The organism is Nocardia vaccinii NBRC 15922 (genome assembly GCF_001613305.1).
GTDB classification, from domain to species: Bacteria; Actinomycetota; Actinomycetes; order Mycobacteriales; family Mycobacteriaceae; genus Nocardia; species Nocardia vaccinii.
Genome location: NZ_BDCC01000028.1, coordinates 57,672 through 115,342 on the forward strand (window position 1 = coordinate 57,672; position 57,671 = coordinate 115,342).

General features: G+C 67.0%; 51 protein-coding genes and 4 pseudogenes (1 of these 55 only partly in view). 30 read left to right on the top strand and 25 right to left on the bottom strand.

Going from position 1 to position 57,671, the window contains the following annotated elements; genetic code table 11:
- Positions 1–92: 92 nt before the first annotated feature.
- The gene (locus tag NV1_RS18845) at positions 93–926 is read right to left on the bottom strand and encodes a hypothetical protein (RefSeq protein WP_067893033.1); all 834 of its coding nucleotides are present in this window, start codon (positions 924–926) and stop codon (positions 93–95) included.
- Positions 927–1,011: 85 nt separating this feature from the next.
- Between NV1_RS18845 and NV1_RS18850 the strand changes: the two genes are divergently transcribed.
- On the top strand, positions 1,012–2,211 hold the full coding sequence (locus tag NV1_RS18850; RefSeq protein WP_067893034.1) for a homogentisate 1,2-dioxygenase: 1,200 nt from the start codon (positions 1,012–1,014) through the stop codon (positions 2,209–2,211).
- Positions 2,212–2,263: 52 nt separating this feature from the next.
- Positions 2,264–3,466, top strand: a complete 1,203-nt coding sequence (gene fahA, locus NV1_RS18855) for a fumarylacetoacetase (RefSeq protein ID WP_067893040.1) — start codon at positions 2,264–2,266, stop codon at positions 3,464–3,466.
- Between the two features lie 20 nt (positions 3,467–3,486).
- Here the strand turns inward: fahA and NV1_RS18860 are convergent, their stop codons facing one another.
- Positions 3,487–4,500 (bottom strand): alcohol dehydrogenase catalytic domain-containing protein, encoded by a 1,014-nt coding sequence (locus NV1_RS18860; protein WP_067893042.1) that lies wholly within the window; start codon positions 4,498–4,500, stop codon positions 3,487–3,489.
- Between the two features lie 141 nt (positions 4,501–4,641).
- On the opposite strand from NV1_RS18860, the gene NV1_RS43630 reads away from it, so the two are divergent.
- The 3 genes from NV1_RS43630 (at position 4,642) to NV1_RS18870 (ending at position 6,533) form a co-directional block, all read left to right on the top strand.
- Complete coding sequence (locus tag NV1_RS43630) at positions 4,642–4,881, top strand: hypothetical protein (protein WP_157117127.1); 240 nt, start codon at positions 4,642–4,644, stop codon at positions 4,879–4,881.
- 807 nt (positions 4,882–5,688) lie between these two features.
- Entirely contained in the window at positions 5,689–6,045 is a 357-nt protein-coding gene (locus tag NV1_RS18865; RefSeq protein WP_067893044.1) for an ArsR/SmtB family transcription factor, read from the top strand.
- Positions 6,046–6,047: 2 nt separating this feature from the next.
- Positions 6,048–6,533 carry an SRPBCC family protein gene (locus NV1_RS18870; RefSeq protein WP_067893046.1) on the top strand — a complete coding sequence of 162 codons (486 nt, stop codon included), beginning with the start codon at positions 6,048–6,050 and terminating at the stop codon, positions 6,531–6,533.
- A 57-nt stretch (positions 6,534–6,590) separates the two neighbouring features.
- Here the strand turns inward: NV1_RS18870 and NV1_RS18875 are convergent, their stop codons facing one another.
- Positions 6,591–7,052 (bottom strand): MerR family transcriptional regulator, encoded by a 462-nt coding sequence (locus tag NV1_RS18875; protein WP_067893048.1) that lies wholly within the window; start codon positions 7,050–7,052, stop codon positions 6,591–6,593.
- 23 nt (positions 7,053–7,075) lie between these two features.
- Between NV1_RS18875 and NV1_RS18880 the strand changes: the two genes are divergently transcribed.
- Both NV1_RS18880 and NV1_RS18885 read left to right on the top strand, forming a co-directional pair.
- The gene (locus tag NV1_RS18880) at positions 7,076–7,786 is read left to right on the top strand and encodes an SDR family NAD(P)-dependent oxidoreductase (RefSeq protein WP_067893050.1); all 711 of its coding nucleotides are present in this window, start codon (positions 7,076–7,078) and stop codon (positions 7,784–7,786) included.
- A gap of 339 nt (positions 7,787–8,125) precedes the next feature.
- Positions 8,126–9,331, top strand: coding sequence for a lipase family protein (locus NV1_RS18885; protein WP_245713795.1), 1,206 nt, complete (start codon positions 8,126–8,128; stop codon positions 9,329–9,331).
- A gap of 264 nt (positions 9,332–9,595) precedes the next feature.
- On the opposite strand, the gene ychF is transcribed toward NV1_RS18885, so the two are convergent.
- The 3 genes from ychF to NV1_RS18900 all read right to left on the bottom strand — a co-directional run bounded on the left by ychF (position 9,596) and on the right by NV1_RS18900 (position 12,906).
- Positions 9,596–10,675, bottom strand: a complete 1,080-nt coding sequence (ychF, locus tag NV1_RS18890) for a redox-regulated ATPase YchF (RefSeq protein WP_067893052.1) — start codon at positions 10,673–10,675, stop codon at positions 9,596–9,598.
- Between the two features lie 155 nt (positions 10,676–10,830).
- Positions 10,831–11,631 (bottom strand): N-acetylmuramoyl-L-alanine amidase, encoded by an 801-nt coding sequence (locus tag NV1_RS18895; protein ID WP_067893054.1) that lies wholly within the window; start codon positions 11,629–11,631, stop codon positions 10,831–10,833.
- A gap of 645 nt (positions 11,632–12,276) precedes the next feature.
- The gene (locus tag NV1_RS18900) at positions 12,277–12,906 is read right to left on the bottom strand and encodes a TIGR03086 family metal-binding protein (RefSeq protein ID WP_067893056.1); all 630 of its coding nucleotides are present in this window, start codon (positions 12,904–12,906) and stop codon (positions 12,277–12,279) included.
- A 104-nt stretch (positions 12,907–13,010) separates the two neighbouring features.
- On the opposite strand from NV1_RS18900, the gene NV1_RS18905 reads away from it, so the two are divergent.
- Both NV1_RS18905 and NV1_RS18910 read left to right on the top strand, forming a co-directional pair.
- Positions 13,011–13,961: a helix-turn-helix transcriptional regulator gene (locus NV1_RS18905; protein ID WP_067893058.1), complete on the top strand. Its 951-nt coding sequence runs from the start codon at positions 13,011–13,013 to the stop codon at positions 13,959–13,961.
- A 243-nt stretch (positions 13,962–14,204) separates the two neighbouring features.
- Positions 14,205–14,870 carry a GNAT family N-acetyltransferase gene (locus NV1_RS18910; RefSeq protein WP_067893256.1) on the top strand — a complete coding sequence of 222 codons (666 nt, stop codon included), beginning with the start codon at positions 14,205–14,207 and terminating at the stop codon, positions 14,868–14,870.
- 13 nt (positions 14,871–14,883) lie between these two features.
- Here the strand turns inward: NV1_RS18910 and NV1_RS18915 are convergent, their stop codons facing one another.
- From NV1_RS18915 to NV1_RS18930, 4 genes and pseudogenes are all read right to left on the bottom strand, one after another.
- Entirely contained in the window at positions 14,884–15,858 is a 975-nt protein-coding gene (locus tag NV1_RS18915) for a glycine betaine ABC transporter substrate-binding protein (protein WP_067893059.1), read from the bottom strand.
- Entirely contained in the window at positions 15,855–16,613 is a 759-nt protein-coding gene (locus NV1_RS18920) for an ABC transporter permease (protein ID WP_067893060.1), read from the bottom strand. The genes NV1_RS18915 and NV1_RS18920 overlap by 4 nt, the downstream gene beginning before the upstream one ends.
- Before the next feature lie 547 nt (positions 16,614–17,160).
- Positions 17,161–18,381: pseudogene (locus NV1_RS18925) on the bottom strand (ABC transporter ATP-binding protein); the annotation flags it as partial.
- Positions 18,374–19,024 carry an ABC transporter permease gene (locus tag NV1_RS18930; protein WP_067893258.1) on the bottom strand — a complete coding sequence of 217 codons (651 nt, stop codon included), beginning with the start codon at positions 19,022–19,024 and terminating at the stop codon, positions 18,374–18,376. The gene NV1_RS18930 and the pseudogene NV1_RS18925, both read right to left, overlap by 8 nt.
- A 1,045-nt stretch (positions 19,025–20,069) precedes the next feature.
- Here NV1_RS18930 and NV1_RS18940 point away from each other — a divergent pair.
- Complete coding sequence (locus tag NV1_RS18940) at positions 20,070–21,191, top strand: hypothetical protein (RefSeq protein ID WP_067893062.1); 1,122 nt, start codon at positions 20,070–20,072, stop codon at positions 21,189–21,191.
- Between the two features lie 231 nt (positions 21,192–21,422).
- Positions 21,423–22,145, top strand: a complete 723-nt coding sequence (locus tag NV1_RS18945; protein WP_067893063.1) for a DUF1906 domain-containing protein — start codon at positions 21,423–21,425, stop codon at positions 22,143–22,145.
- Positions 22,146–22,187: 42 nt separating this feature from the next.
- Here the strand turns inward: NV1_RS18945 and NV1_RS18950 are convergent, their stop codons facing one another.
- The gene (locus tag NV1_RS18950; protein ID WP_067893260.1) at positions 22,188–22,502 is read right to left on the bottom strand and encodes a hypothetical protein; all 315 of its coding nucleotides are present in this window, start codon (positions 22,500–22,502) and stop codon (positions 22,188–22,190) included.
- Between the two features lie 358 nt (positions 22,503–22,860).
- Positions 22,861–23,631, bottom strand: a pseudogene (locus NV1_RS18955) (Rv1157c family protein); the annotation flags it as partial.
- Positions 23,632–23,983: 352 nt separating this feature from the next.
- On the opposite strand from NV1_RS18955, the gene NV1_RS18960 reads away from it, so the two are divergent.
- Positions 23,984–25,225, top strand: a complete 1,242-nt coding sequence (locus NV1_RS18960) for a mannosyltransferase (RefSeq protein ID WP_084525517.1) — start codon at positions 23,984–23,986, stop codon at positions 25,223–25,225.
- A 27-nt stretch (positions 25,226–25,252) separates the two neighbouring features.
- On the opposite strand, the gene NV1_RS18965 is transcribed toward NV1_RS18960, so the two are convergent.
- Entirely contained in the window at positions 25,253–25,546 is a 294-nt protein-coding gene (locus NV1_RS18965; protein WP_067893069.1) for a 4a-hydroxytetrahydrobiopterin dehydratase, read from the bottom strand.
- Between the two features lie 188 nt (positions 25,547–25,734).
- Here NV1_RS18965 and typA point away from each other — a divergent pair, with 188 nt between their 5' ends.
- The 5 genes from typA (at position 25,735) to NV1_RS18985 (ending at position 31,397) form a co-directional block, all read left to right on the top strand.
- Positions 25,735–27,636 carry a translational GTPase TypA gene (gene typA / locus NV1_RS18970; protein ID WP_067893071.1) on the top strand — a complete coding sequence of 634 codons (1,902 nt, stop codon included), beginning with the start codon at positions 25,735–25,737 and terminating at the stop codon, positions 27,634–27,636.
- A 357-nt stretch (positions 27,637–27,993) separates the two neighbouring features.
- Positions 27,994–29,793, top strand: coding sequence for an ABC transporter family substrate-binding protein (locus NV1_RS18975; RefSeq protein WP_067893073.1), 1,800 nt, complete (start codon positions 27,994–27,996; stop codon positions 29,791–29,793).
- A complete protein-coding gene (mshB, locus tag NV1_RS18980; protein ID WP_067893075.1) occupies positions 29,790–30,716 on the top strand; it encodes an N-acetyl-1-D-myo-inositol-2-amino-2-deoxy-alpha-D-glucopyranoside deacetylase in 927 nt (308 codons plus the stop codon). Before NV1_RS18975 ends, mshB begins: the two co-directional genes overlap by 4 nt.
- Before the next feature lie 82 nt (positions 30,717–30,798).
- Positions 30,799–30,957 carry a hypothetical protein gene (locus tag NV1_RS44580; RefSeq protein ID WP_169541910.1) on the top strand — a complete coding sequence of 53 codons (159 nt, stop codon included), beginning with the start codon at positions 30,799–30,801 and terminating at the stop codon, positions 30,955–30,957.
- A 20-nt stretch (positions 30,958–30,977) separates the two neighbouring features.
- Positions 30,978–31,397, top strand: a complete 420-nt coding sequence (locus tag NV1_RS18985; protein WP_067893262.1) for a hypothetical protein — start codon at positions 30,978–30,980, stop codon at positions 31,395–31,397.
- Here NV1_RS18985 and NV1_RS18990 read toward each other — a convergent pair.
- From NV1_RS18990 to NV1_RS19000, 3 genes are all read right to left on the bottom strand, one after another.
- Positions 31,394–33,232, bottom strand: a complete 1,839-nt coding sequence (locus NV1_RS18990) for an APC family permease (RefSeq protein ID WP_067893264.1) — start codon at positions 33,230–33,232, stop codon at positions 31,394–31,396. The two genes, NV1_RS18985 and NV1_RS18990, sit on opposite strands and share 4 nt — an antisense overlap.
- A gap of 77 nt (positions 33,233–33,309) precedes the next feature.
- Positions 33,310–35,172: a PH domain-containing protein gene (locus tag NV1_RS45745; RefSeq protein ID WP_067893077.1), complete on the bottom strand. Its 1,863-nt coding sequence runs from the start codon at positions 35,170–35,172 to the stop codon at positions 33,310–33,312.
- Positions 35,169–35,681 (bottom strand): PH domain-containing protein, encoded by a 513-nt coding sequence (locus NV1_RS19000; protein ID WP_067893079.1) that lies wholly within the window; start codon positions 35,679–35,681, stop codon positions 35,169–35,171. The genes NV1_RS45745 and NV1_RS19000 overlap by 4 nt, the downstream gene beginning before the upstream one ends.
- Positions 35,682–35,886: 205 nt before the next feature.
- Between NV1_RS19000 and cofG the strand changes: the two are divergent.
- From cofG to dapC, 3 genes and pseudogenes are all read left to right on the top strand, one after another.
- Positions 35,887–37,215 (top strand): annotated as a pseudogene (gene cofG, locus NV1_RS19005) (7,8-didemethyl-8-hydroxy-5-deazariboflavin synthase CofG); the annotation flags it as partial.
- Positions 37,216–37,624: 409 nt separating this feature from the next.
- The gene (gene fdxA / locus NV1_RS45125; RefSeq protein ID WP_026343351.1) at positions 37,625–37,948 is read left to right on the top strand and encodes a ferredoxin; all 324 of its coding nucleotides are present in this window, start codon (positions 37,625–37,627) and stop codon (positions 37,946–37,948) included.
- A gap of 5 nt (positions 37,949–37,953) precedes the next feature.
- Positions 37,954–39,063, top strand: coding sequence for a succinyldiaminopimelate transaminase (gene dapC, locus NV1_RS19015; RefSeq protein ID WP_067893080.1), 1,110 nt, complete (start codon positions 37,954–37,956; stop codon positions 39,061–39,063).
- A 13-nt stretch (positions 39,064–39,076) separates the two neighbouring features.
- Here the strand turns inward: dapC and NV1_RS19020 are convergent, their stop codons facing one another.
- From NV1_RS19020 to NV1_RS19030, 3 genes are all read right to left on the bottom strand, one after another.
- On the bottom strand, positions 39,077–39,319 hold the full coding sequence (locus tag NV1_RS19020) for a hypothetical protein (protein ID WP_067893082.1): 243 nt from the start codon (positions 39,317–39,319) through the stop codon (positions 39,077–39,079).
- Between the two features lie 93 nt (positions 39,320–39,412).
- Entirely contained in the window at positions 39,413–40,747 is a 1,335-nt protein-coding gene (locus NV1_RS19025) for a S8 family serine peptidase (protein WP_067893266.1), read from the bottom strand.
- 127 nt (positions 40,748–40,874) lie between these two features.
- Positions 40,875–41,741, bottom strand: coding sequence for an oxygenase MpaB family protein (locus tag NV1_RS19030; RefSeq protein ID WP_067893084.1), 867 nt, complete (start codon positions 41,739–41,741; stop codon positions 40,875–40,877).
- Positions 41,742–41,912: 171 nt separating this feature from the next.
- Between NV1_RS19030 and NV1_RS19035 the strand changes: the two genes are divergently transcribed.
- On the top strand, positions 41,913–42,545 hold the full coding sequence (locus tag NV1_RS19035) for a TetR/AcrR family transcriptional regulator (RefSeq protein ID WP_067893086.1): 633 nt from the start codon (positions 41,913–41,915) through the stop codon (positions 42,543–42,545).
- A 177-nt stretch (positions 42,546–42,722) separates the two neighbouring features.
- Positions 42,723–44,150: an acyl-CoA synthetase gene (locus NV1_RS19040; protein ID WP_067893088.1), complete on the top strand. Its 1,428-nt coding sequence runs from the start codon at positions 42,723–42,725 to the stop codon at positions 44,148–44,150.
- Between the two features lie 57 nt (positions 44,151–44,207).
- Here NV1_RS19040 and NV1_RS19045 read toward each other — a convergent pair whose 3' ends face one another.
- Together NV1_RS19045 and dapD are read right to left on the bottom strand one after the other, a co-directional pair.
- Entirely contained in the window at positions 44,208–45,089 is an 882-nt protein-coding gene (locus NV1_RS19045; protein ID WP_067893090.1) for a glycosyltransferase family protein, read from the bottom strand.
- A 166-nt stretch (positions 45,090–45,255) separates the two neighbouring features.
- Positions 45,256–46,209 (bottom strand): 2,3,4,5-tetrahydropyridine-2,6-dicarboxylate N-succinyltransferase, encoded by a 954-nt coding sequence (dapD, locus tag NV1_RS19050; protein ID WP_067893092.1) that lies wholly within the window; start codon positions 46,207–46,209, stop codon positions 45,256–45,258.
- Positions 46,210–46,312: 103 nt separating this feature from the next.
- Here dapD and dapE point away from each other — a divergent pair, with 103 nt between their 5' ends.
- The 5 genes and pseudogenes from dapE (at position 46,313) to NV1_RS19075 (ending at position 51,352) form a co-directional block, all read left to right on the top strand.
- A complete protein-coding gene (gene dapE, locus NV1_RS19055; RefSeq protein WP_067893094.1) occupies positions 46,313–47,407 on the top strand; it encodes a succinyl-diaminopimelate desuccinylase in 1,095 nt (364 codons plus the stop codon).
- Positions 47,408–47,437: 30 nt separating this feature from the next.
- Positions 47,438–48,241, top strand: coding sequence for an LOG family protein (locus NV1_RS19060; RefSeq protein ID WP_067893096.1), 804 nt, complete (start codon positions 47,438–47,440; stop codon positions 48,239–48,241).
- Positions 48,238–48,792: an LOG family protein gene (locus NV1_RS19065; protein ID WP_373864628.1), complete on the top strand. Its 555-nt coding sequence runs from the start codon at positions 48,238–48,240 to the stop codon at positions 48,790–48,792. Before NV1_RS19060 ends, NV1_RS19065 begins: the two co-directional genes overlap by 4 nt.
- 24 nt (positions 48,793–48,816) lie before the next feature.
- Positions 48,817–50,585 (top strand): annotated as a pseudogene (locus tag NV1_RS19070) (long-chain-acyl-CoA synthetase).
- Between the two features lie 146 nt (positions 50,586–50,731).
- Positions 50,732–51,352: a potassium channel family protein gene (locus NV1_RS19075; RefSeq protein WP_067893101.1), complete on the top strand. Its 621-nt coding sequence runs from the start codon at positions 50,732–50,734 to the stop codon at positions 51,350–51,352.
- A 7-nt stretch (positions 51,353–51,359) separates the two neighbouring features.
- Here NV1_RS19075 and NV1_RS19080 read toward each other — a convergent pair whose 3' ends face one another.
- The 3 genes from NV1_RS19080 to NV1_RS19090 are packed head-to-tail and all read right to left on the bottom strand — an operon-like array spanning position 51,360 to position 54,281.
- On the bottom strand, positions 51,360–52,373 hold the full coding sequence (locus tag NV1_RS19080) for a hypothetical protein (RefSeq protein ID WP_067893103.1): 1,014 nt from the start codon (positions 52,371–52,373) through the stop codon (positions 51,360–51,362).
- Between the two features lie 16 nt (positions 52,374–52,389).
- On the bottom strand, positions 52,390–53,724 hold the full coding sequence (locus NV1_RS19085) for a Dyp-type peroxidase (RefSeq protein WP_067893105.1): 1,335 nt from the start codon (positions 53,722–53,724) through the stop codon (positions 52,390–52,392).
- Entirely contained in the window at positions 53,721–54,281 is a 561-nt protein-coding gene (locus tag NV1_RS19090) for a hypothetical protein (protein WP_067893106.1), read from the bottom strand. The genes NV1_RS19085 and NV1_RS19090 overlap by 4 nt, the downstream gene beginning before the upstream one ends.
- Before the next feature lie 78 nt (positions 54,282–54,359).
- On the opposite strand from NV1_RS19090, the gene NV1_RS19095 reads away from it, so the two are divergent.
- The 3 genes from NV1_RS19095 to NV1_RS19105 all read left to right on the top strand — a co-directional run bounded on the left by NV1_RS19095 (position 54,360) and on the right by NV1_RS19105 (position 56,970).
- Positions 54,360–55,052 carry a hypothetical protein gene (locus NV1_RS19095; RefSeq protein ID WP_067893108.1) on the top strand — a complete coding sequence of 231 codons (693 nt, stop codon included), beginning with the start codon at positions 54,360–54,362 and terminating at the stop codon, positions 55,050–55,052.
- 95 nt (positions 55,053–55,147) lie between these two features.
- A complete protein-coding gene (gene folP / locus NV1_RS19100; protein ID WP_067893268.1) occupies positions 55,148–56,026 on the top strand; it encodes a dihydropteroate synthase in 879 nt (292 codons plus the stop codon).
- Positions 56,023–56,970 (top strand): glucosyl-3-phosphoglycerate synthase, encoded by a 948-nt coding sequence (locus NV1_RS19105; RefSeq protein ID WP_067893110.1) that lies wholly within the window; start codon positions 56,023–56,025, stop codon positions 56,968–56,970. The genes folP and NV1_RS19105 overlap by 4 nt, the downstream gene beginning before the upstream one ends.
- A 36-nt stretch (positions 56,971–57,006) precedes the next feature.
- Here the strand turns inward: NV1_RS19105 and NV1_RS19110 are convergent, their stop codons facing one another.
- A protein-coding gene (locus NV1_RS19110) for an acyl-CoA synthetase (RefSeq protein WP_067893112.1) crosses the window boundary here: on the bottom strand, positions 57,007–57,671 show its 3' end. 880 nt of this gene lie beyond the right edge of the window; the window shows 665 of its 1,545 coding nt (coding positions 881–1,545); the start codon falls outside the window, past its right edge; its stop codon occupies positions 57,007–57,009.

Below are 57,671 nucleotides of genomic sequence, written 5' to 3' on the forward strand. Positions count from 1 at the left end.
TCGCCGGGGATGTTCGGTGGTCGAGCTATCCGAGTGCCGCCGGGATCGGTGGCCGAGTGGAGGCGAGTGTGGTCGGGCCGTCGGGAGGACGTTCAGTCGTCGAGTAGATCGAGTGCGGCCAGATCCTCGTAGGGCTCCTCGATGCTGCACGAGCCGTAGGAGATGAACAGCGTTCGGGCTGTTGTCTCTGCGGTGTCGCCGAGTGCGCCGGCGAGTGCAGCGGCGTTCCGCTCGGCGAGAATTTTTGCGAGAGAGTCAGTTTCGGCGCCACCCAATGCGGCCGATGCGGCGCACAGTACGTTGAGGAAACCGTGGTGCTCGAATCCGGTTTCCGCGTCGGTGTGCCGGATCGCATTGTGTAGTCCCGCAGTGCATTTGAACGGTGTGGAGCTGCGGGCGGCATCGGCGATCCAGGTCGCCAGTCCGGTTTCGTCCGGGAATGCCTCGGCCTGCGTGCCGCCGGTGCGGAATTTCAGCCGCAGGCCGTTCGTGGCGATGGCGGCGAGTACTTCGGTCCACTCCGGATGAGTCGGGCGCGGCACTTCGACATACGTCGTGATGCCCCGTCGATCGTGGTTCGCGATGGCGGTGACCTGCGGAGTCAACGGTCGCGATCGGTCGAGTTTGACCTCCAGCGCCCGCACCGCCACGCGATGTTCCCCGGCGTTCTCGATCGTCTCGGCGAGCGCGTCGGGGGTCGGGACCACGATGCTGACCGGCAGGGGTTCGGGGAACAGATCGGGCGTCGCCAGCCGTGCGGCGGTCGCGAGGTCGCCGGTCCCGAGTACGAACGGGCCGGCCAGTGCTCGCAGACGCGACTTGCGGTGTGCGGCATGGGCGATCACGGCCTCGGGCAGTGGCAGCGATCCGGGCGGAAAGATCGCGGCGTCGTCGACGAGGGCGGCGAATACGTTCGGGATTGACATGAGTCACACTCTAGCGCAGTATGGTCGATAATAGGTTACATAGTGACCGTTTATCGAACATATCTGTCGAGCATCGAGGTGGGGTATGGCGTACTACCGACGCGTGGGGGACGTACCGGGCAAGCGGCACACACAATTCCGCGACGACGCGGGTGCGCTTCGGTACGAGGAGCTGATGGGTGAGGAGGGCTTCACCTCCGACTCCTCGCTGCTGTATCACCGCACGATTCCCTCGGCGATCGTGGGCAGTGAGGTCTGGGACCTGGGCGAGCAGCCGACCGTGCCGAACCATCCGATGAAACCCCGTCACCTGCGGCTGCACGATCTGTTCGACGCCGGTGCCGCCGCTGGGATCGACGCCGTCACCGGCAGGCGACTGGTCCTGGGCAACGGGGATGTGCGGATCGGCTACGTGGTCGCCGGTGCGGTGTCGCCGTACTACCGCAACGCGATCGGCGACGAATGTGTGTACGTCGAGTCCGGGCGCGGTGTCGTCGAGACGATATTCGGCGTATTATCCTACCGCACAGGGGATTTCGTCATGATTCCGCGGGCGACCACGCATCGCTGGGTGCCCGATGCGGCCGAGGGGCCGAGCCGGTTGTACCCGATCGAGGGGAACAGCCACATCGCGCCGCCGAAGCGTTACCTGTCGCGTTTCGGGCAACTGCTGGAGCACGCGCCGTATTGCGAGCGCGACCTGTACGGACCCGAGCAGCCGTTGCTCGTCGACGGTACCGACGTCGAGGTGCTGATGAAGCATCGCGGCGCGGAAGGGGTCGTCGGTACCCGCTTCACCTACGCCGATCACCCGTTCGACGTCGTCGGCTGGGACGGCTGCCTGTATCCGTACACGTTCAACGTCGAGGATTTCATGCCGATCACCGGTAAGGTCCACCAGCCGCCGCCGGTCCACCAGGTCTTCGAGGGCGATAATTTCGTGGTCTGCGCGTTCGTGCCCCGCAAGGTCGACTATCACCCGCTGTCGATCCCGGTGCCCTACTACCACTCCAATGTCGATTCCGACGAGGTCATGTTCTACGTCGGCGGCGATTACGCGGCTCGCAAGGGTTCCGGTATCGGGATCGGCTCGGTGTCGCTGCATCCCGGCGGCCACGCGCACGGTCCGCAGCCGGGCGCGATGGAGGCGTCGATCGGTGTGCGGCAGGTCGACGAGCTGGCGGTGATGGTCGATACGTTCCGGCCGCTCGACCTCGGCGAGGCCGCGACCGCCGGCGACGACGGCGTCTACGCCTGGACGTGGGCCGGACGGACGATCGAGTGAGCATGGACGATCCGGTGCGTATGAACAAGCGAACTCGTGGAGAGGTGACCCGATGACCGCCGCCGAACGCCTGGCGACCGCAGGCTTCGACATCAACCATCTGCCGTACGGATCGTTCTCGACATCCGAGTCCGGCCCGAAACTCGGTGTGCGCCTGGGGGATCACGTCTTCGCTGTCGCTGCTCTACTGGGCCGCGCCGGTGCCGCGCCCGAGGACGTCGCGGCCACGAATGCCGCGAACCTCGACCCACTGCTCGCCCGCGACCGGGCGTCCTGGGACCGGGTCCGCGCCGGGGCCGTTCGGGCATTGACTGATCCGGCTGTCGCCGAAACCCTTGTCGCCGAGGCTGTTCCGCTGGCCGAGGCGACTCTGCACCTGCCGTTCACCGTCGCCGACTACGTCGATTTCTACGGCAACGAGTTCCACGCCTCCAACGTGGGCCGGATCTTCCGTCCCGGACAGCCGCCGCTGACGCCGAACTGGAAGCATCTGCCCATCGGCTACCACGGCCGCGCGGGCACCATCGTCCCCAGCGGCACCGAAATCCCGCGCCCGAAGGGCCTTCGCCCCGAACCCGAGGGATCGCCCACCTTCGGCCCGAGCCGTCGCTTGGACATCGAGGTCGAAATGGGTTTCGTACTGGGATCCGCTGTCCCGCAAGGGGAAGTGCCCCTGGCCGCCGCCGATGACCACATCTTCGGAGTGACCCTCACCAACGACTGGTCCGCCCGCGACATCCAGGCCTTCGAGTACGTCCCCCTGGGCCCCTTCCTGGCCAAATCCTTCGCCACCTCCATATCCGTCTGGGTAACCCCCCTGGCCGCACTCGACCGGGCTCGCACCACTCCGCCCGAGCGGGATACGCCGCTGGCCCCCTATCTCGACGACTCCGCCACTCCCGCATGGGCTTTCGACATAGAGGTCGACGTCATCCTCAACGGTGAAGTGGTCTCCACCGCCCCCTACGCCACGACCTACTGGACCGCGGCCCAGATGCTCGCCCACATGACCGTCAACGGCGCGGGCCTACGGCCGGGCGACTTCTTCGCCAGCGGCACCATCTCCGGCCCCGACCCCGGCCAACGCGGTTCCTTCCTGGAGATAACCTGGGGCGGAACCGAACCCCTATCCCTGTCCGACGGTACCGAAATCTCCTTCCTCCGCGACAACGACGAAGTAACCCTCCGAGCCCGAGCGAACGGCACCACCCTCACCCTCGGCGAAACCACCGGCCGCATATTGCCTGCCCGCTGAACGGATTTCAGCCCGACGGGTTACATCGTGAGGACCATGCGGTACCGGGCGCGTCCCTGTTCCATGTCGGCATAGGCTTCGGCGGCCCGATCCAGCGGGAGTTCCTGCGTTCGGGCACGCACGCCGGATTGGACCGCGAAGTTCATCGTGTCCTCGATATCGCGGGCGGTTCCGGACGGATGGCCGATGATGCTCAGTCCCGAGGTGATCAACTGCATCGGGCTGATCGGCAGTGGTTCGGCGGTGACGCCGATGGTGATCAGTTCGCCGCGCGGCGCGAGGCCGCCGATCGTCTGCGCCATGGCCGGGCTGCTGGCCGCGGTCCCGAGGACGACGTCGGCGCCGCCCAGTCGGCGCAGCGCGTCGCCGACATCCTCGGCGTTCGAATCGATGTAGTGGTGAGCGCCCAGCTCACGGGCATCCTCGGCCTTACGTGCTCCGCGGGCGATCGCAATCGCCTCGAAGCCCATCGCGCGTGCGAACTGCACGCCGAGATGGCCGAGTCCGCCGATGCCCAAGATCGCGACGCGGTCGCCGGGCGTCGCCCTGCTCTCGCGAAGCGCGTGGAATGTGGTGACTCCCGCGCAGCCCATCGGCGCGGCTTCCGTCAGGGAAAGAGCGTCCGGAATACGGGCCAGCGCGTTGGACGGTACCGTCACCGACTCGGCGTATCCGCCGGGATAGTGCCAGCTCGGGACCTGCATGTTCGCGCAGTGGATGAAATCGCCCTTGCGGCACGGAACACATACGGCGCAGTTCCCGCCGAACCAGCCCACCGCGACGCGGTCGCCGACGGCGAAGTTGCCGACCCCGGCCCCGAGTTCGACGATGGTTCCGGCGATCTCGTGCCCTGGCGTCAGCGGCCAGGACATCCCCGGAAACCCGCCACCGACGAATGCCCGGTCGGTACCGCAGACCCCGCACGCCGCCACCTGGATACGCACCTGATCGCGAGCCGGTGACGTCGTCTCGACCTCGGCCGGTTTCAGCGCCGCACCGGCGGACTGCACGTGAACAGCCTGATGAGTGGACATCTACATCCTCGCTTTCCTCGGGGAACATGAAAGACTGGTCGGCAGGAAGCGCCACAGGATTCGAGGCAACGGCAGCTGGGATCCCCCGACCGACTCGGAGGACCTCTGCTCCGGCCATGTGCGATCTGCAGAGGAGCTACCGTGAGACGTACGATCGCGGCAATCGCCGCGGCAATCACACTGACTGGACCGGGAATCGGTGCCGCGAACGCGAGAAGCAGTGCCCCGGTGGTCGGCCCCGGAACCTCGATCGGGCTGTGCACCGTCACCACCGCCGGACACGACGCTCGGGGCAACGCGGTGGCTCTCACGGCCGGGCACTGCATGCTCAGCCGTGGTCATCGGCTACGGATTCAGGATCGGATGAGCGTGTGCGAGTAAGGGATGCCATTCTCGACTATTCGCAATCTGGAGAACGCATTCGTGAAACGGATAACAGTTCAGGCCGCACGAGTTACCGAGCCGAATGCGAAACGTTTCACCGTTCATCACATACTCGGTGGCTCGAACCCATTGATTGAGAATCGGTTACGCTGCCGTTCTTTCCCGCGCGACCGCTGTTGAACTGTTATTTATCCGAGGAGTGCCCGCGCCATGATGGCAAATGCTCGCGCCGACCCATTATCCCTTGTGGGGCAGGCACTTTCGAATCAGATACCACCTCTACAAGTCGAATCGTGTGAAGAATTTCGAGCTAGATTATCGCCACCAGCGCTCCCAGCAGTGCGCCCAAGCCTGCGATAGCGAGACCAGCTGCACTTCCAATACCTGGTAGTAACATGGTTCCTCCTTCAACGCTTTGTCGAGCCGAACTAACAATTTCCAGCCTAGATCCGCCCGTCGAAAAGTCAACAGCTCGAACCGGTGTCGACAATGGCCGCGATTTGCGCGCCGACGATTGAAAGACATCCTCGGACAGGTTGTTTCGATTCCTGTGAAGTGCGTGACCACATCCAGCTCGCGAACTGAAGACCCCGTTTCCCCGCCGGAACCACTCGGTCGGCGAAAAGGGTTTCGTGCGCGATCCCCGCGTTCTCCCATGCGCACCATTCCCGCGCGGCCGTCTCGCGCGCGAACCGGCTCGTGCTCTCACGCCGCGTCCGGATTCGGGGCGAGGCGATGGGCCATTGCCCTGGTGGGTGCGACAACTCTTGACAACCTACAACTGATCGGTTGTATATTCTTCTCGTGACCGAGCCCGACGAGGAGGACAGGGCCGATGCGCTGTTCCACGCGCTCGCCGACCGAACCCGGCGCGACATCATGCGCAGGGTGCTGGCCGGAGAGCACTCGGTCTCCGCTCTCGCCGCGAAGTACGACATGAGCTTCGCGGCAGTGCAGAAGCACGTCGCCGTCCTGCAGAAGGCCGGCCTGCTCACCAAGCGGCGCGACGGTCGCGAGCAGCTGGCCAGCGGCGACGTGACGGCGGTGCGGTCGGTGGCATCCATGCTCAGCGAGCTGGAGCAGGTCTGGCGTGGCCGCATCGCGCGGATCGACGAGCTGATCGCATCCGACACCCCACCACACCACAGTCAGAAGGAGTAACAATGCCCGTCATCGACGTCCAGCACGACCTGGACTCCCGCACCCTGACCATCACCGCCGAATTCACCGCGCGAGTGGAGCGGATCTGGCAGATCTACGCCGACCCGCGTCAGCTGGAAAAGGTCTGGGGTCCGCCGACCTACCCGGCGACCGTCGTCGATCACAACCTCACCCCCGGCGGCCTGGTGACCTACTTCATGACCGGTCCGGAGGGCGAGAAGTTCGCCGGGTACTGGAAAGTCACGGCCGTCGACGAGCCGCGCAGCTTCTCGTTCGAGGACGGATTCGCCGACCTGGAATTCAACCCGAACCCGGATTTGCCTGTCTCGCACAATGTTTACACGTTCACCGAGCAGGATGGCCGCACCCGCGCCGAGTATGTCAGCACCTACGAATCCGCGGAAGGGCTGCAGAAGGTGCTGGAGATGGGTGTCATCGAGGGCGCCAGCGCCGCACTCGGCCAGATCGATGCACTCCTCGCTTCCTGATCCGCAGACAACCAGTCGCACATCGTTTCCAAGGGGCATTGTGCTGGCCGAGGCTGCTCAACGGGCGTCCGGTGCGATCGCCCAGAGTCCATCGGCGTCGCCCGCGTCGAGCCGACCTCGATAGACAGCGAGTTTGTGGTCGATGAGCTCCAGGTTTTCCTGGAGCTCGGTAAGTTTCGCGATCACATCGGCGCGGTGGGCTTCGAGCAAGTCCAGTCGTTGCTGCTCGTTGCCGTGACCGGCGTCGACGAGCTGGGCGTAGCGCCGGATGGTCTTGATAGGCATGCCGGTAGCCCGCAGCTTCGTGCACACGGTGATCCAATCCAGGTCGAGTTGCCGGTACCGGCGACGACCGCTGGAAGTCCTGTCGATGGTGGTGACGACCAGACCGGCGCGTTCGTAATAGCGCAGCGTGTGCACACTGACCCCGGTGCGACGGGCGGCCTCGGCGATGCTGACCCCCGCCTGCGGATTCGAGTGGGCGGATTGGGATCTCGATTGCGGTTTGACTTCGAGCACGCTCTAAATTTTAACGTCGCGGTATGACAACAACATTGATCACCGGGGCCAACAAGGGACTCGGCTACGAGACAGCCCGCCGGCTCGTCGCGGCAGGCCATACCGTCTACATCGGCAGCCGGGATGTCGACCGCGGTCGACGCGCCGCCCAACAGTTGAGCGCGCGGGCCGTTCAGCTCGACGTCACCGACGATGCGTCGATACTCGCCGCGGCCGAAACCATCGAGGCAGACGGTGGGCTCGACGTGCTGGTCAACAATGCCGGCATCGCACCGGAATGGAGGGCCCCCAATGCCGTAGTCGGTGCTGGTGAGATGACCGCGGAATTGATGCGGAAGACGTTCGAGACCAACGTTTTCGGCATGGTCCGCGTGCTGCACGCGTTTCTGCCACTGCTGCAGCGCTCCCCCGCCGCGGTGGTGGTCAACGTCAGCAGTGGGCTGGCATCCCTGACCAGGGCCGCGACCGAAGGCACAGCGGCACACGCCTACCCCGGCGTCGCCTACCCGGCATCCAAGACCGCCGTCAACGCCATCACCCTGCGCTACGCACGGGCATTCCCCACCATCCGGATCAACGCCGTGGAGCCCGGATTCACCAGCACCGACCTCAACGCAGGCACCGGCACACAAACCGTCGAGCAGGGCGCCGAAATCATCGTGCGCATGACTCAAATCGACAACGACGGCCCTACCGGCGGATACTTCGACGCTGAAGGCGCAATCCCTTGGTGATCAAAACCTACTGGGCCGCCGCGAATCCGGACTCCTTTGGTCCGCGAGCTCGTATGGCCGGCGGCGCGCATCGTTCGAGTGCGGTCACTCGCCGGCATGGACGGCAGCCGCGACCGGCGCGGTGTTCGTCGTCGGTTCGGGTATCCATCCCGGTCGGGGGATGTACTCTGACTGCCCTCAGGGAGATTCGCGTGGGTCGGGCCCCCTCGAGGGAGGGAAGTCCGGATGATGGGCAGTGTCGTATCAGCCTGTGGCGCAGCGTGTTCAGTGGTCAAGCGCGGTCAGCTGCGCTTGGTTCTGATCGCAATCTCGGCCGTGTTGTGCTTTACCGGTGCTTCCATGGCGGTCAGTAGTGCGGATCCGATCCCGATTCCGCAGAACGACCTGTTCTACACCCCGCCGTCGGGCTGGGAGTCGCAAGCGCCGGGCACCGTGCTGAATTCGCGGCCCGTCGAGGTGGCCTCGATGGGTCCGCAGGCGCAGGACGCCGATGCCTGGCAGTTGCTGTATCGAACGACCGATAACACCGGTCAGCCCATCACGACCGTGACAACGGTGCTGCGGCCACGAACCGGGCAGGTCAAAGGTTTGATCAGCTATCAGGCTGCCGAAGATGCCTCGGCCCCGCAGTGCGTTCCCTCGTTCGCGCTCCGGCAAGGAGCGGTCCCGATGGACCACAAGTACGACGCCTCGCTGGATTTCATTCAGATCGGCCAGATGTTGTCGTCCGGTCATGCGATTTCCGTACCCGATTGGGAGGGAGCGAACGGGGCGCTGTTCACCCCGAATCAGCCGGGTTATACCGCGCTCGACGGAGTGCGCGCAGCCGAGGCTTTCGCGCCGCTCGGCCTGGCCGGCACCGATACCCCGGTTGCCGCGGTCGGCTACTCCGGCGGCTCGTGGGGCAGCGCTTGGATCGCGCAGGTTCAACCGACCTACGCTCCCGAACTACGACTGGTCGGTGTTGCCCGGGGCGGTGGGGCGTTCGGTGCGGCAGAGCCCATGGGCATGTACCTGCAGTCGCTCGACGGCGGTCCGTTCTCCGGTTTCCTGCCGTCGCTCCTGCCGGGCATGATGCGCGCGGACCCGCGGATGGCGGCGGTTTTCGACACGTATCTGACGCCCGCCGGGAAAGCGTTGATGGCTGCGGGTGGTGGCGAATGCATGGTGGTGGACGTGGAACAGCATGCGTTCCTGCACATGGACGACTACCTGACGATCCCGTATTCGCAAGTGCTCGAGCAGCTACAGGCATCGTTCGACGAGATCGACGGCATCACGGCACCGACTGTGCCGCTGTTCTTCTATCACGCCGTACACGACGAGATCGTCAACATCGCACCGGTCGACCAGACGGTGGCGAATTGGTGCGCCTCCGGGGCGCCGGTCACCTATACGCGGGACGAAATGAGCGAACACGCCAGTCTCGAGGTCGCTGCGATTCCTGCGGCCATGCGTTGGATCGATGACCGTCTGGCGGGGCAGCCCGCGCCGGATGGTTGCTCGATCCGCACGGTGCCGTCCATGTCGCTCGGTGGTGCGTAGCGCGCGGTCGGGACTACGCGGGGCGATACCCATACAGTTCGAGCACGTCCCGCCACGGCGTCCCCGCCCGTGTCCGCCACTGATCCTGTCGATGAGCCGGCGTTTCGTCCACTTCGGTTCGACCGCGCGGCCAGTCACATCCTGTAATGCCGCTCATTGAGCGGTTCGACCGAACAACCGAGCCCCCTCCAGGTCCCTGAAGGGGCTCAGTTGGAGTCTCTGACCAGCAGGTTCACTGCCTCGATGCCTACTTCTTTGCAGACGCTACACGTTGAAGCGGAACTCGACTACGTCCCCATCGTGCATGACGTAATCCTTACCTTCCATTCGGACCTTGCCGGCGGATTTGGCGGCGGCCATCGAGCCGGCCTCGACCAGGTCGCCGAAGGCGACGATTTCGGCCTTGATGAAGCCGCGTTCGAAGTCGGTGTGGATGACGCCGGCGGCTTTGGGGGCGGTGTCGCCCTGGTGGATTGTCCAGGCGCGGGCCTCTTTCGGGCCCGCGGTGAGGTACGTCTGGAGGCCGAGGGTGTGGAAGCCGGCGCGGGCGAGGGCGTGCAGGCCCGGTTCGGTTTGGCCGATGGATTCGAGGAGTTCCAGGGCGGATTCGTCGTCGAGTTCGAGGAGTTCGGCTTCGACCTTGGCGTCGAGGAAGACCGAATCTGCCGGGGCGACAGCGGCTTTCAGCTCCGCGACGCGTGCTGAGTCGGTGAGGATCGACTCGTCGGCGTTGAAGACGTAGAGGAAGGGTTTGGTGGTGAGCAGCGAAAGTTCTTTCAGCAGTTCGCTATCCACCTTCGAGCCCGCCGCGAAGAGGGTCGTGCCGTTGTTCAGGAACTCCTGGGCGGCCTTGGCGGCGTCGGCGACCGGTTTGCGGTCCTTCTTGACCTTCGCTTCCTTCTCCAGGCGCGGGACGGCCTTCTCCAAAGTCTGCAGGTCGGCGAGAATCAGTTCGGTCTCGATCACCTCGATATCGGCGGTCGGGTCGACCTTGCCGTCCACGTGCACCACGTCATCGTCGGCGAACACACGCACAACCTGGCAGATGGCGTCGGCCTCGCGGATGTTGGCCAGGAACTTGTTGCCCAGGCCGGCGCCCTCGGACGCGCCCTTCACGATGCCCGCGATATCGACGAACGACACCGTCGCGGGGACGATGCGCTCGGAGGAGAAGATCTCGGCGAGCTTGTTCAGCCTCGGATCCGGCAGCGGCACCACGCCGACGTTCGGCTCGATGGTGGCGAACGGATAGTTCGCGGCCAGCACGTCGTTCTTGGTCAGCGCATTGAACAGCGTCGACTTTCCGACGTTGGGCAGGCCGACGATTCCGAGGGTGAGACTCACGAGATCAGGAGTCTACGCGGCGGCTGTGCGCGCTGTTGCCCCAGGTAGATGATCGTCGCACCGAATCGCGGAGAACGCCCTGGACTCGGCTTCGCGGCCGCTGTCGAACAGTGCGGAGCAGCCGGTATGCGCAAACCGTCGGCGGTCCGCTTGCGTCATCCCACATAAGTGATGATCGCGTTGGCGATCACCGTGGCGATTCGCGCACGGCCGTCGCGTGATTCGAGTACCGCCGCATCCCCGGGATGATGCATATTTCCGCATTCGACCAGCGCGGTCGGGCGTTCGGAGAGGTTCAGGCCGGACAGGTCGCCGCGCGGGTCCAGGCCGTGGGAGCCGACGTAGGTGGAAGGGCTGAAGCCCGCCGCGGTGAAGCTGTCGCGCAGGGTGGTGGCCAAGCGGATCGACGGCTCGCCCTGGGCGGGGTTGCGCGGCGGGGCGGAATAGGCGACGTGGAAGCCGTGCGAATTCGCTCCCGGCGAGCCGTCGGCGTGGATCGAGACCACCGCCGCGGCATCGGCGCGATTGCCGATGGCCGCGCGTTCGTCGACGCACGGTCCGACGCCGGAGTCGTCGGGGCGAGTCATGACAACGGTAAATCCCTTGGCGGACAACGCGTCTCGGACTCGCGTCGCGACATCCCAGTTGAATGCGTGTTCCGGGTAGCCGCCCAGGGCGGCGGTTCCGGTGGTGTTGCACGCCTTCATCCCGCCCCGGCCGTCGGGGACTCGGCGGTTGATCGCGGCCGAGTGCCCGGCATTGCCTCCGTTGTGCCCCGGATCGAGGACGATCACGCGGCCCGCTCCGATAGCAGCCGGTGCGGTGTACGTGCTGGTGACCGGCGTGGGTGTGAGGGATGGGCGCTGCGGGGACGTGCTCGCGGAACCCGAGCCGCAGGCGGTCAGCAGCGCCGCGCAGGCCGATAATGCGGTCGCGCCGGAGCGACGACGATTCATCCGTTCACCGTGCCATACTCCGGCCGCCGGGCCCGAATGCGGCCGTCGGCGTGGCTCGAGTGGGACACGCGGGCGAACTCGCTCACAACTGCACTGCTCGTGGTCGAGCTACCCGTACGCGCCGCATCGAAGGCGAACCGGGTTGCGCTTCGTCCGAGATCCGCCGCACGCGCCCTCGACCAGGTCGTGCGCTGCTCGATCGTTTCCGGGTGCGGCAGTTGCCGGAACTGCGGGACATGTCGCGTACCAACGCAATCGTCGACGTTCCGAAGGTTCGGTACCAGCGTCAGCGCAAGATCGCTCACGCGCCGCGCAGGTCTGTGCCCCGTGTGGTGGAGTAGCAGATACCGAGGTGTGTCGGATGGCTCGCCCGGGACGATCACGGCGAACGTCCCCAACGCAGTAGCTCTGCGAGATCTGTTGTGGCAGCACCGGGGAAGTGGAAAATTCGCTCGTCGAGGTATGCGGGTTGCTCATGCGGCAGGCGACGCGGGCTTGCGGCCCAGGTGGCGGAGCAGGCGATTCACCGGGGTGCCCTACGGCTCGCCCGGGCGGTTGCGGCGTATGCGCCCGGTGATGCCGTACGCACGAGACATGTTGGGGTGGTGAGGGAGTGGGGAGGTGCGGCTCGCCCGGGCGTAGTGCTCACGCGGTGGTCCACCCGGGGTTTCGGCCCAGGTGGCGGAGCAGGCGATCTACCGGGGTATCGGACGGCTCGCCCGGGACGATGGCGGCGAACGCACCCCACTGACGCAATGGCTCCACGAGATCTGTTGCAGCGGTGAGGAAGTGGTTGGCGTGCTCATCGGTGAGTGATGGCTTGCGGCCGGTTGCGGTCGCGATGTCCCAGGCGTGTACGGCGGCGTCCATGGCGCACATGACGGCGGCGATCGGGGTGGGCAGTTCGCCGTGGGGGAGCGGAGTGGGGACCGACCGGGTTTCGTCGGAGACGGTGGCCCAGGCGGTAGCCGCTTCTTCCAGGGCCGCGGCGGTCAGGGCTGCCGGATCGTCGAGGATGCCGGACGGGGCGAACGGGTCGTACGCGGGGCCGGGGCCGACGCCGAGAGCCGCGGCGTAGGCGCGCTGATCTGCGGCCGCGTGCTGAATAACCTGTGCGACAGTCCATTCCGAGCAAGGTGTGATCGCGTTCAGATACTCGGCCTTCGCCTCGGCGACGGCGTCGGCGAGGGCGCGATGCGATGCTGCGAGGACCTCGCGCCACACCGGAGCGAGAGCCTCGGTCGCGGTGGTGCCGGTCTGCTGGGTGTTGGTCATCCTGATCTCCGTTTTCGCTGGTCTTTCTCGGTGTTGAACCCAGGCTATGAGCCCATTAGGCTAATTTCATTCCTAATGGAACACGGTCCGGTGAGGAGTTCGATGTGACGGCGACCACACGCGCGTTGCGACTGCTGTCGCTGCTTCAGGACCGCAGCTATACCGGACGTGAGCTGGCCGAACGTCTCGGCGTCACCGATCGCACCTTGCGCCAGGACATCAGCCGGCTGCGCGAGTTGGGTTATCCGGTGCACGCCGGACGCGGTGCGGCGGGAGGCTATCGCCTCGGCCAGGGCAGCACGATGCCGCCACTGCTGCTGGACGACGACGAGGCGGTCGCGGTGGCCGTCGCGATCGGACTGGCGCAGGACGGGTCCACCGGGATCGCCGATATCGGTGACAATGTGGCGCGGGCACTGGCGAAACTGGACAGGATCCTGCCGAAACGCCTGCAACGCAAGGTATTCGCACTGCGCAGCGCCACCGAGATCGGTCCCGCCGTGACGGGATCGCGCGAGCCGGACGCCCCGGTGACCGCGCAGACCCTGGCCACCGTGGCCGCAGCCGTGCGCGCCGGACGTACTCTGCGGATCGATGATCGTCAGGTCGAGCCGTATCGGCTGATCAACTGGCAGCGCCGATGGTATCTGGTCGGCTACGAACTCGAAACTCACTGCTGGCGTGCGTTACCCGTCGCCACATGGCGGAATGTCGAAGCAGCCGAACGATATTTCGCAGCGCGAGCCCTGCCCGAGGACGACCTGGTCGCCTTCGTCCTGCGTGAAATCGCCACGGCCGGTTGGCAAGTGCACGCCCGCATCACCGTTCTCGCGCCCGCCGAAACGGTCATCGCGCGGATCAATCCGACGGTGGGCGTCGTCGAGTCGATCGACGAGGACTCCTGTCTGCTGCTCACCGGCGCGGACACGCTCGAGACCATCGCGATCTATCTGAGCATGCTGATGATGGATTTCCGAGTCGATGGCCCGCCGGAACTGGTGGCGCACATCCGGACCCTGGCGCGCCGCTACGCGGCTGCCGTCCCGCAGGCGTGAGATCTCGGAAACCATCCGCACACAGGGGTTTTGTGACCCATTGGACGACACGCGAGCAGCGGCGCGGAATTTACACTCAGCCTGTGATGCGGTCGGCCAGTGTTCCGTTATCGTTCACCTCACTATCCGATGCTGCTGCTGCTGGCGCGCCAGAGCTGGTTCGTCGATCCGGAGCGTTCTGGCCGGTGCGGCGGCACCTGTCCGACGTGTGCCGGGAGACCGTTCCGAAAGAATGAGGGAAACGTGCCTGCACTCGTTACTCTCACCGGTCGTCTGGTGCGACTGGAACCGCTTGCGCCACAGCATGTCCTGGGCCTCGCTGCGGCGGGAACCGGGGATCGCGAAGCGTATGCGTACACGCCCGTACCGCACGGGACCCAGGAGGCCGCCGACTACGTCACGCAGGCCGTGGCCGCACATGCCGCCGGATCCGGGCTGGCATTCGCGATCGTCTCCGCCACGGACGATCGGGTTCTCGGATCGACCAGATTCAGCCGGTTCGACTACTGGCAGGGGCCGATGGTCTGGCCGGTCGTGCACGGGCTGCCGTCCGACGATCCGCTGCTGGCCACACCCGACGCGGCCGAGATCGGCAATACCTGGTTGTCCCCGCAGGCGCGCGGGGCCGGGATCAATCTGGAGTCCAAGCTGTTGATGTTGACGCACGCCTTCGAGGTGTGGCGGGTACGCCGCATCGCACTGCGAGCGGACGTGCGAAATATGCGCTCCCGCATGGCGATCGAGCGACTGGGGGCGACCAGCGACGGAGTCCGGCGCGCACATTCGCGGGGCTTCGATGGCGAAGTTCGCAGCACCGCTTTCTATTCCATTCTGGACGAGGAATGGCCGGCCGTGCGCGCCACCATCGGACGCGAACTCGACGGCGGCCCGCAACTGCTCAACGCCTGATCGCCGCCGTTCGCTATCGGGCCGTGACGAATCCCTGCGAGACCATCCAGTCCCTGGCGACCACGGCAGGTTCGGCGCCGTGCAGGTCGACCTGACCGTTGAGTTCGGTGATGGTCTCGTTGGTCAGCGCCCGGGAGATCGGCGCTAGCACCTTCGCCACCTGCGGGTGCGTGTCGGCGAAGGATTGCCGCATCACCAGTGCCGCATTGTATTTCGGGAAGAAACCGAGGTCGTCGTCGAGCAGATGCAGATTCAGCGCCTTGATGCGGCCGTCGGTGGTGTCCACCGAGCCGAACTCGCAGGTGTTGTTCGCGGTCGCGGGATAGACCAGTGCGTCCTGCATGAGCTGCTTGTGCACCCTGCCGACATCGATGCCGTATTTCGCGGCCATACCCGGGAAACCGTCCGGGCGCACACTGAATTCGGTACCCAGGCAGGTCGGTCCGATACTCGAATCGGTATTGATCAGGCGCGCGTAGTCCGACAGTGTCTTCGCGCCGGTCTTCTCCGCGCCCGCCGCGTTGACGACCATGGCGTAGGTGTTGTTCATCGGCGCCAGGTCCGCCCACACCATGCCGTTCTTCGTCAGATCCTCGTCGCGCACCGCCTGAAACTGCTTGTCGGAGTCGGGAATCGGATTCTCGTTGCCGAGGTAGTTGATCCAGCCGGTGCCGGTGTAGTCGTAGGCGATGTCGACCTGGCCGTGCAACTGGGCGTCGCGCAGACTGTTGGAGCCGGTGATGTCGGTCAGGTCGCGCACCTGTGCGCCGGCCGCGGTGAGGGCGAATTCCAGGATGTAGCCGAGGACGAGTTGTTCGGTGAAGTCCTTGGAGCCCACCGTGATCCGCACGCCCTTCAGCTCCGGTACGGCAGTGATACTGCCCGGACCGACCTCCAGCGGCACCGAGCCACCGGATTCGAGCCCGCATCCCGATACCGGGAGCAGACACAGCACGGCTGAAAGTGTGGCCAGCAGTGCACGTTTCACCGCAACCCCCGCGGTCCGAGGAATTGTTCGGCGAGTGCGCCGAGCCAGTCGACGACCAGCGCCAGGGCGACAACGAGCAGTGCGCCCACCCACAGAGTCACGTTGTCGCGCAACTTGTATCCGGTATCGATCAGGATGCCGAGGCCGCCCGCGCTAACCAGGAAGGACAGCGTGGCAGTGCCCACCGCAAGCACCAGCGAGGTCCGAAGGCCTGCCAGGATATATGGCACGGCCAGCGGAAACTCGATGCGCCGCAGCACCGTTGCCGACGACATGCCCTGACCGCGTCCGGCGTCGACCAGCGTCGGATCGACCTGCTGATATCCAAGGATCGTATTGCGCAGCACCGGAAGCAACGAATAGAACGCGATCGGCGCGACCCCGACCCAGAAGCCGGTCTTCTGGGTGAGCAGGTAGTACAGGACGATCAATCCGATGGCCGGCGCGGCCGCACCGACATTGGAGATGCCGACGAAAAACGGTGCGAGCCTGCGATATCCGGGTCTGGTCAGCAATGTGCCCAGCGGCACCGCGATCACCACGACGATCGCCACCACGGTAATGGTGATCAACACGTGCTGCCGCACCACGGTCGCGATATTCGCCGCGGTGATACTGGCCTGCTGCGTCGTGGTGAGCGTGCGATGGAACGCCCAGAACAGCACCCCGACGGCCAGCACGATCGCCAGTAGCGGCTGCACGGCCAGCCTCACCAGCTCGGCCCGCCGCTCGGTACGCTGATCCATCGCGGTCATACGCGCTTCCCGCCGAAATCGGTCCGCGGCACGCTGTGCCGGATGCCCCCCGCGGTCATGACTTCGCCTCGCCGCTGCCCGGCTCGGCCGGGGGCGGTGTGCCCGGATTCGGTTCCGTTTCGGCGGTGTTCGCGGTACCGCAGGCCGCGTCGATTGCCTCGGTGGACGCCGCCTCGGCGCTCAATTCGACACGCGCATCGGGCGTTTCGCCGGGTTCTGCGCCCGCGTCGCTGCTACCGCTGGAATTCTCCGCATCGGTCGTCTCGGCGATTTTTGAGCTCGCACTGCCGGTTTCGGCATCGGCGGCGTCCGCTCCCGCAGATCCGGTACGCGCCGTCGCAGCGGTATCTTGCGTGTCCTTTGTAGCAGCGCCGCCGGCGTCCTGCCCCCCGGCTGTGGTGTCGTCGGCGGATTGCGCAGGCACAACGGATGTTTCGGCGGCTTGCGGCTTGGCCTCGCCGCTACCGGATGTTCCGGCATCTGATGCTTCGGCGCTGTCGGCGCTCGCACTGCCGGTTGCGGTGGCATCGATGTTCGCCGCAGCGCCTGTGCCCGCGTGGTCCGCGTCGGTATTCGAGGGGGTGGAATCCATTGCGGCACTGGAGTGTTCGTCGCGGATGGCGGACAGGTGGGCAACCAGTGTATCGATGGCGATGAGACCGGCGTATTCGCCGCGGCGGCCGGTGACGACGGCGTGGGCGGTGCTGTCGGCGAGCAGGGTTTCCAGGGCCTCCTGGAGCGAGGCGCGCAGGGCGACTGTTCCGGCGACCGGCTGGCCCGCCTCGCGCAACGACGCGGCGTGCGCCAGGTGAGCGGCCGAGACCCAGCGCAGCGGGCGACGCTGGGCATCCAGGATCAGACCCCATTTCCAGTCGCGCTCGGCCAAGGCGGCGCGCAGGGCGTCCGGAGCGTCGGACTCGATCGCGGTGGGGCATTGGCCCAGGTCGACATCGGTGACGCGGGTGAGGGTGAGCTGTTTGAGTGCGGCATCCGCGCCGACGAAGCCGGCGACGGTGTCATCGGCCGGCTCGGCCAGGATCGCGGCCGGGGTGTCGTACTGCAGGATGCGGGATCGATCGCCCAGTACGGCGATTCGGTCGCCCAGCTTGACCGCCTCGTTGAAGTCGTGAGTGACGAAGACGATGGTCTTGTGCAGGTCGGCCTGCAGGCGCAGCAGCTCGTCCTGGAGCAGACCGCGGGTGATCGGATCGACCGCGCCGAACGGCTCGTCCATCAGTAGTACCGGCGGATCGGCGGCCAGCGCTCGGGCGACGCCGACGCGCTGCTGCTGCCCGCCGGACAGCTGACGCGGATAGCGGCGACGGAATGTCGCGGGTTCGAGGCCGACCAATTCGAGCATCTCGTCGACCCGGGCGTTGATCCGTTTGCGATCCCAGCCGAGCAGCCCCGGCACCGTCGCGATATTGCGGGCGACGGTCAGATGCGGGAACAGTCCGGCCTGCTGAATCGAATAACCGACGCTGCGGCGCAGCCGATCCGCGTTGATGCCCGCGACATCCCGGCCGTCGATGGTGATGGTGCCCGAGGTCGGCTCGATCAGGCGGTTGATCATCCGCATGGTGGTGGTCTTACCGCAGCCCGAGGGGCCGACGAAGACCACGATCTCCCCGGCCGGAATGGTGATCGAGAATTCCTCGACGGCCGGTTCCCGTTGTCCCGGATAGCGTTTGGTCACCGAATCGAGCACGATCTCGGCGCCGTGCCGCTGTTCTGCGGTATCGGATCCGGCGGTTGCGGTATCAGTCACGGATTCCCCTGGGGGTGGTGAGGCGGCCGATGAGGGCGAGCACGGCGTCCAGCAGGAGTGCCAGCACGATGATCAGCACCGTGCCGCTCAATGCCATCGGTACCGCGGTCGGGCTGCCGAGGCGAGCGAGGCCGGAGAAGATGATGTTGCCCAGGCCGGGGCCCTTAGCATAGGCGGCCATCGCGAGGATGCCCATCGACATCATGGCGCTGACCCGCATACCCGCCAGGATCGCGGGCCAGGCCAGCGGTAGTTCGATACCGGTGAGCACCCGCAGCCGGTTCATCCCCACCCCGCGGGCGGCGTCCGCCACGGCCGGATCGACGCCCGCGAGTCCGACGATCGTATTGCGCAGGATCGGCAGCAGCGCGTACAGCACGAGCGCGGTGACGGTGGGCCGCACGCCCAGACCGAGTACCGGAATGAGCAGGCCGAGCAGGGCGAAGGAGGGGACCGTCAGAATGATGCTGGCCGCCGCGGTGGCCAGTGCCGAACCCCAGGGACTGCGATGGACGACGATGCCGACCAGCACCGCCGCCACGGTCGCGATCACCACCGACTGCACCACCGCGGAAACGTGCAGATACGAATCCGTCAGTAGCTGAGTGCGGTGATCGACGACATATGTCCACAGAGTGTCCAGGATGGTTCCTTCCGGCGGCTCGACATCCGCGGGACAGTGTATCGGCGGGTTGCCGGAGATGTGCGATTTCTGTCTTTCGGTGCGATCTTTCGCGGTGGTGATCGCCAAATATTCCGTGCGACCGCGCCTTTCCCGGTCAGTGAGATGAAATATGGCCTAACTGAGACACTTTCGAGCATTCGAGTGTGGCGGGCGACGGAAATGGAGATCAGCGCGCCGATGCCGTTCGATTCGGTGCGACCGCGTGGGTGGATGCGCGCACAGATGTGTCGGCGCCGGTGAAATGCCTCGAAGAAATTTTCGGGCCGGGGGAACCGCGCTGCTCGATCGAACGTCTTATCGAATGCGGGTGGGGCGAGGCCGAGATGAGGGGTGAATGTGTGCAGTCGCGGTAGACCGCCGGCCGCGCGTTTCGGGGTGTCCGGGACCGCGGATTCGGTGATGCGTCAAGTGGGCTATGTGGTGGCAAAGTGGGGATCTCGGATGCGGCGGTCCATCGCAGCGCGTGCGTTCGGCCGGATTCCTTCCGGCCGGAAGCGGGCGAGCGGTGCCAGGCCGCGGGCGCGGGCAGCGCGGAAATATGCCGCGATCCGTGCCGCTACCTGCGTATTCGGGTATCCCGGGGCGTCGGTGCCCGACAGCGATACGGGTGTTCTCCCCATCGGTGGTGGCAGTGAGTGTGATGCGGTAGAAAAATCTCGTTACGCCGGGGCCGATCGGACGGGTAAGGTCGGTCTCGGCCGTTCGGGAAATACCGCCTGTGGCGTGCGAGTATTTCTGACCGGTGGGGGAGGCGCACTGCGCGCCGAGCCTTACTATGGACCCGGCGGCGCCCGGCAGCGCCGTCGACGCGGTCCCTGTCCTGCTGCCCCCTCATCGGCAGGACAGGGACTTGCACACCGGGGGCGCTACTTCATCTCGCCGATCGCTCTGTATGTCGTGTCATTGCGTCGTATTCGCGCGCTGGAGCCGGGCATCGGTACGCTCGGGCGTGGGATCGGTTTCGGCAGGCGCACCATCCGGCACAGCGAGGTTTCGGTAACTCATGCGACAGTCCAGCAAGCCCCCTGCCTGGATCGATTACGAAGAGTTCGGCGAACGGTTCGTCGCTGCCGCGGTGACGCCGGCACGAATCGAGGCCGCGGTCGCGGGAATGGCCGGGCGGGGGATATCCATAGGTCCGTTCTCGATCGGCCCGTCCGGGCTGGCGGGGTTCGTGGCCGAGGGCAACGTCGGCAAACCGCAGATCGTGCGCAATGACCCGCATGTGACCTTCGAGGTCGGACTGCCGGTATCGCTGCACCTCACCGTGACCCTCGGGGGCAGGCAGTTTCGCCTGGAAGCGGTCGTGGAGATCGATCTCACACTGCACGCGCGCACCGCGGACCCGCTGCTGATCGTCATCGATATTCCGCGCGTGCGCGGGCGCGATGTCAGTTTCGTGGTCCGTGCCGAGGCCGTCGGCAACGCGATCGATCTGCTGATGGATCCGATCGCGACGCTCGTGCAGCGCGAGGTCGCCAATCGGGTCAACGGCATGCTCGCCGATCCGGCCGCTCGCCGCGCCCGCGTCTTCGACGTCGAGGCCATCATGAACGGCGTCCGTTCGGAACATCGGGCGCTCGGGCAGTTCAACTGGATCGACTACGCGGAATTCGGGCGCAGATTCTTCCCACGCATCGTCACCGCGGCCCGGGTGCGCGAGGTCGTCGAGGGGTTGGCCGGGCGGAACGTCCAGGTCGGTCCGCTGCGCGCCGGACCGCGCCGGGCGGCCACGGTCGATGTGAGGGGCGCGGTGCGGATGCCGCGGCTGTTCGAAAGGGCCGGGGATCCGGTGCAATTCGAGCTGAGCATCCCCGTCACGTTGGATATCACGGTCGCCGTCCTGAGCGACAACCGTTATCGCGCCGAGGTGGAAATTCCCCTGGTGCTCGTCGTGCGGGCGGCGGACCCGCTGTTCGTCGTCATCGATGCCGTACCGCCCGACGCCCAGGACATCGCGGTGGACCTACGGGCCCAGACCCGCCGGGCCCGGGTGCTCGGCGTGCTCGGCGGCATCCGTGGGCAGATCGCGGCCCAGGTGGCGCGGGTCGTCGTGACCGAACTCGCCGATCCGTCGATACGCATCATCGACGTCGCGGACCGCATCACCGCGGCCACCGGCTGACACTCCGCTGAGACAGGGGGGATTTCTGGTGCGTGTGTGGTTGATGTGCCCCGTGAGGATGGCGGTTCTCATGTGAGTGTGGTGAAATTGGTTCACGTCGAGGTGCCTGGCGCGCAGATGGCAATCACGATGTCATTGGGGAAGGTGCGCCGGGTGCGTCGGCGGTTCCAACGGGCAGTACAGGGCAGATACGCGAGTATGCAGTTCCACTGAGCCGAAGGAGTCTCGCCGATGCGTTCCGTGCCGATCTCGCGCCGCACCCTCCTCGGATATGCCGCCGGTACCGTGGCCGGGGCCGCCACCGTCACCGCACTCGCACCTCCTGCCTCGGCCGAGCGGCCGGGCCTGGGCACGCTGGTCGACTATGCGGGCGGAGTCCCCTCGGCCGCGTCCATCCGCTCGGCCGGACATGCCGGTGCGATCCGGTACGTCTCGGAGCGGCGGCCGGGCGCGGAATGGATGGCGGGCAAACCGCTACGGGCCCGGGAAGTCGACGCGCTGCACGAGGCCGGGCTCACGGTCGTATCGAATTACCAGTACGGCAAGGGCCCCACGGCGGATTGGCGCGGCGGCAGGGAGGCGGGCAAGCAGTGCGCCGGGCGCGGCCTGCATCTGCACGGCGCCGCCGGGGGCCCGGACTCGGCGCCGATCTACGCCTCCATCGACGACAACCCCTCCGTGCTGGAATTCGCCCGGATGATCGCCCCCTACCTGGCCGGATGGCAATCGGTGATCGGCAACGATCGCCTCGGCGTCTACGCCAACGCCCCCACCATCGAACTCGCCCGCGTGTCCGGACTGGGAACGTACTTCTGGCAACACGATTGGGGCACCCCGGCCGGATTCGTCCACCCCGCAGCCAACCTGCACCAATTCCAGATCAACAAGTGCACCCTCGACAACATCAGCGTCGACCTGAACACCATCCTCACCAGGAACTACGGCCAGTGGTGACCGAGGTCCCGCAACGGTTCGGCGGAAGCTGAAAATCCTGCCTCAGGTCTGGCAGTGGCAGGTGGGGTCTTTCGACAGGTCGGGCTCTTCGGCGACGACGCGGAGCGTCGGGCGCGCCTCGGGGGCTTCGCGGTCGCCCATCCAGGCCAGCAGTGACCAGCGGGAGATTCCGGACAGGACCGACCCCAGACTGAAGAACGAGCCGATCGAGCCGACCGACAGCACCGATCCGACGCTACCGATGGACAGCACCGAATAGGCCGATCCGATGGACAGGATGGAGCGTTCGGAGCGGATCGACAGGATCGATCGATGCGAACGCGTGGAGAGCACCGATTTGTAGGACCGGCGGGACATGATCGAGCGCCCGGCGCGGCCGCGCCGGGTGAACTCCGGTTTCGCGCGGTCGGAATCGGAGGCGGACGATGCGGACCGTACGAGCTGATCGACAGTCGACATATATGCGGTCTATCACAATTCGCAAGAGTTCTACGCTGTATCAAGACCAAAAAACCGGAGTGTCGCGCTGGGCGACACTCCGGTGTGATCTGGCGTCGAGCCCGTTGGACCGGGCCGAATGCGGTTATGCGTGCGGTGCGGCCGCCGGTGCCTTGGCCTGCGGCTGCGTGGCCTGCTGCGGCTTGACGTGGGTCTGCGCCTGCGGCTGCTTGGCCGGGGTCTCGGCCTGCGGCACGGAGGCCCGTGCCGCATTGGGGACGGTGAAGAACCCCAGGGTCGGCAGGAACGAGCAGGTGATCGGAGCCTTGTCGGCGGCGGGCTGCGTGGTCAGCGAACCGGAGACCACCGCGACGACCCGTCCCGAGCCGGTGTTGGCGATCGCGGACAGGGTGGCCGGTCCGCCGGGGTTGATGTGCGCGGCATCGGTCAGCGCCAGCGTGCCGCCCCGACCGCTGTCCAGGTTGATCCACTGCACCGTCATCGGTGTCTTCTGCTGCGGCGTAAGACCTTTGGTGCCCAGGGCGGTGAACACGAATCCGGTCTGGCCGGCCTTGGGGCCCGGGGGCGGCAGTTCGGCGGGGCCGGGTACGGCCAGTGCGGTGCCGACCGAATCCGAGCCCGGGCCGATGCAGTCCTTGCCGATGCTCGGGTAGAGGAACTGGGCGATGGTCGGCCCATTCTTGGGGATGTCGGGCCCGCCGCCGTTGCTACCGTCGAGGAAGGCGATCAGCGCGCCGAGAGTCTGTTTGACCGACGGGGGCAGGCCCGAGGAATTGAGCGCCTGCTGTGCTTGGGCCAGGAGCGACTGCTGCGCCGGACTGGAGACCTGCGTGGCCGCCGCGGCGCCGACGATGGCGGGCGCCAGTGAGACCAGCGCGTCCACCGGCACACCCTCCGGGACCAGCGGCGGATTCGCCTGGGTCTGCGCGGCCGGGGCGGCGATGGCGGTGGTCGAAGCGGTGAGGGCCGCGCCGGCCGCGAGGGCCAGCACCGACAATGCGAACCGCGTTCCTCTGATGCGAAGCACTGGTGTAGCCGTCCTTAGCTCGGGTACGTCGAGATGCGATGCGAGGGCGCACCGCGTACGCCGTGCCACTCTAGGGAGTGAGCAGGGTGTTGTACAGCGCAGCCGCGATCTTCTGTTCAGCTAATGGCAAGTTATTCGGTACATGCTCGGAATATATCGCGTGACCAGTGGTGCTTATGGGATTGATGGGGCAAATGGTACCGGGCGTGTCACGGGTTCGCCGTGTCACGGGTTCGCGAAGTGTGGGGACGGTGTGATTAGTCTTGAGCCGGCCCGCCGACCCGACCGAAAGTTGTTCGCAGTGAACCCAGATCTCCGAACGGCGCCCAGCAGCAGTGCGGGGCTCGGAGAAATGTGGACCGCTCCTCGCGCCCGCCCGATCGCCGCATCGGTGCTGGGCCTGTCGGTTCTGGCGCGAATGTTGTGGATGTTGCTCTCGCCCAACGGAATGAATCTGGTCGACCTGCACGTCTACGTGTACGGGGCGGCCTCGCTGGGCAGCGGCCATCTCTACGACTTCACCTATGCGGACAAGACGCCGGATTTTCCGCTGCCGTTCACCTATCCGACCTTCGCGGCGGTGGTGTTCTGGCCGCTGCACTTCCTGCCGTTCACCGCGGTTGCCGTGGTGTGGCTGCTGCTGATCGCCGCGGCGCTGTACGCGGTGGTGCGCCTGGCCCTCGGTCTGATCCTGGGTGAGGCGGCACGTGAGAGTCGTTGGCGCACCGCGGCGCTGGGCTGGACCGCACTGGGACTGTGGCTCGAACCGGTGCGCACCACCATCGACTACGGCCAGGTCAACGTCTTCCTGATGCTCGCGGTGATGCTGGCGGCGCGATCCGCGCGCTGGTGGTGGTCCGGACTGCTGGTCGGCGTGGCCGCGGGCGTCAAGCTGACCCCGGCGATCACCGGGCTCTACTTCCTGACCCAGCGACGCTGGGCCGCCGCGGTGGCCTCGGCGGTGGCGTTCGCCGCGACGATCGGACTGAGTTACGCGCTCTCGCCAGGTGAGACGCGGACGTATTTCGGGCCGCTGGTCGGGGATGCGAACCGCATCGGGCCGGTGGGTTCGGTGTGGAACCAGTCACTGCGCGGGGCGCTGAGCCGCATCCTCGGACACGATGCGGGCGCACCCTGGCATCTGGCCGGACATCGAATTCCGTTCGGTCCCTGGTGGATCGCGTGGGTGGTGGTGGTCGTGGCGCTCGCGGCGCTGGCCTGGCGGGCGCTCGAACCGGACGATCGGATGGGTGCGCTGCTGGTGGTGCAGCTGCTCGGATTGATGGTGTCGCCGATCTCCTGGTCGCATCACTGGGTCTGGTTGCTGCCGCTGCTGTTGTGGCTCGCGTACGGGCCGTTGCGCGCGGCCGTGGGTGTCCGCGTGGTAGCGGGATATTGGCTGGTGAACGCCCTGATCGGGGTGCCGTGGGTGCTGTCGTTCGCGCAGCCCACGATCTGGAAGATCTCCCGGCCGGGGGCGCTGGCCTGGCTCGGCGCGGTGGACGTGATCGGTGTGCTGGGCTTCTACACGTGGCTGATCTGGACCCGGCGTGATCGGTTCCGGGTGAAATCCGGGGCCTACGTCACCGCGTAATCCCTACGCCACCGCGCAGTCGCAGCGTCAATTCTGTTGTGCGAGTTGGTCGATCCGCTTCGCCAACGTCACGTCCAGCGCGGTGAGCCCACCGGCGGAATGGGTGGACAGGGTGAAGGTGACCTTGCGCCAGCGGATATCGATGTCGGGATGGTGATTCGCCTCCTCGGCCACGGCGGCGACCCGGTGGACCAGATCGATCCCGGCCGGGAACGACGACGCCTCGACGGTGCGGGTGATGTTGTCGCCGGTACGGGTCCAATCCGGCAGGTCCGCGAGTGCGGTGCGCAGTTCTTCCTCGGAGAGCAATGGAGTACCCATACCCCGGTTGTACCCCTCTCGATCCGCCTCGTGGGCCGATCGGATCAGGTCGAGGCGGGAGCCCTCACCTGATTTCGGTACGCTGTAGCCGGCCGCATGCCCGGTGAGTTGTCTCCACCTGTCTTGTACGGACCCTCTACGGCGAGGGTTGGCCGGCAACCACTTCATTTTCAGCAGGAGGAATCAACGTGTCGTCTGTCGACTTCCGCAACGTCGCCATCGTGGCGCACGTCGACCACGGCAAGACGACGCTGGTCGACGCGATGCTGCGGCAGTCCGGCGCCTTCGCCGAACGCGCCGAGCTCGTGGACCGGGTCATGGACTCCGGTGACCTGGAGCGTGAGAAGGGCATCACGATCCTGGCGAAGAACACCGCGGTGCACCGGCACAACGCCGATGGCAGCGTCACGGTGATCAACGTCATCGATACCCCCGGCCACGCCGACTTCGGCGGTGAGGTGGAGCGCGGGCTGTCCATGGTCGACGGTGTCGTCCTGCTGGTCGACGCGTCCGAGGGCCCGCTGCCGCAGACGCGTTTCGTGCTGCGCAAGGCGCTGGCCGCCTCGCTGCCGGTGATCCTGGTGGTCAACAAGACCGACCGGCCCGACGCCCGGATCGAGGAGGTCGTCGAGGAGAGTCACGATCTGCTCCTGGATCTGGCCTCCGACCTGGACGACGAGGCGTCCGAGGCCGCCGAGCTGGCCCTGGACCTGCCGGTGCTCTACGCCTCGGGACGTGAGGGCAAGGCGTCCACCAGCCGTCCCGACAACGGCAACGCGCCCGATGCGGAGAACCTCGACGAACTGTTCGAGGTCCTGATGAAGTGTGTGCCCGCGCCCAAGGGTGACCCGTCGGCCCCGCTGCAGGCGCATGTCACCAACCTGGACGCCTCGCCGTTCCTCGGCCGGATCGGGCTGGTCCGCATTCACAACGGCACCCTGCGCAAGGGCCAGAACGTCGCGTGGATGCACGGCGACGGCGTCAAGACCGTGAAGATCACCGAACTGCTGAAGACGATCGGCGTCGAGCGCACGCCCGGCGAGGAGGCCGTCGCGGGCGACATCGTGGCCATCGCCGGCATCCCGGAGATCATGATCGGCGACACCCTCGCCGATGTGGACAATCCGGTCGCCCTGCCGCGCATCACCGTCGACGAGCCCGCCATCTCGGTGACCATCGGCACCAACACCTCACCGCTGGTCGGCCGCACGCAGGGCCACAAGCTGACCGCCCGCATGGTGAAGTCGCGGCTGGACCAGGAACTGGTCGGCAACGTCTCGCTGCGGGTGCTGGACATCGGCCGCCCGGACGCCTGGGAGGTGCAGGGCCGTGGTGAGCTGGCGCTGGCCATCCTGGTCGAGCAGATGCGCCGCGAGGGTTTCGAGCTGACCGTCGGCAAACCGCAGGTGGTCACCAAGCAGGTCGACGGCAAGGTGCACGAGCCGTTCGAGGAGCTGACCATCGACTGCCCCGACGAGTACTTGGGCGCGGTCACGCAGTTGCTGGCCGCTCGCAAGGGCAAGATGGTGCAGATGAGCAACCACTCCGCTGGGTGGGTGCGAATGGAGTTCATCGTTCCCTCGCGCGGCCTGATCGGTTTCCGCACCGACTTCCTGACCGAAACGCGCGGCACCGGCATCGCCAACGCCGTCTTCGACGGATACGCGCCGTGGGCCGGTGAGATCCGCGCCCGGCACACCGGTTCGCTGGTGTCCGACCGCGCCGGTTCGGTGACCCCGTTCGCGATGATCCAGCTCGCCGACCGCGGCCAGTTCTTCGTGGAGCCGGGCGCGGACACCTACGAGGGCCACGTCGTCGGGATCAACCCGCGCGCGGAGGATCTCGACATCAACGTCACCCGGGAGAAGAAGCTGACCAATATGCGTTCGGCCACGGCCGACGTATTCGAGACCCTGGCCAAGCCGCTGCAGCTCGACCTCGAGGGCGCGATGGAATTCTGCGCCGCCGACGAGTGCGTCGAGGTGACCCCGGAGGTGGTGCGGGTGCGCAAGGTCATCCTCGGCGCCACCGAGCGGGGTCGCGAGGCCGCCCGCCGCAAGGCCCGCGACCGGGCGGCGCAGAACGCCTGACCGGACTTCTCGTTGGTCGTCACGAAGCGTAAAAACCTTGTCGCACAGTATCTTACGATGTGTGCGACAAGGACGTCCGAGACCCGCGTCATCCGGTGAGGTCGGATGTGTGCCTCTGGCGAGGCTTCCGGAAGCAGTGTCACCGGACCGGTCGGTGACGGCACCGGGGCCGAGTGGTGGAGTGATGCCGAGAGTGTGTAGAGGGATCGGACTGTGACCCGAGAAAAGCAGACGAAGCCCGAGTTCGCCCGGTTCCGCCCACCGTGGACAAGGCCGATATTCGGCCGCGGCCCTTCGGGGGCCGCGGCCCGCCGGAGCGGAACGGAGGCCGAAGACACTGTTACAGTGCCGAGCGTGATGTCGGGGGCTTGCGCAAAGCGGCGTGCCACGGTGCTGCGGTGTGTTGTGGCGTTGGTGCTGGCGGCTTCGGTGACTCTGCTCGCCGGGTGTACGGCGAATCCGCCGCCGCCGATCGAGAGCACCGACAGTCCGAAGACGTTGCCCGCCACGCCGACCAAGACCACGGTGGTGGTGGCGGTGGACGATATCGGGATCGGGTTCAATCCGCATCTGCGGTCGAATCAGTCTCCGGCCACCGATGCGGTTGCCTCGATGGTGTTCCCGAGCCCGTTCCGGCCGGTGCCCTCACCCAGCACACCGGGTGCCACCGACTGGGTGCCCGACGGCGCGCTGATGGTGTCGGCGGATGTGACGTCGCAGAATCCGTTCACCATCACCTACAAGATCCAGGATCAGGCGTCCTGGTCCGACGGGGCGCCGATCGCGGCGGAGGATTTCCGTTATCTGTGGCAACAGATGATCACCCAACCGGGCGTGGTGGATCCGGCCGGTTATCGGATGATCACCGACGTGGGTTCCTCGCAGGGCGGTAAGACGGTGACCGTCACCATGAACGGCGCCTATCCGGCGTGGCGGAGTATGTTCACCGATCTGCTGCCTTCGCATCTGCTCAAGGACGCGCCCGGCGGATTCGAGCGGGCGCTGACCCTGGACCGCGGCCTGATCGACCAGAATCCGATCTCCGGCGGGCAGTTCCGGGTCAAACAGGCCGACGCCGGCCGCGAGGAGATCCTGCTCGAACGCAACGACCGGTACTGGGGCACACCGGCGGTGCCGGATCAGATCCAATTGCGCGGCGGCGGCACCACCGCTCAGGTGGCCGAATCGCTGCGCTCGGGCGACGCGCAGATGGCGCTGGTGCACGGCACCGGGGCGACGCAGGCGCAACTCGGCGCGGTGCCGTCGGTGCGGACCGCCACCATGCCGCAGGCCCGGGTGATGCAACTGGTGCTCAACGGTCGGACCGGTGATCTCAGCGACGTTCGGGTGCGGCGCGCGGTACTGGGGCTGGTGGATCCCGGACTGCTGGCCTCCGTCGGCGCGCAGACCGGCAGTTGGGTGGAACCGGCTCGGGCACAGATACTTTCGCCGTCGGATCCGGGGTACGTCCCGACCGAGCCGCCGCGCATGAGCGCAGATCAGGCGTTCGGGCTGCTGGCCGAGGCGGGTTTCGCGCGGGCGCCCGAGACGCCGCCCACCAATTCGACGACCTCGCCCGCCCCGCAGCCGCGACAGGTCGCCAAGGACGGTAAGACCCTGACCATTCGGATCGGCGCGGTGGACAAGGATACGACCGCGCTCGCGGTCGCCAACACCGCCGCGGACCAATTGCGCAGTGCCGGAATCGATGCCAGCGTGCGCAACCTGCCCGCCGATGAGCTCTACGGCAAGGATCTGCTCGACGGCACCGTCGACGCGATCGTCGGCTGGGAGCAGGCCGGCGGCGATCCGGCGACGGTCCTGGCCTCGCGGTACGGCTGTCCCCCCGCGGTGCCGACCGGGCAGCCCGAGAGTTCGTCGTCGCAGGCCGAGGCGATCCGCAAGGCTCCGGGCAACGTGTCCGGGGTGTGTGATCCGACCCTGCAACCGCAGATCGACGCGGCCCTGCGCGGTATCGATTCGCCCAAGGCGATCGCCGAGGCGGAGCCGAAGCTGTGGGGGCTCGGGACGGTGCTGCCGATCGTGCAGGACAACGGTGTCGCCGCGGCCGGGCCGCGGATGGACGGCGTATCGCTCAGCGGTTCGATCGAGGTGGGTATCTTCGGCGGCGCGGCGAACTGGCGGCGGTTGTCGTGACCGGGAAGGCCCCGGTCGGCGGGCTGCTGCTGGTGCACGCGCATCCGGACGACGAGACGATCGACACCGGCGGCACCATAGCGCACTATCGGCGCCGGGGCGTGCCGGTGACCGTGGTGACCTGCACCCTCGGCGAGGAGGGTGAGGTCATCGGCGAGAAGTGGTCGCAACTGGTGAGTTCGGCGGCCGATCAGCTCGGCGGTTACCGGATCGGCGAATTGTCCAGGGCCCTCGCGGAATTGGCGGCCGGTCCGGCATTGTTCCTGGGCGGCGCCGGGCATTGGCGGGACTCGGGCATGTCGGGCACCACCGCGGCGCCCCGCGAATCGGAGGCGGCACTGCACCCCCGGGCGTTCGTGAAATCCGGTGCCGCCGCCGTCGAGGCTCTGGTGCGGATCCTGCTCGACGTCCGGCCCGCGGTGGTGGTCTGCTACGACCCGGGGGGTGGGTACGGGCATCCGGATCATCTTCGCGCACACCGGATCACGATGGATGCCGTGGATCGCGCCGCCGAAAGAGGTTGGGACGTACCGAAACTCTACTGGTCCGTCACCGATGCCACGGTGCTGCGCCTGCACACCGAGGCTCTGGCCCGGCGCACCGTCGATCGGCTCCCCGGTGCCCTCCCGGCCGGTTGGACCTTGCCCACCGAGGGCGAATTGCCTTGCGTGCCAAGCGAATCGGTGACAGCGACCATAGACGTATCCGAGGTTCTGCCCGCCAAACGCGCGGCACTGCGCGCGCACGCGACCCAGGTCACCGTGGCCCCGTCCGGCCGCGAATTCGCCCTCTCGAACGATATCGCCCAGCCGATCCTGCCCGAAGAGCACTACATTCTCGTGCGCGGGCGGCGCGGTGAGGTCGGCCCCGACGGCCGCGAACACGACCTGTTCGCGGGCCTGGACGTGCCGCGCGAACGCTGACACCGCCGCCCTGGCCGGGGACTCCATCGCGATCTTGTGATGCCCGGCGCGGTGGTGCGGGGGCAGCTCTAGACTGAGCGGCATGTACAACTGGAGTCTGCAGGATGCCATCGTGGCGTTCGTTCAGAGTCAGCAGCCACATTTCCAGGCGCAACACGACCTGTATCTGTCGGTGCTGTACTCGTTCGTCGATATGCAGAGTCACCTGCTGACGCTGCTCGGCTTCCCGCCCGTCCCGTGACGGCCCCGGCGATCGGCCGTGTGGGTTCCCCGGCTCAGGAGCAGCGGCCCGGGTTCGTGCTGGCCGGTGTCGCGCTGGTGCTGCTGCTGGTGTTCAACGGACTGCTGACCTTCGCGGTGGAGGTGCTCTATCTGCCGAGTTATATCGGCGCGACTCCGTTCCCGATCAGTGCGGCCTTCGCCGCGGTGATCAACCTGGTGCTGGTGCTCGGCATGGGGACCGTGGTTTCGCGCCCGGCCACGATGTCGCTGCCGGTCCTGGCGTGGCTCGTCGGTTTCGTGGTGTGCCTGACCACCGGTCCCGGCGGTGATGTGATCCTCACCGACAGCTGGACCACTCCGCTGTTCCTGGCCTGCGGCATCGTCCCCGCGGGCTGGTATCTGTTCTGGCGCGGCTACATCCTGCCCGCACGCAATTCGGGGAAGGCCGCCACCCGCTAACGTTCCCGGTTCAGGTGAACGGTCAATGTCGCGACAATCGCGTCGGTGCGGCTGCGCAGGGCCGCGGCCAGCACCGGGCCGCGCGGATTGTGCAGCAGACGCTGCCACCAGTGCCGAGTGTCGATCTGAGCGAGCAGGACCGTGACGCGCTTACCCTCGGCGGTCTGCTTGCGGACGTAACCGACGAGTGTGGCGACCAGGCTGCGGTTGGGGCAGGGCAGCACGGTCAGCGGCACGCCCGGATCCCACTTCTCCCACTTCGCGCTGAGTTTCTTCGTCGCGCCCGGATCGATGGCCGCGGCCACGGCGATGGTCTGTCCACCCATGCGCTTCGCGGCCTCGAGCGCCTGTTCGGTGATCATGCTGACGGTCACCACCGGAACCACCACCAGCGTGGGGCCCGCGGGTAGTGGCTTCGGTGGGATCAGTCCCATACCCAGCTGCTCGGCGATCGAGGCGTAATAGTGTTCGGTGCGCGCGAACAGCACCACCAGTACGGGCACGATGATCAGCAGCAGCCAGGCGCCCTCGGTGAATTTCTCGGCCAGCAAGACGATTCCGGCGATGGCGGTGAGGATCGCGCCGAACCCGTTGAGGGCGGTGCGTCGAATCCAGCCGGGGTCGCGCTGATGTCGCCAATGCCGCACCAGGCCCGCCTGACTCAGCGTGAAGCCGATGAAGACGCCGATCGCGAAGACCGGTAGCAGTCGATGCGTGTCGGCGTGCACCACCACCAGGACGATCGCGGCGAGCAGGGCCAGGGCGGTGACGCCGTAACGGAAAACCGGTCGCTCCGAACGCATTCCGAACATGTGCGGTACGCGGTGATCCTTGGCCAGGAGTGCCAGCAGGACCGGCAGGCCGCCGAAGCTGGTATTCGCGGCCAGGACCAGTACCAGGGTCACCGCGAGATTGGTGACGTAGAACGCCCAGCCGGTGCCGAACGCACCCGCGGCGAGCTGGGCCAGTACGGTCACATCGCCGCGCGGGACGGTGTGGTATTTCCCGATCAATACCGCCAGTCCGAGCAGCAGCAGACCCAGCAGCACACCCAGCGCGATCTCGGTGTGCTGGGCGCGGCGCACCGCGGGCGTCCGGAACGACGGGACAGCGTTGGCGATCGCTTCCACACCGGTCAGTGAGGAGCATCCGGCAGCGAATGCCCGCAGTAGCAGCAGGATTCCGATGCCGGCGGTCGGTGAGATCGGTCCCATATCGGTGCCGATGACCTCGACCGGTCCGGATCGGTCCAGTCCGACCACGATGACGGCGACGATGGCCAGTATGAACACGATCGTCGGGCCCATCAGGACTTTCGCCGATTCCGCGACTCCGACCAGGTTGATCGCCGTCAGCACAGCCAGGCCGATCAGCGTGATCAGCAGCAGATGTCCCGCCAGGGCCGGGAACGCGCTGGCCAGGCTCGCTGCCCCGGCCGCCAGGCTGACCGCGACGGTGAGTACGTAGTCCACGACCAGACTGGCCGCTGCGAGCAGACTGGCGCCCCGGCCCAGGTCCTTCTTCGCCACGGCGTATGCGCCGCCGCCGTCGGGATGTGCGGCGATGACCTGTCGATACGACAGGACCAGCACGGCCAGCAGGGCGGCGATCGCCAGTGACACCGGAAGTGTCCAGGTGACCGCGGCGGCCCCGGCGGTGACCAGGATCAGCACGATCGATTCGGGGCCGTAGGCGACGCTGGTCAGTGCGTCCAGCGACAGTGCCGAAAGGCCGCCCAGCGCGGTCAGCCGGAATTCGTCGCCGCGTTGATGCCGGCGCAGCCGCCGGTCCGCGATCGGCCGCTCGGAAATACTCCTCTGCCGCGTCTGCGCCATACGCACCATTGAACGCGAGGACGCGGCGCGGCGCGGCAGCGACACATCAGCGACCAGGGAGTCGGCCGGAAGCGTCCTCAGCGGCGGCCGAGGTGTCCGGGGGTCACGGTCTCGATCAGCGACCACGCCTGGTCCAGCGGGACGTCCACGACCCGGTACCGCTTCTTGCCGGCGGCGGTCGCGGCGACGAGCGTGGCCAGGCCCGCGCGACGCTGAAAGAAGGTCTGCCGGACGGTCCAGCCGATGATGCCGGGCGCCTCGAGGCAGTCGCGGTCGCGGTCCAGTGAGCCGTTGCGGGTGATCAGCCAGGTCGGGCCCGAGGCGTCGCCGGGTATGACCGCATGGCCCAGGCCCCGATAGCGGTCCTGCGCCAACGCCAGTGCGATCACCGCGACCACGGCCAGCACGATCCACGCCCACAGCGGAATGGCCAGTCCCGCAACGTCGATCACGGCCATGATCACGGCGATCAGTACCAGCGGCGTCAGCGCCCGGGTGAATCGCCGCCGCCTGGCGCGGCCGCCGTGCGGGATCAGCGCGACGTGCGCGGGTGCGGCCGCATCGTCCGGCGGGAGTGTCGCGCGGACATCACGTGAGGCGGATTGCGTTGGGAGAATGGATATTTCAGGCACATCGGGGTTCGTGTCCGAGCCGGTGGCCTTGCCGGTGCGGTTACTCGTGTCCGTCGCGCTGCCTGTGTCCGTGGTGGCGGCTGCGGTGATCGCGGGGCTCGCACCGGTTTCGAGGACGGTTGCCGTTTCGGGTCGGGGAACGGCCGGCGTGCTCCGGAAGGCATCGTCAGAGGCGCGATAAGCCGTTGCGGCAGTGTATATTTCGTCTTCCGGATGTGGACGCGGGGCCGTCTCCCGCTGTTGCCGGCGGCTGGTGAGCAGTTGCGCGAGAGTATGGTCCACCGCGGTGCGCGGAGCCTGCGGGAGGATCTTCTGCCGAGAGCTGGTGCCGGTCATGATGGCGTCGAGCTCCGCGCCGCCCGCGAGGCGCAGTAGCAGCGGCTCTTTGAGGGTCGCGCCGCGCAGGCGGGCCAGGTCCAGAGTGGTCTGGCGGGTGGTGAACAGGCCGTGGCTGATATGCAGTGTGCGGTCGTCGTCGATGACTCGGAGGCCGAAATACGTGGTCAGATACCGCAGGCAGTCGCCCAGCGTGACCGCCACGACCAGTGCCGCCAGCACGATCACCACCGCCACCGTGAGGAATACCGCGCCGCGGGCGCCGATCTCCTTGACGGTGTCGGAGTTGAACAGGACGTTGGCGATACCGAATTTGAAGGCCAGGCCGACGATCGGCGCGATGACCGCGAGCCCGCGCAGGGACAGCGGCGCGTATCGGACCCAGGCCGGTTGCCAGCGGCCGATCTCGATTCCCTTGTGCGGCTGCGATTCCGGCTGAGCGGTCTGCGGAATATCCTGCCTCGCAGGCGATTCAACATCGTGCAGTAGCAGAGCGCGAAGTTCGGGAACCTGCCGGGCATCGACGCCGTCCAGATGGAAGCGCTCTTGTTTGTCGGCGTGCTGTCCGGTGCCGATGGCCAGGACCACCAGCCCGAGCAGCCGGTGCATCAGATCCGCGTGCACGTCCACCGAGCGGATTCGCGAGCGCGGCACCGTCAACGTCTTGCGTTGCAGCAGCCCGCGCCGCAACTGCACGGTGTCCGGGCCGATCCGGTAGGTGGTGGTGAACCAGCGGGTGAGCGCCAGGCCGACGATCACCGCCAGCGCCGCGAGGCTCCACATCGGATTGTCGCTGCGGCTGCCCGCGATCACGGTCACGATCAGCACCGGGATGAAGCGCACCACCTCGCGCACCGGGTGCAACAGCAGCATCCGGCCGTTCAGTCGACGCCAGGGCTGCTCGCCGGGGATACCGGTCGTCGCGTCGGGCATGCCCGCACCGGCCGTTCCGGTGAGTTCCGGTCCGGTCATGTCGCGTCCCCCCGATGCGTCGCGGCGACCTCGGTCAGCCGCTCGACGGTCTGCTCGGCCGTCGCCAGTTCCAGTGCGGGAATGCGCACCGCGCCCGCGGAGGAGGCCGTGGTGACGGTCACCGTCGCGAGCCCGAGCAGCCGTTCGAGCGGGCCGCGGTGGGTGTCGACGGTCTGCACGCGGCTGATCGGTGCGACGCGGCTCTCCTGGGTGAACCAGCCGGTGCGGGTGTACACGGCCTCCTCGGTGACCTCCCAGCGATGTACCGTGTACCGCCACAGCGGCACCCCGGCCACGTGCGCCGCGGCCACCACCAGCGTGATCACCAACGCCACCGTCTGCCAGACACGGTCGCCGGAGTCCGACAGGATCCACACCACCTCGGCGATCAGGACGATCACCCATCCGATCGCCGCCGGTATCGCCCAGAGCGTCTTCGCGCGCGGGCTCGGCCGCCACGCCGGTTCCGCCAGAACGGTTCGCCCGGGTGAGATTTCTTGCCGGCCCATCGCCCCTCCCTCTGCCATACCGCCAATAGTGCATCAAATCGGGCAACTGCGTGATTACTGTGGCGGCCGGATGTGTGCGGGGCCGGAGTCCGCTGTTCGCCCGCACGGATTTCCCCCGAATCCGGATCGGTCGGAATAGGCTGCGCGGGGGCCGGGTTGTGTCACCTCACAGGCACCGAAGGGAGAACTGTCGGATGGTTGGCGCATGATCGAGGGCGTGACGGATCTACCTGAACCAGGCGTCCCCGCCGCCGTACCCACGTCCTCGGCGATGCGCCGGGCGTTGCGGCTCGCGCGGGACGGGTCAACGCTCGATCTCGACGACGCCGTGGTGTTGTTACACGCCCGCGGTGCGGATCTGGCGGATCTGTGCGCCTCGGCGGCCCGGGTCCGCGATGCCGGACTGCGCGAGGCGTACGGCGACCGCGAATCAGGGCTGCCGATCACCTACTCGCGCAAGGTGTTCATCCCGTTGACCAACCTGTGCCGGGACGTCTGCCACTACTGCACGTTCGTCACCGTGCCGGGCAAGCTGCGCGCCGCGGGCAGGGGGATGTACCTCGAACCGGACGAGGTGCTCGACATCGCCCGTCGCGGTGCCGAAATGGGTTGTAAGGAAGCGCTTTTCACGCTCGGTGACCGTCCGGAGGAGCGCTGGCCCGAGGCGCGGCAGTGGCTCGACGAGCGCGGCTACGAGTCCACGCTGGACTATGTCCGCGCGATGGCGATCCGGGTGCTCGAGCAGACCGGTCTGCTCCCGCACCTGAACCCGGGCGTGATGAGCTGGGCGGAGCTCTCGCGGCTCAAGCCGGTCGCGCCCTCGATGGGGATGATGCTCGAGACCACCTCCGAGCGGCTGTTCACCCAGCGTGGCCAGGCTCACTACGGCAGTCCGGACAAGGATCCGGCGGTCCGGCTGCGCGCGCTGACCGATGCGGGTCGCCTGTCGGTGCCGTTCACCACCGGAATCCTGGTCGGCATCGGCGAGACGCTCACCGAGCGGGCCGAGTCGATCATGGCGATTCGCCAGGCGCACAACACATTCGGGCACGTGCAGGAGGTGATCGTGCAGAACTTCCTGGCCAAACAGGGCACCGCGATGCGCAACACCCCCGACGCCGGTCTCGAGGAGTTCCGCGCGGCCATCGCCGTGACCAGGCTGCTGCTCGGGCCCGAGATGCGGATCCAGGCTCCGCCGAACCTGGTCTCGCTGCAGGAATGCCGCGCGCTGGTCGACGCCGGTATCGACGATTGGGGCGGAGTCTCACCGCTGACGCCCGATCACGTGAATCCCGAACGGCCGTGGCCGAATCTGGACATCCTCGCCGAACTCACCGCGCAGTGCGGTTACGAACTCACCGAGCGGCTCACCGCACATCCGCGGTACGTGCTGACCGGAGATCCGTGGATCGACCCGCACGTCGCGGGACATGTTGCGGCCCTTGCCGATCCGGACACCGGCCTGGCGTTGCGGGTGAATCCGCAGGGCAGCCCGTGGCAAGGGGCGGAGGAGTCGTGGGAGCCTGCGGACCGACCGTCGTCGCACGCGGCGGCCGGAGCGTTGGCGATCGGTCCGCGGTCCTGATGCAGGTCCGTGCGAGCGCTGCCGTGACCGGTCGGGGTCGCGGCGCCTCGACGGCGGAGATCGGCCTGCCCGGCCTGGATCCGGCTCGGCGAAAACCATCGCCGACCTGGGGAGATATCCGCCGGGATCGGCTTTCCGCTGCGGGAGTGGACCGCCGGGCACGGTATGCGGCGGCGCGGGCTCTCCGAGGCGCCGCTGCCGCTCGGACGAGCGCAGTTCGGTGGCTACGATGTTCCGTGGTGCCGCGTGCGGTAGGTGGCCGAAGTTAGGCAAGGCTGACCAGTAGTAACGTGTGATGCCGGGATACTGTTGCGCGGGCGGAGTATCCCGCAGGCAAGGACAGACTAGGAGAGCGGCAGTGCCGTACATCATCGCTGAACCGTGCGTTGACGTGAAGGACAAGGCGTGCATCGAGGAATGCCCCGTGGATTGCATCTACGAGGGTGGTCGCATGCTGTACATCCATCCCGACGAGTGCGTGGACTGTGGTGCATGTGAGCCGGTGTGCCCGGTGGAAGCGATCTTCTACGAGGACGACACGCCGGACCAGTGGAGCGGGTACGTCAACGCCAATGTCGACTTCTTCGACGACCTGGGTTCCCCGGGTGGTGCGACGAAGGTCGGCAAGGTGGACTTCGACCCGCCGTTCATCGCGGCGCTGCCGCCGATGGCGGGCGAGTAGAAACGTTGTCGGAGCGTCACCGGGTCAGCAGTCTGCTACCCGATTTCCCTTGGGACACCATCGCTTCCGCGAAGGCGCGGGCGGCGGAACATCCCGGCGGCATCGTCGACCTGTCGGTGGGTACGCCGGTCGATCCGGTCGATCCGGTGATCCGATCGGCGCTGGCCGCCGTCGCGGAGGTGCCCGGATATCCGACCACCCACGGCACGGTCGAACTGCGGACCGCCGCGGTCGAGGCGCTGGCCCGGCGGTTCGGCATCACGGGTGTGGCGGTCGAGGCGGTGCTGCCCGCGATCGGTACGAAGGAGTTGATCGCCGGGCTGCCGCGGCTGCTGGGACTGGGCGCTTCGGATCTGGTGGTCATCCCCGAGGTGGCGTATCCGACCTACGAGGTGGGTGCGCTGCTGGCCGGCGCCCGGATACTGCGCGCCGATGGGATGACCCGGCTCGGCCCCGAATCCCCGGCGCTGATCTACCTCAACTCGCCGTCCAATCCGACCGGCAAGGTCCTGGGCGTGAACCATCTGCGCAAGGTGGTGGACTTCGCCCGCCAACGTGGCGCGGTCGTCGCATCCGACGAGTGCTACCTGGGCCTGGCCTGGGACGAGCCCGCCGTCTCGATTCTGGACCAGCGCGTCTGCGACGGTGACCACACCGGCCTGCTGGCCATTCATTCGCTGTCGAAGACCTCGAATCTGGCCGGATATCGCGCCGGATTCGTCACCGGCGATCCGGCCCTGGTGCGCGAACTGCTCGAGGTGCGCAAACATGCCGGAATGATGATGCCGTTCCCGGTGCAGTCGGCGATGACCGCGGCGCTGACCGACGACACACACGAGGCGCAGCAGCGCGAACGTTATCGCGCCCGCCGCGAAATCCTGCGAAAAGCGTTGCAGGAGGCAGGTTTCCGGATCGATCATTCGGAGGCGGGCCTGTACCTGTGGTGCACGCGCGAGGAGAACGGGCGGACCACCCTGGACTGGCTGGCCGAACGCGGCATCCTGGCCGCCCCCGGCGATTTCTACGGCCCCACCGGTGTCGACCACGTCCGCATCGCGCTGACCGCGACCGACGAGCGGATCGCCGCCGCGGCCGAGCGACTCACCGCGGCGTAATCGGATTTCCCTGTCACACAGGGGAATCCGGGTCCGCGGGTTCGATCCGCGGGTCCGCGTAGACCGTGGCCTCGGAATCGGATTCGCTCATCCGTTGCGCGGCCCCGTCGGTGATGCGCAATGTGTACAAACCCTCGTCGGGATCGAGACAGATCAGCCCGTAACCGATGTCGGCATCGGCCTCACTCAGCCGCAATTCCCGCAGAGCATCGGTCAGGGTCGCGCCCCGCGGCAGCCGGACGGTCAGTAGCGGCATGAGTCCACGGTACTGGAATTTCCGCTCCGGAGAAGGGCCCGAGTTCTTCTGGCTCGGGCCGTTCGTCGCCGGCTCGCTCTCGACTGTCCGATGTCAACCGCGGGCTGCGCCGCTCTTCCGGAGTTCGGCGAGGATCGCCGATGCGTCGAGCGTGCCGTAACCGTAGTCGTAGTCGAAACCGGACTGGTCGTGGTGGGTTGCGGTGCGCTGCAACAGGGCTCGCAGCTGGGCCGGGGGCAGGGCGGTGGCCGGGTGGGTGGTGCGGATGGCCGCGACCAGGCCCGCGGCGACCGGGCAGGCCGCGGAGGTGCCGGTGTCCGGATCGTTCGCGCTGAACACCGTGGAGCCCAGGAAATGGGTGTAGGCGCAGACGTCGGGTTTGCGATCGCTGAGGCGACCCGGCCCCTGCGAGGAGTAGCCGACCCGCTGTCCCTTGGTGTCCACACCGCCGATGCTCAGCACGTTCGGGCTGGAATTGGCCCCGCCGATCGGGTGATCGGTGAAACCGCAACGGCCGTCCGGGCAGTCCTTACCGCAGTTCCCGGCGGCGAAAAGGATGTCCGCGCCGGCGGCGTCGAGCGAGCGGACGATGACGTTGAACGGGTGGTTGGGATTGTCGGAATAGTTCCCGGGTTGGCCGACCGGGAAGTCCCACTGCGGGGAGAACGAACCCCAGCTGTTGCTGATCACCAGCGCGCGAGTGGCCTCGGGCTGATCGGAGAGCACGGTGCGCAGATGAGCGTACGCGGCCACGGCATCGGACAGCAGCCCGTCCATGGTGGAGCCGCCCTGGCGGGTGCTCTTCATGACCGGGATATCGAGGTATGTGGCCTGCGGTGCGGCGATCAGCGCGTCGAAGGCGCACATGCTGCCGTGGTCCACCGGGAACTGGCCCGCGGTTCCGGTGACGCCCTGGGGATTCCAGCTGCGCTTGGTGTCGATGGTGAACGTCCCGCCGCGCGCCTGGTCGACGCGATCGGCGTTGATGCCGGTGTCCACGATCGCCAAGGCGACCCCGCTGCCGGTCAGCCCGGCGGAGGTCAGATCGGCGGTGTGCAAGAGCGTTTCGACATCGTGCCAGGTGCCGACGGCGGGATCGCCGCCGCAGGTGAGCACGGTCTCGATCACAGGATCGGCGAAAACCCCCGCGACGGTCGCTGAACCGCGCAGAGCGGGGAGAACGCCCTCGTCGTCGTCGGGAATCTCCCCGCGCACCAGGACCGAACCGTCCGCCGGATGGGCGGAGAAGACCTCCGGGCCGCCGGGCGATCCCGGCGCGAGTCCCGGAATGTGGATCGGGTCGTAGGTGTCCTCGAGGGCGAAACCGGGCAGATCCCCGACCACATCGGTCGCCGCGACCCGCGTGCCGGGATCGGCAACGGCGGCAAGGAGTTCGGTGGCGGGGTGAAGCTGGATCACTACGCGCATGAGTTTCATCCTGCCGCCTGCGCCGGAAGTTCGCTCGGCGGATGCGGAGATTCGCCCGTCCGGACCGGAAACGCCTGTGCCGCACGGGGAACGTGCGGCACAGGGTCGAGGCGGACTGCTCTGCGGCTCAGACCAGGGGGCGGCCCAGTCTGCGCTGTAGTCGCATGTAGGCCAGGCAGGTGTTGAGCGGGGAGGCGCGGATGACCGGAGGCATCCGCGTCCACACCATCGAGATCGAGCGCAGCAGCAGGGTGAAGCGGCGTTCGTCCTCGGCGGTCCAGGTCATCCCCATCTGATCGCGAAGGTGTTGCGGCAGCAGGGCTGTCACGCCGAACCGGTGTACGCGGGCGAACAGGAGCCGGGGAATGGGGGAGAGCCACTTCAGGTCGATCATCTCGTTGAAGTAGTCCCGCACCGTGTCGTCGATGGTGCGCTTGGCGATGTTCTCCTCCCAATACTGTTGGAAGGCAGCACGATCGGCGGGCCACATCTCCGGACGCATCTGCAGGGTGGTGCCCAGCCGCGCGCTGTAGCGATAGAATTCGTCGGCCAGCGCTGGTTCCATCGGGCCGCGCATGCGGGTGTACAGGTCGTCCACGCCCCAGTAGAGGCAGGCGGCCACCCACAGCTGCAGGTTCGGGTCGAAGGCGTTGTACTTGACCGCGGCGCCGGGCTTGGAGTGCACCGCGCGGTGCGAGCCGTTGACGGCCTCGCGGTACGCCGCGCAGTCCTCCTCGGTGCCCATCCAGGCGACCGCGAGGTAGGTCAGCGTGGTGCGCAGCCGCTTGACCGGATGCAGCGAGGCCTTGCCGCTGTCCACGGTGCTCTCCACGACGCCGTAGCCGACCGGCGGATGGCTCAACTGCATGACGACGTTGGCGGCACCGCCGATGAACGCGGCGATGCCATCGATGTGTTCACGGACCGTTTCCGGGGTAAGGGTCACCGGCGGGGTCGGCTCGGGCTCGGCCCATCGCTGGGCAGCGGCGGTCATCGTTGACTCGTCTCCTCGATCTCTCTTCGCGCCACCCGGCGGAAGAAGTGTGAGAAACTTTCCTTCTCACCTTCTCATCGAGATCTGGACCTGTCAAACGCTACGATCGTAAAGTTGCACGTATGCGGTGATTTTCTTGTCATCGTCTCTTGGTGCAGAGAGGATACGGTTGTGACCAAGCTGGCCAAACTGCTGCCGCTCGTGCGTGACGCGGCTCCGGAGGATCGCAATCAGGCCACGGTGCTCGATGCCGCGCTGCTCGCCTTCCTCGATTTCGGGATCAAGCGCACCAGCATGGTGGAGGTCGCACGGCGCGGCGGGCTCTCGCTGGCCACCCTGTACCGGCGGTTCGCGGGCAAGTCCGACCTCATCCAGGCGGTGGGGCTCCGGCAGGCGCGTGAGTTCATCGTCCAGGTGGATACGGTCGTGCAGCGGCAGATCGACTCCGAGGCCGATGCCGAAGAGCAGATCGTCGAGTTGTTCGTCGCCTTCCTGGACGGGTTGCGCAGCAATCGGCTGCTGGATCGGCTGCTGACCACCGAACCGGAGATGGTGCTGCCCTACCTGACCGTGCGCGGTGCGCCGGTCATCGAACTCGGGCGCGACTACCTGGCCGAATTCATCGAACGGCTGCAGCGGGAAGGCAAACTGGCGCGGTACGATCCGCTGCCGCTGGCCGAGATGATCGCGCGCACCGCCCTGTCCATGGCGCTGACCCCGCAGACGGTGATCCCGCTGGACGACGACGCCGCGATGCGCCGCTTCGCCCGTGACCACGTGGTGCCGGGGTTCCGGATTCCCTGAGCCACATCATTTTCCGGCGCGAATACCGGTGCTCGGGCGAAGCCGTGGGTAGGTGCCGGATTCGTACTCGCCGGCTTGCCTCCCCGTTCGTCCGCCGATCCGCGGCGTCGGGGCGGCGATCGGAATCCGCGGGGCCGTTCGCGGTGGTGGGCGTGTGCGGCTTGATAGGTTGAACCGGTGTCGTTTGGATCGTTGCCGCTGCTGAAGTCGTTGAATCCGGCCGCTGTCGCCGCCGGGGCGGATATTCCCGATGCCGTCACGATCGATGGGCATACCCTCTCGCGCAGCGATCTGATCGGTGCGGCGACCTCGGTGGCCGAACGCGTCGCGCAGGCGGAGCGGGTCGCGGTGCTGGCGCGGCCGAGCGCCACGACGGTGCTGGCCATTCTGGGTTGCCTGATCGCCGGGGTCACGGTGGTTCCGGTGCCGCCGGACTCCGGACCGGCCGAGATCGCCCACATTCTGGCCGATTCCGGGGCGCGGGCATGGCTGGGCGAGGCCCCCGAGGGCACGGAACTGCCGGTGATCCCGGTGCGCATGCACGCGCGCTCCTGGCACACCTATCCCGAACCGGGCCCGGACACAACGGCTTTCATCCTGTACACCTCCGGCACCACCGGTGCGCCCAAGGGAGTGGTGCTGAGCCGGGGCGCGATCGCGGCCGGACTGGACGCGCTGGCGCAGGCATGGGCGTGGACCGCGAACGATGTTCTGGTGCACGGACTTCCGCTGTTCCACGTGCACGGTCTCATCCTGGGTGTGCTGGGGCCGCTGCGGGTGGGCAGCCCGCTCGTGCACACCGGTAAGCCGACGCCCGCCGCCTATGCCGCGGCGAAGGGCACGATCTACTTCGGGGTGCCGACGGTGTGGTCGCGTGTGGTCGAGGATGCCTCCGCCGCAAGGGAACTGGCGAATGCGCGACTGCTGGTATCCGGTAGCGCGCCGCTGCCGGTGCCGGTGTTCGAGCGGCTGCGCGAGTTGACCGGCCAGGCTCCGGTGGAGCGCTACGGCATGAGTGAGACCATGATCACCCTGTCCACCCGCGTGGACTCCGAACGCCGTCCCGGCTGGGTCGGAACTCCGGTCGAGGGGGTGCGGACCAGGCTGCGGGACGAATCCGGCGAACCCGTCCCGCACGACGGCGAGAGCATCGGCGGGTTGCAGGTGCGCGGGCCGATGCTGTTCGGCGGCTACCTGAACCGGCCCGAGGCCACCGCCGAATGCTGGACCGAGGACGGCTGGTTCCGCACCGGCGACGTCGCGGCCATCGACGCCGAGGGTTTCCACCGCATCGTCGGCCGGGAATCGGTGGATCTGATCAAATCCGGCGGCTTCCGGATCGGCGCGGGCGAGATCGAGACCGCCCTGCTCGGCCACGCGGCGGTCGCCGAGGCCGCCGTGGTGGGCGTCGCGGACGACGATCTGGGCCAGCGCATCGTCGCGTTCGTGGTACCGCGCGCGGGCGCCCCCGAAGAACTCGAACGTGCGTTGATCGACCATGTGGCACAGCAGCTTTCGGTACACAAACGCCCCCGCGAGGTGCGCCTGGTCGAATCCCTCCCGCGCAATGCGATGGGCAAGGTACAGAAGAAGCTGCTCGGCTGACCGCCGGCGGAAATCGAGGTGAATTCGCTCCGGATCGGCCTCGGTTCCGGGCGGTGATCAATCCCGGCCGATGCCGCTCAATTCCGAGGGCGATTGCAGCGCCGCGTGGAGATATTTCTCGACCGGTCGGCTGCGCATGAGGGCCCGGCCCTTTTCTATCCGCGCCTCGCGTGCGGTGGGATCGGCGAGATATCGCAGGCACGCATGGACGAAATCGTCGTAGCCGACGAATTCGACCGCGTCGGCGAATTCTTCGGTGGCGGCGGTGTCGATGCAATCCTCCGATATCACGAATATGCCGTTGGACAGCAGATACGAGATGCGGACGATTTCGAATATCCGCGGGCCGAAATGGATGTTCAATACGATCTTCGCGCGGGCCAGCAAGGCGTCGCGGGCTTTGCCGTACACGTTGCAGTGCAGCTGCGCGTTCAGTCCGATGGCCTGTAGCTGTTCGATGATCCAGGCTCGCCTGCGGTTCGGGCTCCCGATGAACAGTACGTCGATGTCCTGCGTCTCGGCAGGGACGATGCGCTCCAGCTCCGGCACGCTGCCGATCGGCACATGCCGCACATTCGGCACGTCGAGCGTCGCGAGGGTTTCGACATTGTGGCGACTGTAATCCCAGACGGTATGGCGGCGAAACATGTCCAGCAGCCAGTCGGTCGCCCATCCCTCACCCGGAACGATCTGCTCGAGATTGTAGAGAATCGAACCTTCGGGTGGCTCGAGTCCCCACCACGCCATCGTATTGCTGCCGAATATGATGTGCGTCCGGTTGGGCAGGCTCAGATCGTCGGCGAGTACGCTGCCGTACCCCAGGTGGATCAGGCCCCAATGTACGGTCTCGGCCACCTCGCGAAATACCGAGCGAGGTACGTAATCCTCGGGCGGCGCGACCGTGACGGCGAATCTCGTTCGATCGGTGTGCAGCGCCACTTCGAAACTCGCCTCCGGCCGAATGTCGACATCTCCGGTGCCGTCGCGCTTCGGCCTCTCACCCGCCCCGCACCATGAGCAACCGTAACTCGAGTCGTGCGGAGTCGCACAGCTTGCCAACGGAATGAGCGAATGCCTTGGTAACCAAGGCATTTCGACGTACGGCTCAGTTCGCGTGCAGTGCGGCGTTGAGTTCGATGCCGGTGCCCTTGCGCGCGACGACCTGCACCGCACCGGTCTGCGAATTGCGCCGGAACAGCAGATTCGAGCGGCCGGTCAGGTCCGCGGCCTTGACGGTGTTGCCGTCCGGGAGGGCGACCTTGGTGCCCGCGGTGAGGTAGAGCCCGGCCTCGACGATGCAGTCGTCACCGAGCGAGATGCCCAGACCGGCGTTCGCGCCGAGCAGGCAGCGCTCGCCGATCGAGATGACCTGCTTACCGCCACCGGACAGCGTGCCCATGATCGAAGCGCCGCCGCCGACGTCCGAACCGTCGCCGACCACCACACCCGCGGAGACGCGACCCTCCACCATCGACGCACCGAGCGTCCCGGCGTTGAAGTTGACGAAACCCTCGTGCATGACTGTGGTGCCCTCGGCCAGATGCGCGCCGAGGCGCACCCGATCCGCATCCCCGATGCGCACGCCCGAGGGCAGCACGTAGTCGACCATGCGGGGGAATTTGTCCAGGCTGTACACCGTGACCGGGCCGCGGGCGCGCAACCGGGCGCGCACCAGCTCGAACTCCTCCACCGCGCACGGGCCGTGATTGGTCCACACCACGTTGGCCAGCAGGCCGAACTGGCCCTCGAGGCTCAGCCCGTGCGGACGCACCAGACGATGCGAGAGCAGGTGCAGCCGCAGGTAGACATCGTGCGCGTCGGCCGGTGCGGCGGACAGGTCGGAAATGGTGGTGCGCACCGCGACCACCTCCACCCGGCGGGCCTCGTCGACGCCGACGAGATCGGCGAATCGAGCGTATTCGGGATCGGCCGGGTCCAGTTTCTCGGTGCCGCCGGCATCGAATTCACCCAGTTCGGGGTACGGGTACCAGGTGTCCAGGACCGTGCCGTTCACGGTGACGGTCGCCAGGCCGACTGCGGATGCTCCCTGAATGCTCACGGCCCGAGTGTATGGGCAGGCCGGGCCGGACGGCGTCCGCGGGTACCGCCCGAGCCGCCGCGGACCGCCGGCCCCGAATCCTCGAACAATTAGGCTGGTACGGGTGACCATCGATCTGCGCGCCGATCCCATCACCCTCACCGCCGCCCTCGTGGACATCCCGAGCGTCTCCAAGGACGAGGCGGCGATCGTCGACACGGTGACGTGGGCGCTGCGCGAGCAGACCAGCGGTTTCGAGGTGCTGCGCTGTGGCAACACGGTGCTGGCCCGCACCGATCGCGGCCGGGACACCCGCGTCATCCTGGCCGGCCATCTGGACACCGTGCCGATCGCGGACAACGTCCCGGGCCGGTTCGAGACGCTGGCCGGGCAGGAGACGCTCTACGGGTGTGGCAGCGTCGACATGAAATCCGGTGACGCGGTATTCCTGCACCTGGCCGCGACGGTCGCCGATCCGGTGTGCGATCTGACGCTGATCTTCTACGACTGCGAGGAGATCGCCGCCGAGTTCAACGGCCTGGGCCGGATCGAACGCGAACTACCCGAATGGCTCGACGGTGATCTGGCGATCCTGGGCGAACCGTCCGGCGGCTGGATCGAGGCCGGATGTCAGGGCACCCTGCGCGTTCGGCTCACGGTCAGCGGCACCCGCGCGCACACCGCGCGAGCCTGGAAGGGCGACAACGCGATTCATGCTCTCGCTCCGATCCTGCAACGCCTGAGCGACTATCGTCCGCGCGAGGTGGACATCGACGGCTGTAGCTATCGCGAGGGACTGTCGGCGGTGCGGATCGGCGGCGGCGTGGCAGGTAACGTGGTGCCGGACGAGGCCACGGTGGACGTGAATTTCCGCTTCGCCCCGGACCGTTCGCTCGAGCAGGCGACCGAGCATGTGCGGCAGGTGTTCTCGGGTCTGGACCTGAGTTTCGAACGCACCGACGGCGCATCCGGCGCATTGCCCGGACTGACCGCTCCCGCCGCCAAGGATCTTGTCGAGCAGGTGCATTCGCACGGCGGCGGCGGTGTTCGCGCCAAATACGGGTGGACCGACGTCTCGCGCTTCGCCGCTCGCGGCATCCCCGCGGTCAACTTCGGCCCGGGCGACCCGAACCTCGCGCACACCGTCGACGAGCACGTCCCCACCGCGCAGATCACCATGGTCACCAGCATCCTGCGCGGATATCTCACCCGATCCTGACCCGGCAACACAACTGCTAGCGTTTATTTCATGTCCAGCGAAGCCGAACCCGTTGCCTCCCGATCTCCTCGGTCGGCCCCCAAATACCGGGGGCCGATCATATTGCGGGGCGATCGTAAGCGGGGGATCGGTACCACCGATCAGCATCTGCTCGACGGGCGCGGACCGACCGACTGGGTGCACACCGACCCGTGGCGGGTGTTGCGGATCCAGAGCGAATTCGTGGAGGGGTTCGGCGCGCTCGCCGAGATCCCCCCGGCCGTAACCGTTTTCGGGTCCGCGCGCACGCCGGTGGATCATCCGGAGTACCAGGCCGCGCAGGCGATCGGCGGGGCGCTCTCGCGCGCCGGATTCGCGGTGATCACCGGCGGTGGGCCGGGGGTGATGGAGGCGGCCAACCGCGGTGCGCACGAGGCGGGCGGGTATTCGATCGGCCTGGGCATCGAACTGCCGATGGAACAAGGGCTGAACGAGTGGGTGGATCTGGGGATAAATTTCCGCTACTTCTTCGCCCGCAAGACCATGTTCGTCAAGTATTCACAGGCGTTCATCTGCCTGCCGGGCGGATTCGGCACACTGGACGAGTTGTTCGAGGCGCTGACCCTGGTGCAGACGAACAAGATCACTCGCTTCCCGATCATCTTGTTCGGCACCCGGTACTGGTCGGGCCTGGTCGACTGGCTGCACGATTCGTTGATGGGGTCGGACAAGATCGCGCCCGGGGACCTGAGTCTGGTGGAGGTCACCGACAGTGTGGAAACGGTGGTCGACATCGTGGTTCGCGCTGCCGAGAGCCGCGGTGAGGATTCGATGGGGACGGAGGACAAGTGGTGAGTGAGCGCCCGTTGGCGGTGTGCGTCTACTGTTCGGCCAGTGCCGGGGATGCGGCGCATCTGCGGCTGGCCGCCCAGGTCGGCACCGAGATCGCCAGGCGAGGTTGGCAATTGGTATCCGGCGGCGGAAACGTATCGATGATGGGCGCGGTCGCGACCTCGGCCCGCGCCGGTGGCGCGCGCACGGTCGGCGTCATTCCGAAACATCTCGTGCATCACGAGGTCGCCGACGTCGACGCCGAGGAGCTGATCGTCACCGACACCATGCGCGAGCGCAAACAGGTGATGGAGGATCGCGCCGACGCCTTCCTCACCCTGCCGGGCGGCATCGGCACGCTGGAGGAGTTCTTCGAAACCTGGACCGGCGGATATCTCGGCACGCACGACAAGCCGGTGGTGGTGCTCGATCCGCTCGGGCATTATCAGGGCCTGTTCGCCTGGATCGAGCAACTGCTCGACAGCGGGTTCGTCACCCGGGCCTCGCTCGACCGGATCCGGGTCACGCCGGATCTTCCGCAGGCGTTCGACACCCTCGCATCCCTGTCGGTCTGAATCCGGAACCCGTTGGAGGACATCGTGGCCGCGGACGTCTCGACGAACGTCACCCTGTTCGATCTGCTGCGCAAACTGCCCGCGCTGGCTGCGGACGCGCCCGTCATGCTGCGTGGAGCCGCCGGGATGCTGGTGCGTCCCGGCGACCGGGCCTCGATCGGGTCCTATTTCCAGCGCGCCGCCGACCGGGTACCGGATCGGCCGTTCCTGCGCTTCGAAGACCGTGAATTCACCTACGGCGCAGCAAATCTCGAGGTGAACCGGTACGCCGCGGTGCTGGCCGAGCACGGCGTCTCGCGCGGTGCTGTGGTCGGGGTGTTGATGACCAACCGGCCCGAGACGCTGTTCGTGGTGCTGGCGACGGTCAAGCTGGGCGCGACGGTCGGGCTGCTCAATCATCACCAGCGCGACCGCGTCCTGGCGCACAGTGTCGGACTGCTCGGCAGCGTGGTGAACGTGATCGGCGCGGAGTGCCGGGAGGCGCTGGACTCGTTGTCCGAGCCGCCCGCGAATCTGCTCTTCGCCGAGGAACTCGCCGACCGCGCACGCACCGCATCGACCGCGAATCCACCTGCCTGCCAGGATGTTCGGGCCAGCGAGCGGGCCTTCCTGATCTTCACCTCCGGCACCACCGGCCTGCCCAAGGCCAGCGTGATGACGCATCTGCGGTGGATCAAGGGGATGGCGGGGCTCGGCGGTCTGGGTATCCGTCTGCGCGGTGCGGACACGCTGTACTGCTGCCTGCCGCTGTATCACAACAACGCGCTGACCGTGGCATTGGGCGCTGTCCTCGGATCGCGGGCGACCCTGGCGCTGGGCCGTAAATTCTCCGCGTCCGGCTTCTGGGACGAGGTCATCGCGAGCCGTGCCACGGGGTTCATCTACATCGGCGAGCTGTGCCGGTATCTGCTCAATCAGCCCGAAAAGCCGCAGGAGCGAGCGCATTCGGTGCGACTGGCGGTCGGCAACGGGTTGCGCCCGGAGCTGTGGGACGAGTTCCGGCGACGTTTCGGCATCGGCCGGATCGTTGAGTTCTATGCCGCGAGCGAGGGAAATATCGGCTTCATCAACGCGTTCGGCGTGGATCGCACCGCCGGATTCGGGCCGCTGCCGTATGCGATCGTCGAGGTGGACGACGCCACGGGCAAGGCGCGGCGGTTCGAGGACGGCCGGGCCCGGCGCGTGCGCTCCGGCGGCACCGGTCTGCTGCTGGCCAAGGTGACCGGCCGGTCGCCCTTCGACGGCTATACGGACAAGTCGGCGACCGAGGCGAAATTGGTGCGCAACGCATTTCGTGACGGTGACTGCTGGTTCGACACCGGAGACCTTGTGCGCGACCAGCATTGGCATCACATCGCCTTCGTCGACCGCCTCGGCGACACCTTCCGCTGGAAGGGTGAGAATGTGGCGACCACGGAGGTCGAGGGCGCGTTCGACGGCGTCGAGTGGATCACTCAGGCGGTGGTCTACGGGGTCGACATCCCCGGAACGGACGGTAAGGCCGGGATGGCCGCGGTAACTCTGCGGCCCGGCACGGACTTCGACGGCAAAGCCCTGGCCGCCCACCTCTACGACCGGCTACCGGGTTACGCTGCCCCCTGTTCATTCGGGTGGTCGACGAACTCGAAACCACCAGCACCTTCAAGAGCCGCAAGGTGGACCTCCGCAAACAAGGCTTCACCCCGGACGAAACCACCACCCGCTACGCCCTTTCCGGCCGCACCGACGGCTACGTCCCGTTCTACGACGCATACCCCGAAGAGGTCGCCGCAGGCGCGAAGCCCGCGCCCTGAGCCGCCGCACCGCGCCGGTCGCGATCGCGGATTCATGGCGATACCGCCCGGGAGGGGCGTCGCTCGCCCCGTGCCGGAGAATGCCGGGTTCGGGGCGCGGCCTCGCGTTCGCCGGCGATCGGTCGGCAGTGTCCTAGAGTGTTGCCATGCCCGAGCCGAGCGAGGGGGAGATTCCGGGGGCCGACCGCACTGTCTCCCACCAAGCCCAGGGCGGTGCCGAGTCGGCCGAGGAAAGGTCCCGCGATCCGGCTCGTCGGCGCGTCAAACTGGCTCTGGCGGTGCTGGTTCCCCTACACACGGCATTCTGGATCTACTACTGGGCGAGTTCCAGCCGACACGGTCTGGCCGCGCACGCTGTCCTGCTGACCTGTGTGCCACCCACGGTGGTGACGATCCTGGCTGTCGTGGCGGTGCTGGCTCTTCGAGATCGTTTGTGGACCGTGATCGTCCTGCTGATCACGGGCTTGGACATTCTGATCACCTTCGCGAAGATATATTACGACGCCGGCACCACGGAGCACTTCACCGAGCCGCTGTCCCACGTCGGCGCATTGTTCTTCTCGCTCGGCATGCTCACTACCGCGGGAACCGGCACAATCTCGCCGGTCAGTGACGCCGCGAGAGTCATCGTCGGTATTCAGATGGCGCTCGATCTGTTGTATTTCGGTGTGGTGGTGGTCATCGCCGTATCCCGTTTCACCGAGATCGATCCCGCGCAGCTCGCCGGCCGCCGGCGTCATGCCGGGGCCTCGGACGATGAGACATGACCGAATTTCATTTCATGACGGCGAGATTGCGCCAGAGGTTCCGCAAACTGTCCGTGCCACCGAAGAGGGTGGTGAAGTTGGTGGAATCGATCAGCACGATATCCCCGGCGCGCGTGCCGTCGGGCGGCATCCAGATCAACGCGTTGAATTCGGTGTTTCCGGCCGCGGTGAACGGGTGGGGACGGGTGAGATCGACCGGTTGACGGCCGAGGACCCGCAAGGACCCGCTTTCCGGTGCGGTGAGTTCGTAATGCGGCAGGTGAGGGTGGAAATTGAAGGTGGTGACCTGGTCGAGCAAGTGGGGGCCGTCCAGTTCGGGAAAACGAGTGAGCGGAGCGATCCGCGTCGTGCCGTCGACGACCGCGGGCCGCAGCCCCCACGTGTTGTGTACGGGCACATCGAGTGCCGTCATCAGCGAGCGGGTGTATCGGCTGAATCGTTGCTGCCGGGGTACCAGCGGGTCGCCGTGATGCTGGTATTCGGTCTGCCGCTGGGCGAAGTCGTCGGTGAAGCCGACGTCGTGGTGCGGTGCGAGCAGCAGGCAGGTGCCTTCGCGTCGCAGCCAGTTCCGGATGGCCTCGATCTCCTCGGGCGCGGCCTCCTGCCGGGACAGCAGATGGTCGAGCCCGAATATCATCAGCGTGTCGGTGTCGGCGAGGATACGGTCGTCGACCGGTAGCCGATATCCGGCTTGATCGACGCGTTGGAAGACCGCGACCGGGTGACCGGTCGCCTCGCCGGCAAGGCGCTGAAATGCCAGGGTCGAGCGATGGAACAGCTCGAGTGTGCCTGCGATGCCCTGCAGAAAGTGCGCCGGGTCGTACTCGGGAGTCTCGTAGGCAGGCCATGAGACGTTCCGGACTTCAGTGATGGTGGAGAACCGATTGTAGATTTCGGCGGGATCGCGTTGGGCTTCCCACGGATAGCTCCAGGTCCAGTAGATGCTGATCCGCCGTCGTCCGTCCCGCGCACGGGGGATGTGGTCCTGGTTGTAGGTGCGCGCCGAGGATGGAGTGCTCACGGCCTCGAACCGCCTTTCACTCGTCGAGTGTGGCCAGGTAGTGCAGTGCCCTGATGCCGGGGAGGAAGAAATACGCCCCGCCTTCGAGGGTGGTGAAAGCGGGCAGGCGCTTGTACACCGTGCGGATGGGGCGTGCGGGCACGGTGAAGTCCAGGGTGCCGTCCTGGGCGCCGCAGATGGGGTCGTGTTCGTTGCCGAGTTCGTGGAAGCTCGCGTCGTTGATCCAGACGTTCTGGGCGAACTCGAATTGCCGGATCAGGCTGGCGCAGATGATGAATGCGGCGATACCGCGATCGACGCCGTCGTCCACCGCGCCCTCCGGGAGCGCGGGGCCGTAGGTGGCTCCGCGTCGAATCATTCTGCGCCGGTTCATGTTCACGGCCGTATCGCGTGGGTTGAGGCGTCGTGCGTGCGCACCCAGTGGCACCGCGTAACCGTGCGGATCCATTCGTCCGTAGTCGAAATCGTTGTTGCGCAGAGGATCCGCACCCAACTGCGGATCGTCCGCATCGGGGGACAGCACCAGCGGCGCACCGCTGCGCCAGCGCCCCATCAGCTTCGCGGCGAGCAGTTCCTGTCCGTCGGGGCCGTCGGCGTGTTCGCGCAGAAAGTCCCGGAACGCGCCGACGTGCTCCCGCAGCCGCCGGTAGGCCAGGTAACTTCCGTTGCGGGACAACACTTCCGGCTGCGGTAACCGATGGGGTGGGCCCGCCTCGTCCGGATAGCCGAGGATGAATTCACCGGCTTTCAGCGGTGCCCCCGAGCCCGGCGTGGGGACTTCGCCGGATCCCTCGATGACCGGCTGGGACAACCGGTCCCGGAAACCGAAGTGGTCGTGGGCGTAGTCGAACGGCGGCGAGGCGTTCAGATCCAGGTGCGACAACACCCGCACCCCGGGGCAGCGGGCGAGGTGTTCGCGATGTGCACCGGTGGCGCGCCGGTGTTCGGCGGCGTTGCGCGCGAACAGGATTGCGATGGCGTGCAGGTCGTCACCCGCCAGTCCGCCCAGCCAGTTGTCGGGGTGATCGGCCCCCGTATCGCCGAGGATGTCGGCGCGGGCGGCCATACCTTCGCGAAACTCGTCCGGGAAGCTGTCCAGCGCGGGCCCGGGCAGTCCGAGCGCGCGCAGACCGGACCAGGTGAACGCCAGCGTGATCCAGCGCTGGGAACTGTCCATCGTGGCGCGCGCGTCCGCGGCCGACTGGACCCGGTCCAGCAGACCGGTCAACCAGGCCCGCCCGCCGTCGGGGTCGTCGAAGGACAGGAACTCGTAGCGGCCGGTCATCGCCGGGGTGCGGGTCAGCAGGATGTGCTGGATGTCGTCGAGTTCGAGTGTCGCCGCGGGGCTCATTGCATCTGGTCGAGCATGTCGGAGAACGCCGTCTTCAACCGCAGCGACTTCTTGATCTCGTCGGCGGTGACATAGGGGTATTCACCGTATTCGAGAAAGCTCGGGTACTGGTGCGCCCGGACGAACTCGACGAACGATTGCGGGTTCTCCTTCCAATCTTCCGGGAACCCTTCGAGATTGGTGAACACGGTTGTGATGCCGGTCTGGCTGAACAGCGTCACGGCATCCTCGGTGTATTTGTCGAAATCGGTGTCGAAGATCCCCTGGTACTGAAAATGCAGTCCTGATCCGATATCGAAGAGCAGCCATCGCAGATAATGTAAACGTAAGGGCGCCAACACATCTGGGCTGGCTGCGATGGCCTCTTCGATCTGCTTGCCGTACGCCCGAATGGCCTCTTCCCGTCCCGGTTTCACTTTCGCGATGATCGAGAAGCCGTAACATGCCGGCGTTCGTGGATAAATCGGACCGTATCGTCCACGCCGTAATTCGAAGTAGCCCTCCTTCGGAATGGCTACAGCCGCCGGCTCGGCCCAGCTGGAATCAGGATCGGACATGTCGACACCCTCCTCAGCCGCAGAAGTAAGCCGTACGTTTGCCATAATATGCTTCCGCCTCGTCGACAGGACGCCGTTATGCCGACCTCGCCGCACGACACCGAGCCGCCGCCCCTGCGCCGGCTGTCCACCCCGCGTGCCGCCGCCTCGGCCGGAGTGGTCTTCGCGGTCCTGCTCGCCACTACGATGATCTTGATTCGCATCAGAATGCCCGGCGACGCAGCGGATTCAGCTCGTTGGCTGCATAGTCAGCACGGGACGATCACGACGGCCACGGTGCTGATGCCCTTCGCGGGGATCAGCTTCCTCTGGTTCATCGGCGTCGTGCGCGATGGGTTCGGGCCGGGCGAGGACAGATTCTTCCTCACGATATTTCTCGGCAGCGGGCTGCTGTTTCTGGCGATGATGTTCGTTGCCACCGCTGTCGCCGCCGGCTTGCTGTTCGGCAACACCGGTGTAGTCGATTCGGCCGCCCATGCCGAGGTTGTCGGCTTCGGCAGGACGATCATCGTTTCCGCGAGCCAGACCTACGCGCTGCGCATGGGTGCTGTGTTCATGATTTCGCTGGGGACGATCTGGCTGAGGACGGGATGGATGCCGCGGTGGCTGGCGGGCCTCACCTACCTGATGGCCGTGGCCATGCTGATCGGCGCCGAGGTGAGCAGGTGGACAACGCTGGCGTTCCCCGCGTGGGTATTGGTCGTGAGCGTTCTGCTCCTGGTGCGCTGCGGCCGCAACGCCGCACTCGAATCCGGATCGCATACGCCGTAGCAGGCCGCCGGGTCGAGTGGGCTGCGCCCCATCCCCGGGTGCAGGGTGCCGATCAGCGCGGAGAGCGGCGGGAAGGGGTCCAGTACAGTCTGGGTATGAGTTCTGTGCCACCGTTACGTACTTTGTGCGGGAAAACGGTGGCTACGGATCGGGCTCTGGTGATGGCGATCGTGAATCGCACGCCCGACTCGTTCTACGACCGGGGAGCCACGTTTTCCGATGACGCGGCGTTGTCGGCGGTGGACCGGGCGGTGGCCGAGGGGGCCGATCTGGTCGATATCGGCGGGGTGAAGGCGGGGCCGGGGGACGTTGTGGACGCGGCCGAGGAGACTCGGCGGGTGGTGCCGTTCGTGGCGGCGATTCGAGAGCGGTATCCCGAACTGTTGATCAGTGTGGACACCTGGCGTGGGGAGGTGGCGCGCGCCGCGGTGGCCGAGGGCGCGGATCTGATCAACGACACCTGGGCGGGGGCCGACCCCGATCTGGCCGGTGTGGCCGCGGAAACGGGTGCGGGGATCGTGTGCAGTCATACCGGGGGCGCTCGGCCGCGCACGCGTCCGCATCGGGTGCGCTATACCGATGTGGTGGCGCAGGTCACCGAGACGGTGGTACGGGCGGCGGAGAGCGCCGCGGCCGCGGGGGTGGCGAAGGATTCGATCCTCATCGATCCGACGCACGATTTCGGCAAGAACACCTATCACGGGCTCGAACTGTTGCGTGCCGTGGACATTCTTGTAAATACCGGGTGGCCGGTCTTGATGGCGCTGAGTAATAAGGATTTCATCGGAGAGACATTGGGTGTCGGCCTATCCGAGCGATTGGAGGGCACGTTGGCGGCGACGGCATGGGCAGCCGCGGCCGGCGCCCGCGTCTTTCGAGTCCATGAGGTCGCCGCGACCCGGCGAGTGGTGGACATGATCGCGGCCATACAGGGCATCCGTCCTCCCGCACGAACTCTGCGAGGTCTGGTATGACAACCAACCCCGACCGTATTCCCGACAACACCTGGGCCACCAGCAACACCTGGGACCGCCCGGATTGGACCGTCGACGAACTCGTCGCCGCCAAAGCGGGCCGCACTGTCTCGGTGGTGCTGCCCGCACTGAACGAGGAGAACACCGTCGCCGAGGTGGTGGCGAGCATTCTGCCGCTGCTGGGCAGCCTCGTGGACGAGCTGGTGGTGCTGGACTCCGGTTCCACCGACGCCACCGCCGAACGCGCCCGTGCCGCCGGAGCACGCGTGGTCAGCCGCGAACAGGCTGTGCCGGAATTGGATCCGGTCCCGGGCAAGGGTGAGGTGTTGTGGCGTTCGCTGGCGGTCACGTCCGGTGATCTGATCGCGTTCGTCGACTCCGATCTGATCGATCCGGATCCGTCCTTCGTCCCGCGGCTGCTCGGTCCGCTGCTGACCGTGCCGGATATGCATCTGGTGAAGGCGTACTACCGTCGTCCGCTGCGGCAGGGCCGGACGGTCGACCACAACGGCGGCGGCCGGGTCACCGAACTCGTGGCCCGCCCCCTGCTCGCGGCGCTGCGCCCGGACCTGTCCGCGGTGTTGCAACCGCTCGGCGGTGAATACGCCGGAACCCGGGAATTGCTCACCGCGGTCCCGTTCGCCCCCGGCTACGGCGTCGAGATCGGCCTGCTGCTGGACACTTACGACCTGCTCGGCATGTCCGCCATCGGCCAGGTCAACCTCGGGGTGCGCACCCACCGCAACCGTCCCCTGTCCGACCTGGGCGTGATGAGCCGCCAGATCATGGGAACCGTCCTGGGCCGCACCGGAATTCGCGATTCGGGCGCGGCCCTGACCCAATTCCCGCTGGTGGGAGACGAATTCACGGCGTTGACCACAGCGGTCTCGCTGGAGGATCGCCCCCCGATGAACACATTGCGTCCGGCGGTCGTGGCCGCGTAGGCGGGACGGAGGGGAGCATCGTCCGTCCCGCCGGACTCAGGGTGTTCGCGTGGCTCGCATCGTCGCGCGAACCTCGCTCTTGAGGACCTTGCCGACCTTCGATCGGGGTAGTTCGGACCAGATCTCGACGTCCTTCGGCGTCTTCACGCTTCCGATCCGTTCCTTCACGAAGGCGATGATCTCCTCGACCGCGACCTCGTGACCAGGGCGCAATTCGACTGCGGCGCTGACGCGTTCGCCCCATTTGGGGTCGGGGAGCCCCACGACCGCCGACTCCTTCACCGCGGGATGCGCGGTCAGCGCCTGCTCCACCTCCGCCGAGTACACGTTGAACCCGCCGGTGATGATCATGTCCTTCGCGCGGTCGACGACGAACAGCAATCCCTCATCGTCCAGATAGCCGATGTCGCCGGTGTGGTGCCATCCGAACGCGCCGACTTCTGCTGTCGCCTCGGGGTTTTCGTGATAGCCGTCCATGACCAGCGGTCCGCGGACGACGATCTCGCCGCGCTCTCCCCGGGGAAGCAGCGAGCCCTTCTCGTCCATGATGGCGACCGTGGTGAGCGGAGTCGGCCGGCCCGCCGAGGTGAGCCGCTCGGTCGCCACCGACCCGTCCGGGCGGAAGTGGTCGTCGGGCGCCAGCGTCGCGATCATGTTCGGCGCCTCGGTCTGTCCGAACAGCTGGCCGAGAACCGGCCCGA

Excerpts from the sequence above, each read along its gene's own strand:
- NV1_RS18845 (WP_067893033.1), bottom strand. The coding sequence starts at position 926 with ATGTCAATCCCGAACGTATTCGCCGCCCTCGTCGACGACGCCGCGATC.
- NV1_RS18850 (WP_067893034.1), top strand. The coding sequence starts at position 1,012 with ATGGCGTACTACCGACGCGTGGGGGACGTACCGGGCAAGCGGCACACA.
- fahA (WP_067893040.1), top strand. The coding sequence starts at position 2,264 with ATGACCGCCGCCGAACGCCTGGCGACCGCAGGCTTCGACATCAACCAT.
- NV1_RS18860 (WP_067893042.1), bottom strand. The coding sequence starts at position 4,500 with ATGTCCACTCATCAGGCTGTTCACGTGCAGTCCGCCGGTGCGGCGCTG.
- NV1_RS18870 (WP_067893046.1), top strand. The coding sequence starts at position 6,048 with ATGCCCGTCATCGACGTCCAGCACGACCTGGACTCCCGCACCCTGACC.
- NV1_RS18880 (WP_067893050.1), top strand. The coding sequence starts at position 7,076 with ATGACAACAACATTGATCACCGGGGCCAACAAGGGACTCGGCTACGAG.
- NV1_RS18885 (WP_245713795.1), top strand. The coding sequence starts at position 8,126 with ATGGCGGTCAGTAGTGCGGATCCGATCCCGATTCCGCAGAACGACCTG.
- NV1_RS18895 (WP_067893054.1), bottom strand. The coding sequence starts at position 11,631 with ATGAATCGTCGTCGCTCCGGCGCGACCGCATTATCGGCCTGCGCGGCG.
- NV1_RS18900 (WP_067893056.1), bottom strand. The coding sequence starts at position 12,906 with ATGACCAACACCCAGCAGACCGGCACCACCGCGACCGAGGCTCTCGCT.
- NV1_RS18920 (WP_067893060.1), bottom strand. The coding sequence starts at position 16,613 with ATGACCGCGATGGATCAGCGTACCGAGCGGCGGGCCGAGCTGGTGAGG.
- NV1_RS18940 (WP_067893062.1), top strand. The coding sequence starts at position 20,070 with ATGCGACAGTCCAGCAAGCCCCCTGCCTGGATCGATTACGAAGAGTTC.
- NV1_RS18945 (WP_067893063.1), top strand. The coding sequence starts at position 21,423 with ATGCGTTCCGTGCCGATCTCGCGCCGCACCCTCCTCGGATATGCCGCC.
- NV1_RS18950 (WP_067893260.1), bottom strand. The coding sequence starts at position 22,502 with ATGTCCCGCCGGTCCTACAAATCGGTGCTCTCCACGCGTTCGCATCGA.
- NV1_RS18960 (WP_084525517.1), top strand. The coding sequence starts at position 23,984 with ATGTGGACCGCTCCTCGCGCCCGCCCGATCGCCGCATCGGTGCTGGGC.
- NV1_RS18965 (WP_067893069.1), bottom strand. The coding sequence starts at position 25,546 with ATGGGTACTCCATTGCTCTCCGAGGAAGAACTGCGCACCGCACTCGCG.
- NV1_RS18975 (WP_067893073.1), top strand. The coding sequence starts at position 27,994 with ATGTCGGGGGCTTGCGCAAAGCGGCGTGCCACGGTGCTGCGGTGTGTT.
- NV1_RS44580 (WP_169541910.1), top strand. The coding sequence starts at position 30,799 with ATGTACAACTGGAGTCTGCAGGATGCCATCGTGGCGTTCGTTCAGAGT.
- NV1_RS18990 (WP_067893264.1), bottom strand. The coding sequence starts at position 33,232 with ATGGCGCAGACGCGGCAGAGGAGTATTTCCGAGCGGCCGATCGCGGAC.
- NV1_RS45745 (WP_067893077.1), bottom strand. The coding sequence starts at position 35,172 with ATGACCGGACCGGAACTCACCGGAACGGCCGGTGCGGGCATGCCCGAC.
- NV1_RS19000 (WP_067893079.1), bottom strand. The coding sequence starts at position 35,681 with ATGGGCCGGCAAGAAATCTCACCCGGGCGAACCGTTCTGGCGGAACCG.
- NV1_RS19020 (WP_067893082.1), bottom strand. The coding sequence starts at position 39,319 with ATGCCGCTACTGACCGTCCGGCTGCCGCGGGGCGCGACCCTGACCGAT.
- NV1_RS19025 (WP_067893266.1), bottom strand. The coding sequence starts at position 40,747 with ATGCGCGTAGTGATCCAGCTTCACCCCGCCACCGAACTCCTTGCCGCC.
- NV1_RS19030 (WP_067893084.1), bottom strand. The coding sequence starts at position 41,741 with ATGACCGCCGCTGCCCAGCGATGGGCCGAGCCCGAGCCGACCCCGCCG.
- NV1_RS19060 (WP_067893096.1), top strand. The coding sequence starts at position 47,438 with ATGTCCAGCGAAGCCGAACCCGTTGCCTCCCGATCTCCTCGGTCGGCC.
- NV1_RS19075 (WP_067893101.1), top strand. The coding sequence starts at position 50,732 with ATGCCCGAGCCGAGCGAGGGGGAGATTCCGGGGGCCGACCGCACTGTC.
- NV1_RS19085 (WP_067893105.1), bottom strand. The coding sequence starts at position 53,724 with ATGAGCCCCGCGGCGACACTCGAACTCGACGACATCCAGCACATCCTG.
- NV1_RS19090 (WP_067893106.1), bottom strand. The coding sequence starts at position 54,281 with ATGTCCGATCCTGATTCCAGCTGGGCCGAGCCGGCGGCTGTAGCCATT.
- NV1_RS19095 (WP_067893108.1), top strand. The coding sequence starts at position 54,360 with ATGCCGACCTCGCCGCACGACACCGAGCCGCCGCCCCTGCGCCGGCTG.
- folP (WP_067893268.1), top strand. The coding sequence starts at position 55,148 with ATGAGTTCTGTGCCACCGTTACGTACTTTGTGCGGGAAAACGGTGGCT.
- NV1_RS19105 (WP_067893110.1), top strand. The coding sequence starts at position 56,023 with ATGACAACCAACCCCGACCGTATTCCCGACAACACCTGGGCCACCAGC.